The organism is Pandoraea oxalativorans, from assembly GCF_000972785.3.
Classification (GTDB): Bacteria; Pseudomonadota; Gammaproteobacteria; order Burkholderiales; family Burkholderiaceae; genus Pandoraea; species Pandoraea oxalativorans.
The window spans coordinates 1,548,244-1,605,914 of the sequence record NZ_CP011253.3 but is presented as its reverse complement, the minus strand read 5'-3'; the positions used below and the strand labels follow the sequence as shown (position 1 = coordinate 1,605,914).

General features: G+C 63.8%; 48 protein-coding genes and 1 pseudogene (2 of these 49 only partly in view). 30 read left to right on the top strand and 19 right to left on the bottom strand.

The window, feature by feature from the left end; all coding sequences use genetic code 11:
• From MB84_RS07270 to MB84_RS07250, 5 genes are all read right to left on the bottom strand, one after another.
• A protein-coding gene (locus MB84_RS07270) for an amidohydrolase family protein (RefSeq protein WP_046291294.1) crosses the window boundary here: on the bottom strand, positions 1 to 459 show its 5' portion. The gene continues 432 nt to the left of window position 1, outside the view; the window shows 459 of its 891 coding nt (coding positions 1-459); it begins with the start codon at positions 457 to 459; its stop codon lies beyond the left edge, outside the window.
• Between the two features lie 63 nt (positions 460 to 522).
• Entirely contained in the window at positions 523 to 1,935 is a 1,413-nt protein-coding gene (locus MB84_RS07265; protein WP_046291293.1) for an FAD-binding oxidoreductase, read from the bottom strand.
• A gap of 65 nt (positions 1,936 to 2,000) precedes the next feature.
• Positions 2,001 to 2,732: a FadR/GntR family transcriptional regulator gene (locus MB84_RS07260; protein WP_046291292.1), complete on the bottom strand. Its 732-nt coding sequence runs from the start codon at positions 2,730 to 2,732 to the stop codon at positions 2,001 to 2,003.
• A 174-nt stretch (positions 2,733 to 2,906) separates the two neighbouring features.
• On the bottom strand, positions 2,907 to 3,206 hold the full coding sequence (locus MB84_RS07255; protein WP_046291291.1) for an antibiotic biosynthesis monooxygenase family protein: 300 nt from the start codon (positions 3,204 to 3,206) through the stop codon (positions 2,907 to 2,909).
• Positions 3,207 to 3,214: 8 nt separating this feature from the next.
• Positions 3,215 to 3,661 carry a hypothetical protein gene (locus MB84_RS07250; protein WP_157122652.1) on the bottom strand — a complete coding sequence of 149 codons (447 nt, stop codon included), beginning with the start codon at positions 3,659 to 3,661 and terminating at the stop codon, positions 3,215 to 3,217.
• Here MB84_RS07250 and MB84_RS07245 point away from each other — a divergent pair.
• The 5 genes from MB84_RS07245 (at position 3,660) to MB84_RS07220 (ending at position 10,576) form a co-directional block, all read left to right on the top strand.
• Complete coding sequence (locus MB84_RS07245) at positions 3,660 to 4,862, top strand: ammonium transporter (RefSeq protein WP_046291289.1); 1,203 nt, start codon at positions 3,660 to 3,662, stop codon at positions 4,860 to 4,862. The two genes, MB84_RS07250 and MB84_RS07245, sit on opposite strands and share 2 nt — an antisense overlap.
• 239 nt (positions 4,863 to 5,101) lie before the next feature.
• The gene (locus tag MB84_RS07240) at positions 5,102 to 5,599 is read left to right on the top strand and encodes a sigma-70 family RNA polymerase sigma factor (RefSeq protein ID WP_046291288.1); all 498 of its coding nucleotides are present in this window, start codon (positions 5,102 to 5,104) and stop codon (positions 5,597 to 5,599) included.
• Between the two features lie 123 nt (positions 5,600 to 5,722).
• A complete protein-coding gene (locus MB84_RS07235; RefSeq protein ID WP_046291287.1) occupies positions 5,723 to 6,772 on the top strand; it encodes a FecR family protein in 1,050 nt (349 codons plus the stop codon).
• A gap of 250 nt (positions 6,773 to 7,022) precedes the next feature.
• Positions 7,023 to 9,287 (top strand): TonB-dependent receptor, encoded by a 2,265-nt coding sequence (locus MB84_RS07230; RefSeq protein ID WP_425415904.1) that lies wholly within the window; start codon positions 7,023 to 7,025, stop codon positions 9,285 to 9,287.
• A 78-nt stretch (positions 9,288 to 9,365) separates the two neighbouring features.
• Positions 9,366 to 10,576, top strand: a protein-coding gene (locus MB84_RS07220; protein ID WP_157122856.1) for an IS3 family transposase whose coding sequence is annotated in 2 segments (ribosomal slippage) — positions 9,366 to 9,681 and positions 9,681 to 10,576 — 1,212 coding nt in all. Because the reading frame shifts where the segments join, the coding sequence is not laid out codon by codon here.
• A 261-nt stretch (positions 10,577 to 10,837) separates the two neighbouring features.
• On the opposite strand, the gene MB84_RS07215 is transcribed toward MB84_RS07220, so the two are convergent.
• Together MB84_RS07215 and MB84_RS07210 are read right to left on the bottom strand one after the other, a co-directional pair.
• Entirely contained in the window at positions 10,838 to 11,095 is a 258-nt protein-coding gene (locus tag MB84_RS07215; protein WP_046291286.1) for a hypothetical protein, read from the bottom strand.
• Positions 11,086 to 12,651, bottom strand: coding sequence for a hypothetical protein (locus tag MB84_RS07210; RefSeq protein ID WP_052653024.1), 1,566 nt, complete (start codon positions 12,649 to 12,651; stop codon positions 11,086 to 11,088). The genes MB84_RS07215 and MB84_RS07210 overlap by 10 nt, the downstream gene beginning before the upstream one ends.
• A 441-nt stretch (positions 12,652 to 13,092) precedes the next feature.
• On the opposite strand from MB84_RS07210, the gene MB84_RS07205 reads away from it, so the two are divergent.
• Positions 13,093 to 14,013: a flagellar brake protein gene (locus MB84_RS07205; protein ID WP_046291283.1), complete on the top strand. Its 921-nt coding sequence runs from the start codon at positions 13,093 to 13,095 to the stop codon at positions 14,011 to 14,013.
• Positions 14,013 to 14,807, top strand: coding sequence for an IclR family transcriptional regulator (locus tag MB84_RS07200; RefSeq protein ID WP_046291282.1), 795 nt, complete (start codon positions 14,013 to 14,015; stop codon positions 14,805 to 14,807). Before MB84_RS07205 ends, MB84_RS07200 begins: the two co-directional genes overlap by 1 nt.
• Positions 14,808 to 14,912: 105 nt before the next feature.
• Here the strand turns inward: MB84_RS07200 and dmpG are convergent, their stop codons facing one another.
• Both dmpG and MB84_RS07190 read right to left on the bottom strand, forming a co-directional pair.
• Positions 14,913 to 15,932: a 4-hydroxy-2-oxovalerate aldolase gene (gene dmpG / locus MB84_RS07195; RefSeq protein ID WP_046293522.1), complete on the bottom strand. Its 1,020-nt coding sequence runs from the start codon at positions 15,930 to 15,932 to the stop codon at positions 14,913 to 14,915.
• Positions 15,933 to 15,966: 34 nt separating this feature from the next.
• Complete coding sequence (locus MB84_RS07190; RefSeq protein WP_211279355.1) at positions 15,967 to 16,953, bottom strand: acetaldehyde dehydrogenase (acetylating); 987 nt, start codon at positions 16,951 to 16,953, stop codon at positions 15,967 to 15,969.
• A 908-nt stretch (positions 16,954 to 17,861) separates the two neighbouring features.
• Here MB84_RS07190 and pagP point away from each other — a divergent pair.
• On the top strand, positions 17,862 to 18,428 hold the full coding sequence (gene pagP / locus MB84_RS07185) for a lipid IV(A) palmitoyltransferase PagP (protein ID WP_046291281.1): 567 nt from the start codon (positions 17,862 to 17,864) through the stop codon (positions 18,426 to 18,428).
• Here pagP and MB84_RS07180 read toward each other — a convergent pair.
• On the bottom strand, positions 18,404 to 19,660 hold the full coding sequence (locus MB84_RS07180; RefSeq protein WP_046291280.1) for a sugar MFS transporter: 1,257 nt from the start codon (positions 19,658 to 19,660) through the stop codon (positions 18,404 to 18,406). The genes pagP and MB84_RS07180 overlap by 25 nt on opposite strands.
• A 416-nt stretch (positions 19,661 to 20,076) precedes the next feature.
• Between MB84_RS07180 and MB84_RS07175 the strand changes: the two genes are divergently transcribed.
• The 6 genes from MB84_RS07175 to MB84_RS07150 all read left to right on the top strand — a co-directional run bounded on the left by MB84_RS07175 (position 20,077) and on the right by MB84_RS07150 (position 25,571).
• A complete protein-coding gene (locus MB84_RS07175; protein ID WP_046291279.1) occupies positions 20,077 to 21,153 on the top strand; it encodes a hypothetical protein in 1,077 nt (358 codons plus the stop codon).
• Between the two features lie 346 nt (positions 21,154 to 21,499).
• Entirely contained in the window at positions 21,500 to 21,955 is a 456-nt protein-coding gene (locus tag MB84_RS07170) for an HU family DNA-binding protein (RefSeq protein WP_046293520.1), read from the top strand.
• A gap of 492 nt (positions 21,956 to 22,447) precedes the next feature.
• A complete protein-coding gene (locus MB84_RS07165) occupies positions 22,448 to 23,245 on the top strand; it encodes a transporter substrate-binding domain-containing protein (RefSeq protein WP_046293519.1) in 798 nt (265 codons plus the stop codon).
• Between the two features lie 327 nt (positions 23,246 to 23,572).
• Positions 23,573 to 24,178: a PadR family transcriptional regulator gene (locus MB84_RS07160; protein WP_245725502.1), complete on the top strand. Its 606-nt coding sequence runs from the start codon at positions 23,573 to 23,575 to the stop codon at positions 24,176 to 24,178.
• A complete protein-coding gene (locus MB84_RS07155; RefSeq protein ID WP_046291277.1) occupies positions 24,178 to 25,017 on the top strand; it encodes a siderophore-interacting protein in 840 nt (279 codons plus the stop codon). Before MB84_RS07160 ends, MB84_RS07155 begins: the two co-directional genes overlap by 1 nt.
• A gap of 206 nt (positions 25,018 to 25,223) precedes the next feature.
• Entirely contained in the window at positions 25,224 to 25,571 is a 348-nt protein-coding gene (locus MB84_RS07150; protein ID WP_039399723.1) for a hypothetical protein, read from the top strand.
• Positions 25,572 to 25,724: 153 nt separating this feature from the next.
• Here the strand turns inward: MB84_RS07150 and MB84_RS07145 are convergent, their stop codons facing one another.
• Positions 25,725 to 26,480 carry an SDR family oxidoreductase gene (locus tag MB84_RS07145; RefSeq protein ID WP_046291276.1) on the bottom strand — a complete coding sequence of 252 codons (756 nt, stop codon included), beginning with the start codon at positions 26,478 to 26,480 and terminating at the stop codon, positions 25,725 to 25,727.
• A 382-nt stretch (positions 26,481 to 26,862) separates the two neighbouring features.
• Here MB84_RS07145 and MB84_RS31585 point away from each other — a divergent pair.
• The 8 genes and pseudogenes from MB84_RS31585 to dxs form a co-directional block, all read left to right on the top strand.
• A pseudogene (locus MB84_RS31585) lies at positions 26,863 to 27,579 on the top strand (CDP-alcohol phosphatidyltransferase family protein); the annotation flags it as partial.
• Positions 27,562 to 28,368 carry a HalD/BesD family halogenase gene (locus MB84_RS30720; protein ID WP_425415903.1) on the top strand — a complete coding sequence of 269 codons (807 nt, stop codon included), beginning with the start codon at positions 27,562 to 27,564 and terminating at the stop codon, positions 28,366 to 28,368. The pseudogene MB84_RS31585 and the gene MB84_RS30720, both read left to right, overlap by 18 nt.
• The gene (locus tag MB84_RS07135) at positions 28,369 to 29,391 is read left to right on the top strand and encodes a flippase-like domain-containing protein (protein WP_046291275.1); all 1,023 of its coding nucleotides are present in this window, start codon (positions 28,369 to 28,371) and stop codon (positions 29,389 to 29,391) included.
• A gap of 15 nt (positions 29,392 to 29,406) precedes the next feature.
• On the top strand, positions 29,407 to 30,171 hold the full coding sequence (locus tag MB84_RS07130; protein ID WP_046291274.1) for a phosphocholine cytidylyltransferase family protein: 765 nt from the start codon (positions 29,407 to 29,409) through the stop codon (positions 30,169 to 30,171).
• Complete coding sequence (gene aepX, locus MB84_RS07125) at positions 30,168 to 31,877, top strand: phosphoenolpyruvate mutase (protein ID WP_046291273.1); 1,710 nt, start codon at positions 30,168 to 30,170, stop codon at positions 31,875 to 31,877. The genes MB84_RS07130 and aepX overlap by 4 nt, the downstream gene beginning before the upstream one ends.
• Entirely contained in the window at positions 31,870 to 33,057 is a 1,188-nt protein-coding gene (aepY, locus tag MB84_RS07120) for a phosphonopyruvate decarboxylase (protein WP_046291272.1), read from the top strand. Before aepX ends, aepY begins: the two co-directional genes overlap by 8 nt.
• 38 nt (positions 33,058 to 33,095) lie before the next feature.
• Positions 33,096 to 34,169 carry a 2-aminoethylphosphonate aminotransferase gene (locus MB84_RS07115; protein WP_046291271.1) on the top strand — a complete coding sequence of 358 codons (1,074 nt, stop codon included), beginning with the start codon at positions 33,096 to 33,098 and terminating at the stop codon, positions 34,167 to 34,169.
• A gap of 21 nt (positions 34,170 to 34,190) precedes the next feature.
• Positions 34,191 to 36,095: a 1-deoxy-D-xylulose-5-phosphate synthase gene (gene dxs, locus MB84_RS07110; RefSeq protein ID WP_046291270.1), complete on the top strand. Its 1,905-nt coding sequence runs from the start codon at positions 34,191 to 34,193 to the stop codon at positions 36,093 to 36,095.
• Between the two features lie 83 nt (positions 36,096 to 36,178).
• Here the strand turns inward: dxs and MB84_RS07105 are convergent, their stop codons facing one another.
• Both MB84_RS07105 and hpnN read right to left on the bottom strand, forming a co-directional pair.
• Positions 36,179 to 39,595: an autotransporter outer membrane beta-barrel domain-containing protein gene (locus MB84_RS07105; protein WP_245725501.1), complete on the bottom strand. Its 3,417-nt coding sequence runs from the start codon at positions 39,593 to 39,595 to the stop codon at positions 36,179 to 36,181.
• Between the two features lie 601 nt (positions 39,596 to 40,196).
• A complete protein-coding gene (hpnN, locus tag MB84_RS07100) occupies positions 40,197 to 42,830 on the bottom strand; it encodes a hopanoid transporter HpnN (RefSeq protein ID WP_046291268.1) in 2,634 nt (877 codons plus the stop codon).
• A gap of 253 nt (positions 42,831 to 43,083) precedes the next feature.
• Here hpnN and MB84_RS07095 point away from each other — a divergent pair, with 253 nt between their 5' ends.
• The 5 genes from MB84_RS07095 (at position 43,084) to MB84_RS07075 (ending at position 48,395) form a co-directional block, all read left to right on the top strand.
• The gene (locus MB84_RS07095) at positions 43,084 to 43,734 is read left to right on the top strand and encodes an MlaC/ttg2D family ABC transporter substrate-binding protein (RefSeq protein WP_046291267.1); all 651 of its coding nucleotides are present in this window, start codon (positions 43,084 to 43,086) and stop codon (positions 43,732 to 43,734) included.
• A 361-nt stretch (positions 43,735 to 44,095) separates the two neighbouring features.
• Complete coding sequence (ispH, locus tag MB84_RS07090) at positions 44,096 to 45,055, top strand: 4-hydroxy-3-methylbut-2-enyl diphosphate reductase (RefSeq protein ID WP_046291266.1); 960 nt, start codon at positions 44,096 to 44,098, stop codon at positions 45,053 to 45,055.
• Positions 45,056 to 45,078: 23 nt separating this feature from the next.
• Positions 45,079 to 46,200 carry an adenosyl-hopene transferase HpnH gene (gene hpnH, locus MB84_RS07085; protein ID WP_046291265.1) on the top strand — a complete coding sequence of 374 codons (1,122 nt, stop codon included), beginning with the start codon at positions 45,079 to 45,081 and terminating at the stop codon, positions 46,198 to 46,200.
• Entirely contained in the window at positions 46,201 to 47,196 is a 996-nt protein-coding gene (hpnA, locus tag MB84_RS07080; protein WP_046291264.1) for a hopanoid-associated sugar epimerase, read from the top strand.
• The gene (locus MB84_RS07075) at positions 47,193 to 48,395 is read left to right on the top strand and encodes a glycosyltransferase (RefSeq protein WP_052653023.1); all 1,203 of its coding nucleotides are present in this window, start codon (positions 47,193 to 47,195) and stop codon (positions 48,393 to 48,395) included. The genes hpnA and MB84_RS07075 overlap by 4 nt, the downstream gene beginning before the upstream one ends.
• Before the next feature lie 97 nt (positions 48,396 to 48,492).
• Here MB84_RS07075 and MB84_RS07070 read toward each other — a convergent pair whose 3' ends face one another.
• From MB84_RS07070 to hpnD, 5 genes are all read right to left on the bottom strand, one after another.
• Positions 48,493 to 48,810, bottom strand: coding sequence for an IPT/TIG domain-containing protein (locus tag MB84_RS07070; protein ID WP_084009647.1), 318 nt, complete (start codon positions 48,808 to 48,810; stop codon positions 48,493 to 48,495).
• Positions 48,811 to 48,985: 175 nt separating this feature from the next.
• Positions 48,986 to 49,681, bottom strand: a complete 696-nt coding sequence (locus MB84_RS07065; protein WP_046291261.1) for a phosphorylase — start codon at positions 49,679 to 49,681, stop codon at positions 48,986 to 48,988.
• Positions 49,682 to 49,798: 117 nt separating this feature from the next.
• A complete protein-coding gene (gene shc / locus MB84_RS07060) occupies positions 49,799 to 51,763 on the bottom strand; it encodes a squalene--hopene cyclase (RefSeq protein ID WP_046293517.1) in 1,965 nt (654 codons plus the stop codon).
• A 197-nt stretch (positions 51,764 to 51,960) separates the two neighbouring features.
• Positions 51,961 to 53,205, bottom strand: a complete 1,245-nt coding sequence (gene hpnE, locus MB84_RS07055; RefSeq protein WP_046291260.1) for a hydroxysqualene dehydroxylase HpnE — start codon at positions 53,203 to 53,205, stop codon at positions 51,961 to 51,963.
• On the bottom strand, positions 53,205 to 54,053 hold the full coding sequence (gene hpnD, locus MB84_RS07050) for a presqualene diphosphate synthase HpnD (protein WP_084009646.1): 849 nt from the start codon (positions 54,051 to 54,053) through the stop codon (positions 53,205 to 53,207). The genes hpnE and hpnD overlap by 1 nt, the downstream gene beginning before the upstream one ends.
• Before the next feature lie 229 nt (positions 54,054 to 54,282).
• Between hpnD and hpnC the strand changes: the two genes are divergently transcribed.
• From hpnC to MB84_RS07035, 3 genes are all read left to right on the top strand, one after another.
• Positions 54,283 to 55,137, top strand: coding sequence for a squalene synthase HpnC (hpnC, locus tag MB84_RS07045; protein ID WP_046291259.1), 855 nt, complete (start codon positions 54,283 to 54,285; stop codon positions 55,135 to 55,137).
• Between the two features lie 176 nt (positions 55,138 to 55,313).
• Positions 55,314 to 56,264 carry a DMT family transporter gene (locus MB84_RS07040; protein ID WP_245725500.1) on the top strand — a complete coding sequence of 317 codons (951 nt, stop codon included), beginning with the start codon at positions 55,314 to 55,316 and terminating at the stop codon, positions 56,262 to 56,264.
• 114 nt (positions 56,265 to 56,378) lie between these two features.
• Complete coding sequence (locus MB84_RS07035; protein WP_046293514.1) at positions 56,379 to 57,602, top strand: NAD(P)H-dependent flavin oxidoreductase; 1,224 nt, start codon at positions 56,379 to 56,381, stop codon at positions 57,600 to 57,602.
• Here MB84_RS07035 and MB84_RS07030 read toward each other — a convergent pair.
• Positions 57,503 to 57,671, bottom strand: the end of a protein-coding gene (locus tag MB84_RS07030) for a hypothetical protein (protein ID WP_046291258.1). Its footprint extends 398 nt past the window's final position; 169 of the gene's 567 nt are visible here — the last part of the coding sequence; its start codon lies beyond the right edge, outside the window; its stop codon occupies positions 57,503 to 57,505. The two genes, MB84_RS07035 and MB84_RS07030, sit on opposite strands and share 100 nt — an antisense overlap.

Genomic DNA, 57,671 nt, shown 5'->3' with positions numbered 1-57,671 from the left:
CCAGCCCAGATCCTTAATGCGATGCGCGAGCGTCTCCATCGCCGTAAAGCCGATGCCGCCACCGAACAGCACATTGATGCGCAACCCGCGCACCCCGGCTGCGTGCATCGCTTCCAGTTCGGCGTCGGTGACGTCCGGCGACACCACCGCGATGCCACGAAGACGATCCGGGTGACGGCGCAGCGTTTCGAGCATGTACCGGTTGTCGGTGCCATAGACGCTGATCTGCACCAGCACGCCGTAGGTCATGCCCGTCGCATCGAGCATCGCGAGGTACTTGTCCTCGGGCGCAGGCGGCGGCGTGTAGCTGCGCTCGGGCACCATCGGGTACGCGTCGCTCGCGGCGACCACGTGCGCGTGCGTGTCGACCGCGCCGAGCGGCACGTCGAACGTGGGCGGATCGATCTCCGGCAGCGGGCCCAGACACAGCGGCGCACCGGCGGCGGAAGTTGCGGTCATGTCGACTCCTCAGGGAAAACGTCGTCGGACGCCGGTGTCCGGCGTCCGCGATGCGAAAAACCGTTACAGCAGCTTGCCGGGATTCATGATGCCAGCCGGGTCGAACACGGCCTTGATCTCGCGCATCAGACGCAGTTCGAGCGGCGATTTGTACTTGGCGAAGTAGTCGCGCTTGAGCTGTCCGATGCCATGTTCGGCGCTGATGCTGCCGCCGAAGCGTGCAACTTCGTCGAGCACTTCGGCGGTGATTGCTTCACCGTGTCTGGCCATGAAATCCGCCGCCTCGCCTGCCGGGCGCGACAGGTTGTAGTGCAGATTCCCATCGCCGAAGTGACCGAAGATGAACGGACGCACCTGCGGGCAAACGCGTCGCACGCGCGCCTCGGCGCTCGTCATGAATTCCGGGATCGATTCGATGGGCAGCGAGACGTCGTGCTTCAGATGCGGGCCGTCGGCGCGTTGGGCTTCAGAGATTTCTTCGCGCAACTTCCACATTTCTTCGACCTGCCCCAGCGTGGACGACACCACGGCGTCGGCACACAGATCGCGCTCGATAGCGGCCTCGATCACCCGTTCGAGCAATGCCCCGAGGGCCTGTTCGTCTGCCGTATCGGCCAGCTCCACCAGCACATAGCCCGGGTGACGCTCACCAAACGGGGCGCGCACGCCGGGCACATGCGCCATCACCAGATCGACACACTCGCCGGTGAAGAACTCGAATGCCTGCATGCGCGGACCGCATTCGGCGAACAGCAGTTCGTAGAGTTCGAGCGCCTGACGCGGCGACGTGACAGCGGCAATGACCACCTGACGCACCGGCGTGGGGGCGTACAGACGCAGCGCCGCCGCCGTGATCACCCCAAGCGTGCCCTCCGAGCCGATGAGCAACTGCTTGAGGTCGTAACCGGTGTTGTCCTTGCGCAGCGTACGCAGGCCATCAAGGATCTCGCCGTTCGGCAACACGGCTTCGACGCCGAGCACCAGATCGCGTGTCATGCCATAGCGCACCACGTTCACGCCACCGGCGTTCGTGGCCAGATTGCCGCCCAGTTGGCATGACCCTTCGGCTGCGAGACTCAGCGGCAGCAGGCGATTCGCGTCGTGCGCCGTGCGTTGCAGGTCTTCGAGAATGCAACCCGCTTCGGCTACGAGCGTATTGGCGATGGTGTCGAGGCTGCGCACCGCGTTCATGCGGTCGAGGCTCAGCACCACGTTCTGCTCGGACTTGTCCGGCGTCGCACCGCCGCACAGCCCGGTGTTGCCACCGCGCGGCACCACCGGGGTGGCCGTGCTCTGGCAAAGCGCGAGAATCTTGGCGACGTCCTGCGTCGAGCGCGGACGCACGACGGCCTGCGCGTGCCCGCGATACATGCCACGCCAGTCGGTGAGCCACGGCGCGACGTCTTCAGTGGAAGTGAAAACGCTGTCGGCGCCGATGGCGTCGATCAAACGTTGAGCGAAAGCGGTGATGGTCATGAGGTCACGCGTCGGGGGTTACGGTGTGGGGGATGGCATCTGACGATGGCGCGGCCGCTCGCGGATCAATGGCGCGTCGGCGCAACGGCGCCGGTAATGATGTCGCGCCCGGGAAGCGTCAGGCCAAGACGCCCCGACGCACTCAACAGATGCGAGAGCGACGCCTCACGCGCGCGCATCGGATCGCGCGCCTTGATGGCGTCGAACACGGCCACGTGCTCCTGATGCACCTGCGCCGCGAGGCCTTCGTGACGCAGCGTATTGGTGCGCGCGGCCTGCACGACCTGACGGATTTGGAGATTCAGATACTGCAACAAGTCGGCGTAATAGCGATTGTGCGTCGCGCGGGCGATGGCCGCATGGAAAGCGGTATCGAACTCGACGCCGTTCTCCGGGTGATACAGATGCGTTTCGAGTTTGCCGAGAATCGTTTCGAGCTGACAAATGTCGTCGTCGGTATGCCGAACGGCGGCAAGCGCGGCAGCCGTGCTCTCCAGATCCAGACGCAATTCGTAGACGCTCGCGAGATCGGCGGCGTCCTGGCCGACTGGCACCTGAAAGCCGCTTTGCGGCGTACGCGCCCTGACGGTCACGCCTGCGCCCTGACGGCTGTCGATCAGTCCCTGCGCACGCAGGCGCTCCGTCACTTCGCGGATCACCGCCGGACTCACGCCATACGATTCGGAGAGTTGCTTGCCGGTCGGCAGCCGACTGCCGACGGGGTAGACGCCCTGCCGGATCGCTTCCTGCAATTGCTGTGCGACCTGCTCGGTCAGGGTTCTGGGCTTGGTGGTCATCCGTTCCTGTCGTTTGATGCTTTTCTGGTTTGCATGTTATCTGAAAACTTTTGTTGCCTCATATCGCGTTAACCCTAGCTGTCCCGCTAAAAGAAAAAGCGGTGGTGGAGACGGGCTCCATCACCGCTTCATCGACTGCGTCCTGATTGAAACGGACGCAGAACCCGTGCTGGTTTAGAAGCCGATCAGCGCTTCCGTCACGTGGCCGACGTTCGGCGGCGAGGCGAAGCAATCGCTCACCAGCGCGCGCCATTGCTGGAAGGCTTCCGAATTGCGGAAGTGAACGGTGTGGTCTTCGAGCGTTTCCCAGGTGACGACGAGGCTGTAATGCGTCGGTTGCTCTATGGACTTGAGCAGACGCATGCCGTGGCAGCCTTTCGATCCCTTGAACAGCGGCGCGGCCTTCGCGACACCTTGTTCGAACTCGGCTTCTTTGCCTGGCTTCACTTCGATCTGGGCGATTTCAAAGATCATGGGTTTCCTCAGAGATTTGTCTGTTGTTTTGCTGTTGTCGATGCGATCTCGTTGCGATCTCGTTGTTTTGGCACGGCTTTGACACGGCTTTTGACACGATAGCGACGCCGGTTGGGCGGGTTCGCGGGATCGGCACCGGCGGGCAGCGGGGTCGCTCCGCCGCGAGAACGTCCGATTCTATACTGCGTGCCGACGGCACGCATCGCGTGTGACGCCTCCTCGCCTTTCACCGCTTTTCCATCCGCCATCGTTAGCGTTTCCTGACGAGCGCCATGCCGGTATGCACGACGAACGTTCTCGTCGCGCCGCCACGGCACCACGAACGTGCAATCGAACGTGCCCGCAACCACGTCACCAGATAAAACATTCATACATATCAATACTCTGGTGATTGTTGGCATCGCTCTTGCATATCTTCCTCTCTTCTCACGTTTGCACCAAAAGAGCACATTCATGCCCAATTCCAATACACCCGGCGACGTGCTGTTTCTGCTGCTCGGCGCGATCCTGGTGCTGTCCATGCACGCCGGTTTCGCATTTCTCGAGCTTGGCACCGTCCGCAAGAAGAATCAGGTCAACGCTCTGGTCAAGATCCTGACGGACTTCGCAGTCTCGGGACTCGCGTATTTCTTCATCGGTTATCCGCTCGCGTATGGCGTCGACTTCTGGTCGAGCGCCACGGTGCTGTCCGAGCACAACGGCTACGCGTTGATCAAATTCTTCTTTCTGCTGACATTCGCGGCCGCCATCCCGGCCATCGTGTCGGGTGGAATTGCCGAGCGCGCCAAGTTTCATCCGCAGTCGGTGGCCACGTTCTTCCTCGTTGGCGTGATCTACCCCTTCTTCGAGGGCATCGCGTGGAATGGGCATCTCGGCGTTCAGGACTGGCTCACCCGGACGCTCGGCGCGCCCTTCCACGATTTCGCAGGTTCGGTGGTCGTGCATGCCGTGGGCGGATGGATTGGTCTGGCGGCGGTGTTGCATCTCGGTGCTCGGCGCGGGCGCTACAACGGTCAGGGTCAGGTCGCCGCACATCCGCCGTCGTCGATTCCGTTCCTCGCGCTTGGCGCATGGATTCTGATCGTCGGCTGGTTCGGTTTTAACGTGATGAGCGCCCAGCGCGTCGGTGGCATCTCGGGGCTCGTCGCCGTCAACTCGCTCATGGCAATGGTCGGCGGCACGCTGGTCGCCATGTGGGTGGGACGCGACGACCCCGGCTTCATCCATAACGGGCCGCTTGCGGGACTGGTTGCGGTGTGTGCAGGGTCGGACGTCATGCATCCGCTCGGCGCGCTGGGCGTGGGCGCAGTCGCAGGCGGTCTGTTCGTGTGGCTGTTCACGGTGACGCAGAACCGTCTGCGCATCGACGATGTGCTTGGCGTGTGGCCGCTGCACGGCGTGTGCGGCATCTGGGGCGGGCTGTCGGCTGGCATCTTCGGACAGAAGGCGCTCGGCGGACTCGGCGGTGTGAGCTTCGTCGCGCAGTTGATCGGCACGGTGATGGGTGTAGCGATCGCCTTCGCGGGCGGCTATCTTGTGTACGGCGTCATCAAACGCATCACCGGTTTGCGGCTCGACGACGAACAGGAGTACTACGGCGCAGACCTCTCGATCCACAAGATCACCGCCACACCGGAGCGGGAAACGAACTGGTAATCGGCAACGCTCGCCTGAATCCCCATACGCGACGCGACGACCCGATTCGTGCGTCGCGCCTCATGCTTTCCGGTATTGACCGATGCAAAAAATGAAATGATAATCAGTCGCATTTAACGACTGTATCGACGCGCCGGACCTTTACGTTCGGCCCCAGACTTCCTCGTGCTTTCCCATTCCTTCCGTCATCGCGTTGCCCGCCGGGCCGGTACTTCCGGGCGCTTTGCGCCGCTCGATTGATGGCGAGCTCCGCGCGCCCTCGCGGCATCTTCGCCTACTACGACGAGTTGCTTCGCACGTGGACGGGACGGCTCAGCAACCGGCATCAGGCCGAGGATCTGGCGCAGGACTCGCTGCTGCGAGTGCTTGAGTTGGAAACGCCGCCGGAGCAGCCGCGCGCCTACTTGCATCAGACTGCGCGCAATATCGCCATCGACGCCTTTCGCCGCGAGCGCGGACGAGAACAGACGACGCTCGACGCGCTGTCGGCGTTCGAAGCCGCGACTGGCAATCCGGAAGAAGAAGTTCACGCGACACAACTCGCGCACGCCATCGAAGCGGCGTTGTCCGAACTTCCGCTGAAGTGCCGACAGGTTTTCGTCTGGCAGCGCCTTGACGGTTGCAGCCAGCAAGAGATCGCCGAGCGGCTCGATGTTTCGAAAAATATGGTCGAGAAGTATATGATTCGGGCGATGAAACATTTGCGCGAACGTCTCGGTCCTCTGGCGCCTCAGTGACGCGCATGCCTATGCTCGGTCTGATCTATTCTCGTCTGCCAGACGGTCGGTTCCGTCAAATGCGCCCCGCTGTCCCCGCTCATTTCCCCGCTCATTTCCCCGCTCATTTCTCCGCCCCTTTCGATGCCAGCCTCTGAACGTATTCGCGAAGAAGCCGCGCTCTGGTTCACGAGAGCCCATAGCGGCGCGTTTTCCGACGCCGAGCGCGCGTCGCGCGACGCGTGGCTGTCCGCCGACCCCCTGCACCGCGCGGAATACGCCGCACTGGATCGCGTATGGCAGGCAGCGGCGGCCGTGCCGGTCGGGCGTCTGCGTGCATTGGCCGAACCTGGAATCGCCGATGTCGGGCCGGAAGTGGTCAATCGCCGCGCGAGCCGCAGCACCGCCGGTCGATGGATCGCCGTCGCATGCGTTTGCATATTCGCCATCGGGCTGGGCGCAATGATGCTGCCCTCCGTCACTCGGTCGCCAGAACACCTCGCACAACTCACGCCATCCGGCGCCGCGCCCGCTCAGACACAGGAGATCGCCACTCGTCCAGGCGAACGACGCAGTGTGACGCTTGCCGACGGCACGGTGGTCGAACTCAATACCCGCACGCATATTCAGGTGCGCTTCACCCCCGCGCAGCGCACCGTGACGTTGCTCGACGGCGAAGCGATGTTCTCCGTCACGCGCGATGCCTCGCGCCCCTTCGTGGTCGATGCCGGTACCGGGCGGGTCACGGTCACCGGGACGCGCTTCGATGTGCGCCGCATCGAAAAGCATGTGTCCGTCGCCGTCGAATCCGGCTCGGTGACGGTGGACGGCGTGCCCGCACAAACGGCTGGCGCGACGAAAAAAACGTCCGCACTGCTCACGAAAGGTCTTGGCACGACGGTTCAGCCGGACGGTACCGTCGCATCGGCCAGCCCGGTGGATCTGTCGACGGCGCTGGCATGGCGCGACGGAAAGTTGATCTTCAGGAACGCGACGCTGGCCGATGTCGCGCACGAAGTCACGCTGTACCGGCCGTCGCCGGTGATCGTCGCCAACGACGCCGTCGGGCAGCTTCGCGTCACCAGTGTCTTCAGCGCGGATAACACCGACGAACTGCTCGCGGCGCTGCCCCAGTTCCTGCCGGTCAGGGTGCAGACGCTCACCGACGGCACCGTAAAAATTTCTTCGAAGTAATTCAGGTTTTGGTCCGGCGTTTCGTCTTCCGATAGTTCGCCTGAGTCGCTAAGCGGCGAATCCATCAAAATTCGAAACGAGACCAACAGCCGTGAAAGGTTCTACACACGCCCGCCGTTCCCGATCGCGCCGTCCGCAAACGACCGCATCACTGATTTTTCTCGCCGCGCTGACTGCCCTGAGCACTCAGCCCCAGCGCGCTGCTGCGCAAACGGCAAACGGGGGCACCGCTGCAAAGGCCAGTGCTGCGATTGACGTCAACGTGCCAGCGCAGTCGTTGTCCGACGCGCTCGTGCTCCTCGGGCGTCAGGCCAATCTGCAACTTTTCTTTTCCCCTGACCTGGTGAGCGGCAAGACCGCCCCCACGGTTCGCGGCACCATGACCGCCGAGTCCGCACTGTCCGCGCTGCTTCAGAACAGCGGCATCGCCTACCGCCGCAGCGGGAATCAGGGCTACACGCTGGTCGCCGCTCCTGAGAAGAAAGCCGAGACGCCCACCGCCGCGCCCGCGATTCCTCTGGCGTTGGCCCCGGTCGAAGTGACGGCGTCGCGTACGTCGAGCGATCTTGTTCGGCCGACGCGTCAGGTAACGGTCATCGAACGCGCCGAGCTCGACGAGCTTAAAGCCGCCTCGGGCACCCTCGCGACGGTGCTGGCCAAAGTGGTGCCAGGCATGGCCGACTCCAGCCGCACGGTCACGGATTACGGGCAGACGCTTCGCGGACGCGGCATGCTGGTGTTGCTCGACGGTGTGCCGCTGAACACCAACCGCGACTCGTCGCGCAATCTCGCCAACGTCGATCCGGCGTTGGTGGAACGCATCGAGGTCTTGCGCGGCAGTAGCTCCATTTATGGTGGGGGTGCGACAGGCGGTATCGTCTCGATCACCACGCGGCCCGCCGGGGGTGAGCCCAAAGCCGACACCACCGTCTCGTTGACTTCGCCGCTGTCGCGACTGCGCGCAGACGGCCTGAGTGCCGACATTCAGCAGCACTTCTCCGGCAGCCACGACATGATCGACTATGCGCTCGATGTCGGTGGCCGTCGAATCGGCAACAGCTACGACGCGCGCGGCAATCGCATCGCCCCCGAGCCGAGCCAGGGCGACCTGTTCTCATCGAACAACTACAACATCGGCGGCAAACTCGGGCTGCGTTTCGCCCCGGACCAGCGTGTGCTGTTGTCGGTCAGCCATATCAACTCGTCGCAGGATACGCGCTACGCGTCGGACCCTTCCGTGGCCCGCCTGCCTGCAGGCAGCGTGCCCGCACGCGGCATTGACGGACTTCAGCTCGACGAGCAGAACCAGATTCGCAATACGCTCGTGAATCTGGAGTACGAACACCGCGACCTGCTGGGCAGTCAGCTTTCGGCACAGTTCTACTACCGCGATTACTTCACCCGATTTACGCCCTTCGATGCGCGTGCCGTGGCCACACGCGGGGCGAACGTCGATCAGACGTCGCAGGATTCCACCGTCTTCGGCAGTCGTCTGACAATCAAGACACCGTTTGGCACGCAGAAGAAGACACGACTCGTCTGGGGCATGGACTTCGAGCAGGAAAAGAGCGATATGCCACTCGATATCTTCGACCCAAAGCTATATGACGCGAGCGGCGGCCGCGTCTTCCGCAAGATTGGCGAAGCCACGTATCTGCCGCCGCTCACCACGCGAAGTCTGGGGGGGTTCGCGCAGCTTCAGCACAAGTTCAACGATCACTGGTCGACGGAAGGTGGCCTTCGCTACCAGTACGCGACGGCGAGCTTCAACGACTTCGTGCCGCTATCGCAGTCGAAAGTCGCGAATCCCGTTGGCGTGAAAGGCGGCACGGTCGACTATAGCGCCGTTCTCGGCAATCTCGGTGTGACGTACTCGCCGGTCAAAGGCCACGAGTTCTACGCCGCATTCAGTCAGGGCTTCAGCCTGCCGGACATCGGCGTGCAGGTGCGTAACGCGCGACCGGGCTTCGACATCAATTCGTCGGACCTGCGTCCGGTCAAGACGAACAACTACGAGTTGGGATGGCGCGGTGTCTTCGGCAACACGCTCACGTCGCTTGCCGTGTTCTACACGACGTCGGATCTCGGCGACGTGCAGAGCTTCAATAACGGCCTGATCCTCACGCGTACGGCGGAACATATCTTCGGCGTCGAAGGTGCCGCGGACTACCTGTCGGAAGACGAGCGCTGGGGGCTGGGCGGAACGTTCACCTGGATGCAGGGCCGTGAAACGCCGCAAGGCGCGAACAGCCAGGACATGAGCGGCTACCGTATTCCGCCGCTCAAACTCACGGGTTATGTCCAGTTCAAACCCACGCCGAAGTGGAGCAATCGCCTTCAGGTCACGTACTTTTCCGCACGCGACTACCGTCTGAACGGCGTGAACGGTTTCGGCCGGATGGACACGACCAGCTACACGACGGTCGACGTGATCAGCCGCTACGAAGTCACGAAGAACGACACCGCGACCCTCGGCATACAGAACCTGTTCAACCGGTATGGAGCGGCCCCATGAAACACCGGACACAGCGACCCACTTACAATAACGGGTAGGCATAAGACTGTGTTTTTGACTAACACCAAGCAGGAAGTGATGGAAGTGTTGACGGGCCCAGAGCGCCGGCGTCGCTGGACGGCGGAGCAGAAACTGTCGATGGTTCGCGAGAGTTTCGAACCGGGAAAATCGGTTTCAATGGTCGCGCGCCATTACGGCGTGAACCCGAACCAGCTATTCCACTGGCGCAAGCTGTACCAGGACGGTAGCCTGTCAGCGGTCAAGGCTGGCGAAGAAGTGGTTCCGGCATCGGAGTTGGCTGATGCGCTCAAGCAGATTCGCGAGCTGCAACGGATGCTCGGCAAAAAAACAATGGAGAACGAGATTCTCCGGGAAGCAGTTGAATACAGCCGAGCAAAAAAATGGATAGCGCACTCGCCCTTGCTGCCGGAGGACGGCCAGTGAAACTGGTCTGTGAAGTTCTCGGCGTGTCGCGCTCGAACGTATCGGCACGACTGTCGCGTCCGGCGACGTGGCGCGATGGCCGGCAATCAAGGCCGACCGACGACGAAACTGTAGTCGAGGAAATCCGCCGTGTCGTCGGCGATTTGCCCAGCTATGGCTACCGGCGGGTTTGGGGCACGTTGCGCAACGAGCGCGTTGCAGTTGGACTGGCGCCGTTCAATGCCAAGCGCATTTATCGCATCATGCGAACGCATGGGCTGCTGACGCAGCGCCGACCGATTGCGCCGCGAGCCCACCGTCGACATGATGGCAAAGTGGCCGTCGCGCGCAGCAATCAGCGATGGTGCTCGGACGGCTTCGAGTTCCGCTGCGACAACGGCGAGCCGCTGCGTGTGACGTTTGCGCTGGATTGCTGCGACCGAGAAGCGATGAGCTGGGCGGCGACGACAGCAGGCCACAGCGGCGACATTGTGCGCGACGTGATGCTGGCCGCAGTGGAAAATCGGTTCGGCAACGAGGTGCATACGCCGTCCGAAATCGAGTGGCTGAGCGACAATGGTTCGGGCTATACGGCTGACGATACGCGCCGGTTTGCGATGAACATCGGACTAAAGCCATTGACCACGCCCGTGTGCAGTCCGCAAAGTAACGGCATGGCCGAGAGCTTCGTGAAAACGATGAAGCGCGACTACGTCGCCTTCATGCCGAAGCCGGATGCTGCAACCGCTGCTCACAATCTGGCCATTGCATTTGAGCATTACAACGAGAAGCACCCCCATAGCGCGCTGAAATACCGCTCGCCTCGCGAGTTCCGGCGCTCGATGGATTCAGCAACCTTAGTGTGATGGTGTGTCCGGTTTTACAGGGTCAACTCCACGGTACTACTACCCGCTTTACAGCCAGCTGATGCGTAACAGCAACAACACGAGCCACTTGCCCGCACCCGGCATCACGCTCACCGCCACGTACCAGCACCGCTGGTAATCAGGAGGCGAGGTGTGCGGTCCTCCGGGACGGCACACCCCCAGCGCTGGCGATCACGACAGTCGAGATCACGCGGTAAGCTCGTGTATGACCGTATCGATCGCCCATCGACAGCCAAGCGATCAGTGACTCTGCGCCGCCGTTTGCATCCGCTTGCGCTCGGCGTCGCTCAGGCTGCGCCACACTGCAGGGTCGACCTTGCCGCCCATGCCGAGAATCTGCACCGGGCTCGACGCATCGTACCGATAGTCTGCGCCGTAGCGCGTCGCGCGCCGCGCGCCGCCGTTGGCCGCCGACGGCTTGGCTTGCGCGTCGCCCCGCGAACCCTGCGCATCGCGATGACCCCGATGACTGCCATCTCGCCAAACGCTCAGAGCCACGTCGACTCCATGGCGACGTGAGTCGCGCCCGTAGGTGGCGACGCATCGGACATGTGCGCCCTGACGACCGTCTCCTCGTCGCCATGACACGACGACGCGCCCACGACCTGCTCCAGCAGCGCCGCGCTCCAATGCTGATACAGCAGCAACAGGCGATACGCCGCGCGTGCCGGTGTCGCACCGCCGCTTTCCCATCCGTCGCCTGTCCAGCGTTGGCCCCACGGATTCTCGGCGGGACGCAGGCTCAGGTAGCTCAGCCCATCGCCACATGACGCATGACACGGCACGTCGAACTCGCCGCACGCCACCGTGATCTGGCTGGCCGACAAGTCTCGTGCAGAGGCGAGTAAGCACTCGCATAACATCGGATGTGACGCGATCTTCGCCAGCAGCGGCGTGTCGCAGTGCCGCGCCAGTTGTGTGACACGCGTGGCGCGGCGCTGTACCGTTGCGATGTCCTCCGGTGCGACGTCCGCCAATCGCGTGGACAACACCTCCCAACGTTGCGTCAGTGTTCGGGCGTCGATCGTGAACGCTTCGTTACGCGCCCACGTGCCGAGCAGACTCGTCACCGCGCGACAGGAGTCGAGCATCAGCCCGGCCACGCGCAGGATGCCGCGAGACGCGTCGGTCGTGGACGACGGGCCGGAGAACCACGATGGCACCCACAGCCCCAGACGCGCGGGCGGCACCGCCGAGTTGGCGAACGTGAAGAGCGTTGCGACGTCGCGCGCACGCGTCAGGTTGCTCAACGTGCCACGCCACGACGTTTGCGGCGTCGCCGGTAGTAATGCGCACGCTTCGAGCAAACGGCAACCGGCGTCCATGCGTTTGAGGATTTCATCCACCGCGTGATGACGGATCAAGGTCGGGGAACCGAGCGACTGTGTGAGTACCCCCTTCACCCCTTCGAAGGCCAGTAACGACCAGTCGGCCCACGGCACGTCGAACGGCGTGTTGGCGGTCGCGATGCCGCGAGCGGTGTGCTGCGACGCTTCATCGTCGGCATCCCGCTCGCGATACAGAAACGCGGCAATCACGGCGAGCAACGACAGATTGCCGACGAGCGACAGGGCATCACGTGCCGCGCGAAAGTGCCATCCTCTGCGGCCGGTCGCGGCAAGGGTGTCCAGCCACGCGGCGATGTCGGCACCGATACGTTCGATGCTCGCGTGCGCTGCGCTCGCGACATCGTCATCACGAGCATCGTGAGTGGGCGCCAACATCGCATCGACCTGCTGCCTGCTCTGTGCGAGACGCGCGTCGCGTGCGTGGGCCAGATCGAACTCCTTGCGGTAGAAGTGCTGACACGGTCCGCTCGTCAGCCAGAGCCCGGCCCACGCGTGCGCGAATGCCTTCGACAGTCGTGGATCGGGGCGTCGCGTTGCGGTGTGCCCGCTAACGTGTCCATGCAATTGTGCGTTCAGCCGCTCATGACGCGCCGCATTCGACGCCTGCGCGAGCCGCGTGCCGAAGTCGGCCCGTTCGGCACGACGATACGCCGCGTCCTCGCGCATGCCCGCCAGCCCGATCTCCGCGTCGGCGCGCGCGCTCATTCCCAAACCCGGCCCCCAATCCGGCCCCCGGCCCCTATCCCCGGAACATTGCTGGTACCACATCGCATCCCCCTGCCAGAACGTCGCCGGTCACACCGGCAAACCGCCGACTATAGGCAGACGACAACGAACGCGCGGCGTCCTGTCGGGCGGATACGCGGGAATGCTCCGGAATACCGACGATGTCACGCGTCGTACGATGCCCTCCATCGACACCCCAGCGAGCGCCCACTTACGCAGTTTGTGCATGTTGGGCGGGACAAGCCGATCGCGTCTCCTCTCGCCAAGTGCCAATGCGTCGCGGTAGACTTTCGCCACACTGACGTCTGCGGTCGTCCCGGGCACTCCGGCGAGCGCCCACTTCGCTGAATCGATATGTCTACCCACACACCTGCTCAACCGTCCGTTGCTTCGACTTCGGCACCTGCCTCGCCTGCTTCCGTGGCGCAAGGGCTCCCGCTTGTTGCGCTAACGCCCGACGACATCCCGCTGGGCGAAGCCCTGCCCTGGGCCATCGTCGAGCGCAATGGCGAGCCGCTGCTGGCCGAAGGCGATATCGTGCCGACACAAGCGGGCCGAGACTGGCTGTTCTCGTCGTTCGCGCCGCATCGCGTGGCCACGCTCGGGCAAGACGACGCGGTGGCCGTCGCGCCCACCGATGCAGCGCCCGCGACGCAAGCACCCACTGACAACGCGGTGACGGCCAGCGGTGTGGCGTCACCGCAGTACGGACTCACCGACCTCAATCTGCGTCCCGGCGACTGGCTGCAAATTCAGTTGCCGCCCGGTGCCGGATCGCAGCGGGTACGCACGCGCGTGATCGGTCACGCGCCCAATCAGATGCTCTTCGTCACGGCCCCCACCGGTCGCGCCGCGCCGCCAACGCTGCAAGCCAGCGAGCGCCTCGAACTGTGGACGTTCTCCGGCGAAGACATCTATCACTTCGTCTGCACGGTCGAGCGCGTCGAGCGCACGCCGTTCGATTACGTCGTGTTGTCGGCACCGGCGCAAATCCGTCGCAAGGTGCTGCGCCGCTCGCAACGCGTGCCCGCCAAACTGGTCGTGTCCGTGAGCGCGGCGCAGACGCGGCATCTGGCATTGCTTCAGGACGTGAGCGCCGAAGGCGTTTCGCTGCTCGCCGACACGCCGCTGGGTGTCCCCGGCGACAGCGTGCAACTGGCGTTCCGCGTGCGTGTGGGCGACATCGACATGCCCATCGAAGCGACGGGCACGATTCGCGGCGTGCAACAAGGCGACGACGGCCATCTGCACGGCATCGAACTGCCGGTGCTCGAACCGTCGCACTACGTGGCGCTCAAGTGCTACGTATACGAGCGCCTGCTGGCGCTCGGGGGTGCCTGATGGCCAAGCCGAAGGCACCGGAGGCCGAGCGCCCGCGCACCCTCGCCAGTCAGACACTCTTTCGCGGTCTCGATATCGTGGAAGCGGTGGCCGCAGGCATCGACACCGTGCCCGCGCTCTCGGCGCACACGGGCATCACGTCGTCGACAACGCATCGCATTGCGTCGGCCCTGGTGCATGCGGGGTATTTGCGTTTCGAACCGCGTCGCGGTTATCGGCTCGGCAACAAGCTCATCGAACTGGGCTTTCTCGCCTATCGTCAGATCGACCTGCCGCGCGTTGCGCGCCCGGCGCTCGAAGCACTCGCGAGCGAGACGCAGGATACGGTGCATCTCGCGGTCGCCGACGGCTGGGAAGTCATGTACCTCGACAAGCTCCCCGGTCAGCGCGCTATCGAGATCAGCTCGCGTATCGGCGGTCGTAAGCCGATTTGCGTCACGGGCGTCGGTAAGGCGTTGCTGCTCGATCAGGACGAGGCCGCGTGGCAGGCGCAGCTTGAGCACTATCAGTCGCGGGTGTCCTCGCATCCGGTCGATGCGGCGGCATGGCTCGCGCGCATGCACGACTATGCGCGTCTGGGCTACGCATTCGATCTCGAAGACGATACGCCACAGATCCGATGTGTCGCCGCCCCCATCTACGACGCGAGCCAGCGCATCGTCGCGGCCATCAGCGTGTCGAGCACGACCAAGTACATGAGCCGCGAGCGCATGCTGGAACTCGTGCCGAGCGTGAAGAACGCGGCAGCGCAGATCAGCCGTCAGTTGGGCTGGTCAGGCGATACGCGGGGATAAGTGCGACGGTAGGTGCGACGACAAGCGCAATGGTAAGCGCGGGCACAAAAAAACCGGCCCCGTCTGACGAGGGGCCGGTATCGGCACGGAGATGCCGCTAAGGCGTTACGCAGCGCGACGCTTAATCAAGTCGAGCGCGACGTCGACGATCATGTCTTCCTGACCGCCCACCATACGACGCTGGCCCAGTTCCACCAGAATGTCGACGGTCTTGAGGTCATAGCGCGACGCAGCGGCTTCTGCATGACGCAGGAAGCTCGAATACACACCAGCGTAGCCGAGTGCCAGCGTCTCGCGATCCACGCGCACGGCGCGGTCCTGCAACGGACGCACGATGTCGTCGGCCGCATCCATCAGCGTGTACAGATCGCAGCCGTGGTTCCAGCCCAGGCGAGACGCCGCCGCGATGAACACTTCCAGCGGGGCGTTGCCTGCACCCGCCCCCATGCCCGCCAGACTCGCGTCGATACGATCGCACCCCTCTTCCACGGCAACGATGGAGTTCGCCACGCCGAGGCTCAGGTTGTGGTGCGCGTGCATGCCGGTCAGTGTTTCGGGCTTGAGCACGTCCTTGAACGCACGGAAGCGATCGCGCACGTCGTTCATGCCTAGCGCGCCGCCCGAGTCCACCACGTAGATGCACTGCGCGCCGTACGACTCCATCAGCTTGGCCTGCTCGGCCAGATGCTGCGGCGTGGTCATGTGGCTCATCATCAGGAAGCCGACGGTGTCCATGCCCAACTCACGCGCGTAGGCGATGTGCTGACGGGAGACGTCCGCCTCCGTGCAGTGCGTGGCGATACGCACCACGCGCGCACCGGCGTCATAGGCTTCACGCAGGTCGTGTACGGTGCCCACGCCCGGCAGCAACAGCGTCGCGACCTTGGCGTGCGTGACGGTCTCGGCCACGGCGGCGATCCATTCGAGATCGGTGTGCGCGCCGAAGCCGTAGTTGAAGCTCGACCCGGCGAGACCGTCGCCGTGAGCCACTTCGATGGAATCGACCTTGGCTTTATCGAGCGCCGCGGCAATCGCCTTCACGTTGGCGATGCTGTACTGGTGACGAATCGCGTGGCTGCCGTCGCGCAGCGTCACGTCGGAGATATAGAGCTTTTTCTGGGTCATGATGAGGTGTGTCTCCTGAGAGCGCGTGCGACGTTCAGGCCGCGAGCGCCAGGCGGGTGGCGGCGATGCGGTCGGCACAGGCCAGCGCGGCGCTGGTCATGATGTCGAGATTGCCCGCGTAGGCCGGCAGATAGTGCGCAGCCCCTTCCACTTCGAGGAATACCGAGGTCTTCAGACCCGTGAGCTTGCCCAGACCCGGCACGTTGAGCGGACGCGAGGCGTCGAACAACTCGAACTGCACCTTCTGCTTGAGACGGTAGCCCGGCACGTAAGCGTGCACCTTGTCGACCATCGCCTGAATGCTGGCTTCGATGGCAGCCTGGTCACCCGGCTCCGACAGCACGAACACCGTGTCGCGCATGATGAGCGGCGGCTCGGCCGGATTCAGCACGATGATCGCCTTGCCGCGCGACGCGCCGCCCAGCACTTCGATCGCCTTGGACGTCGTTTCCGTGAACTCGTCGATGTTGGCACGCGTGCCCGGTCCGGCCGACTTGCTGGAAATCGAGGCGACGATTTCTGCGTAGTGGACCTTTGCGACCTGCGAGATCGCAGCGACCATCGGGATCGTGGCCTGACCGCCGCACGTCACCATGTTGATGTTGCGGGCGTCCAGATGGGCGTCGAGGTTGATCGACGGAATCACGTACGGGCCAATCGCCGCCGGCGTCAGATCGATCACCTGCACGCCGCGCGCCTGCAACAACTCGTTGTGATGTGCGTGCGCTTTCGCCGACGTCGCGTCGAAGGCGATGCGAATCTCCTCGAAGCCGGGCATCGCCAGCAGCCCATCGATGCCGCCAGCGGTCACGGGCACGCCGAGGCGCTCGGCGCGCGCCAGACCGTCGGAGGCCGGGTCGATACCGACCATCGCGCCCATTTCCAGATGCTCGCTGTTGCGCATCACCTTGATCATCAGGTCGGTGCCGATATTGCCCGAGCCAATGATCGCCACTTTCTGTTTGCGTCGTTCCGTCACTGTCGTCTCCTGAACGTGTCCGTCCACCGGTATGAGGCGCATCGTAATTCCGCTCGAACTCAAATGTCAATATGTAAACATTGATCTCATATTTTGAGATTTACAAAATCGACGGTTTATCCACATTTTTTGTTCACAAGCCCGTTGATAACTTGCGGAAAAGCATCGCAAGTGACTGATCCGACAAGGAAGATTTCTCGCGCGCGAAAGTTGTGCCACTTGCTCCCAAACGAGGCGTAACGCGGGCTTCACGCGCGCTTCGTTATCCACAGAATCTGTTTGCAAGCCAGTGGACAACTCGCGGATAGCTTGTTCAAGTGCTTGATCGGAAGGGGGAAAAACGTCGCGCGCAATTGCTGCGCCATGACGTGAGCACGTCGGGAAATTTCCCATGTCGAGTGCGATGTCGTCGGGTCGCCTATGTGCATCGTCGTGTTATCCACAGAAATTGTTCACAACCCAGTGAATAACGCGTCGATATCCGCAGTATCCCGTTGACGCAAAAGGACTTCTTTATAGAGCAGCAGGTTCGGTCAACACCTGCTCCCGCAACGGGCGGTCTTGCGAGATCGGGTGAAAAAGCGTGAGAGGACGAACTTTCGCGTTTTCAGCGCGGTCTAGAGAGCAGTTTCCGGGAACACCGGATTCACGTTCCGGTGACGCACGCGAGTTCGATTCGCGGCCGCCCCGGACGCTCGCTCGACGCCGACGCTCGCGACCGGCACGTTTTTTCGCATCAGGTTCACTCAACCATGACCACGCCCCCCACAGTCACCGGGCGGCTCGCGCCATCGATTTCACTCGCACCGCTTGCCCCACTTCCCCGGACGTTTCACCACCACGCACTCAGCCTGAGTCCGCCTCTTCGTGCGCTGCTTGGATCGCTCGCCTCGCAGCCGTCTCATGCGTCGCGGGCCTCGCATGCGTCGCGCTTTGCCCGCGTCTTTTCGATGACGTCGCTGCGCATCGCCTTTGCCCTCGCCTCGCTCACGCCGCTTGTCGCGCACGCCAACGATGCTCCCGGCGTCATCTCGACGTGGACGGGCGCCATTGCCGACGAGTTTCGGGAGATCGCGACCGAAGGGGCGAGCGAGCTTTACGTGCCGCTGCACACCCATCATCTGCGCTTCGCGTACACAAGCGAAAAGATCGCGCAGTACAACGAAAACCCGTGGGGTCTGGGCTATGGACGCGTACTCTCGGACGGCAAGAACGGCTCGCGCATGCTCTATGCGATGGCCTTCAAGGACTCGCACAACGACTGGTCGCCGATGGCGGGCTATGGACGCATCTGGAACGTCGCGAACGCGGGGCCGGTGCGATTCGGCCTGGGCTACACCGTCTTCCTGATGTCGCGCTCCGACACGCTCGGCGGCGTGCCCTTCCCGGCTGCACTGCCGTTGGCCGAAGCGGGTCTCGGACGCGCCGCCGTCGCCACCGCCTATGTTCCGGGCGGCAAGGGCAACGGCAACGTGCTGTTCATCTTCGGGCGCTATACGTTCGGCAAGCCGGGCTGATTTTCAGCCGCCCCATCTCCCGACACGTCCATCGGCGGCATGGTGCGCGCGCACCATGCCCCGAAGCCTGCGATATAACAGTACGCCAGCGCGGGCACCAGAAACGACAGCACGATCCCAACGCCATCGGCCAGCGCCCCTTGCAGATAAGGCAGGATCGCGCCGCCCACGATGGCCATGCAAATCAGCCCGCCGCCTTCGCTCACACGCGCGCCAAGTCCGCCAACCGATAACGAGAAGATCGTCGGGAACATGATGGCGTTGCCCAGACCACATGCCAGCAGCAGCCACATGGCAATCGCGCCCGGCAACGTCAGCGCCGCGAGAATCAGCATCAGGTTGTAGAGTGCGCACAGGCAGAGCAGCTTGCCCGGCGACACCTTGCGCAGCAGCCACGCACCTGCGAAACGGCCCACCATCGCCCCGCCCCAATAGAACGCCAGATAGCGGCTCGCATGCGCGTGATCGACGATACCTGTCCCCGTGTGCGTCAGATAGACGATCAGAAAACTTCCGATGCTGACTTCCGCGCCAACATAAAGAAATAGCGCCACGATGCCGTAACGCAAGGGACGGTGTGACAACAGGCTGCGAACGTTACCGAGCAATCCGGGCGATGCGGCGGTGTCCGCGCGCTGCTCCGGCAACGTCAGACGCCACAGCACAACACCGCCGAGCGCCAGCACTGCCGCGAGCAAGCCATACGGGCCACGTACGCTGTCCACCGCGTGACCCGTCGCCTCCGCGGCCTGCGGCGCGAGTATCCAGAGCGCCGCGAGCGGGGGGCCGACGGTCGTGCCCAGCGAATTGAACGCCTGCACCAGCGTGAGACGGCTCGCCGCTTCGCCGCGCGAGCCGAGCGTCTCGACGTAGGCGTTCACGGCGACCTGAAGCAACGTGATGCCGCTTGCTAGCACGAAGAGCGCCGCGAGAAAGCACGGGTACGAGACGAGCGCCGCCGCCGGGAAAAACAGGGCGCAGCCGAGGCCCGCCAGCCAGAGCGACGTGGCCAGCGCGCGCCGGTAGCCCACACGGGCGGTGTACTGCCCCGCCGGGTAAGACACCACGAAGTACGCAGCAAAGAAGCTCGATTGGATCAGCGCTGCATCGCGGTACGTCAGATCGAAGGCCGCCTTGAAGTGCGGCACCAGAATATCGTTCAGCGACGTAATGAGCCCCATTGCGAAGAAGAGCGCGGCGAGCATCGCGAGCACGCGATTCGCGGAAGGCATGGGAGAAGCAGAGGAAGAAACAGAGAAAGCAGAACCGGAAGCAGGTGAAGGCGTGCGGGAAGCGGAAGCGGGCTTGGAAGCGCGCTCAGAAGCGCGCTCAGAAGCGGGAGCGGAAGCGGAATCGCCGGGGTCGCGCGGGCGGTCGACAGGCATGCAGGGTCTCCAGTGGACAACGGCAGAGCACGTTGAAAACACCATGAAGGGGGGCCGGTTTGCGCAGTGTAGACCGCACTATCGATGCCGGGATACGAGCGGAATCCGAATTTTGCGTGACGTCACGATGTCGCGCGCCCCCTCGTCATCCATCGAACAGGGCCCCTTCTTCCGTGTTTTTCGCCGCTTTCGGCTATTGTCAGCCGACGTCTTTTGATTGACTATCCGCAGCATAGAACATGCCGCGACATTGGGGAAACAACATGCGGGGCTTCAAGTTTATGGGATTAGCGACGGGTTGGCTCGTCGCGGGCGCACTCGGCGCGGCCGGTCACGCTCAGGCACAGACCGCCGGCACCTCGCGTGCGCCGGTCGCCGCGTGTAACTGCGCGCAGATCATCGCCGACTGTTCGGCGTCGGTATCCGTATTTCCGACGCGCGCCATCAACGGCGTGTTTTCCGCCGACGTCACGCTGATGACGGACGCGCCCTCCTGCGCCAAGGTCGATTACCAGCTCGACGACACGCCCTATGTCACGATTCTGCGTGACGGCACACAAGGCGGTCAGCGTCTGTACGGCACGCGCCCGCTGACCCGCAACAGTCTTTCGCACATGTCGTGCCACGTGTGTGCGGCCGCCGCAGCGCCCGTGCCGAACGACGGCCTCGGCGCCGACATGGCACGCGTCGACGGCGCGTCGGGCACGTTCAGCGTTGCGCCCGCGCCGACCGCCCCTGTGACCTCGTCCCCCGCTGCACCGGCAGTGAGCACCTATGCGCCGCCAGCGACCGCGACGCAAAACGCGAGCATCGCAGCGACGGCACGGCAGGACACGCCGCTGCCGAGCACCATCGGCGACACCGCAGGACTGAACGCCGTGAACGCTGCGGGCACGTCCGAATCCCCGGAAGTCGCCCGCGATGTGGCCGCGATCAATGCCCCCGCACCTGCGGGTACGACGCTTGTGACGCCGCCGATTCCGCCAGGCGCCGTCGCCATGCAGACCAACGCACCGGCGCCGTTGCGCCTGGTCAATCCGTCGGGACGCTGGCGCGGTCTGTGCACCAACGCACCGCCCTGGTGGGGACTGTTCGGCAAGTCGATGACGCGTCTGATGGCGCTCGCACTCAACGGTTCGCAAGTGACGGGTAGCGTCGACGACGTCGAACCCAATGTTCACACCACGGTGCAGGGCACGCTCGCGGGCGATCGTCTGCAACTCGCGGGCAGCTACGGAGCGAAGCACGACATCACTTTCGGCCCCGACGGCACCACACTCACCGACGCCTGGTGCAACGACGACGGCCGCTGCGAAACCTGCGAAATGCAGCGTTTCTAAGGGTTTCGCGACGATTGAGCCTTCGCGCGAAGCGGCGCTTGCATCGAATCATCCGGCAGACGCCGCGCAAAAATCACGTAAAAATTCGCGTCGAAAAATGCGCTGAAAGGCGGGCAAAAACCGGACAACCGATTCGCCGTCGCAGGAAGAAATTCCCGGCACGTGAAAGCAGCGAATCGAAAAGTCGCGATTTTCGCCGCTCAGCCTTGTGCGGCAAGCGCGCAACATAATGCGCGCACTACTCGCACAAAGCGATTTCTTAGGTAGAATCGTCGGCGCAGCAAGACGTATCATTCGGGTGGCCGTTCTCCGACGGCACTTTCTTATTCTCATCGATTGGATCGATATGGCAACGGCAAAGAAAGCAGCAGCAAAGAAGGCCCCTGCGGCGAAGAAGGCTCCGGTAGCAAAGAAGGCGCCGGCAGCGAAAAAGGCAGCAGCACCGAAGGCAGCCCCGAAGGCTGCTCCGAAGGCAGCCGCCAAGATTTCGCCGATCAAGGAAGCACTCAACAAGACCCAGCTCGCAGCACACATCGCCGAAACTTCGGCTGTCGCCGTCAAGGACGTCAAGGCTGTGCTCGCCGCTCTCGAAACCACGATCGTCAGCGCACTGCACAAGAAGGGCGCAGGCGAATTCACGCTGCACGGCCTGTTCAAGGTCACGTCGCAACAAATCGCTGCCAAGGCGAAGCGTTTCGGCAAGGACCCGTTCACGGGTGAAGAGCGTTGGTTCCCGGCAAAGCCGGCTTCGGTGCGCGTGAAGGTTCGCCCGCTGAAGAAGGTCAAGGACGCCGCTCAGTAAGTCTTGCCATCGCGTTGCCGTGCGCTTCACGGCGGCGCGAATCGACAGGATCTGACGCTCGTCACGGAAGACGGTGCCGATACTTCGGCACCGTTTTTTTTCGCCCTGACGTCGGACGTTCGTCGGACATTCACCGCGCCGCGACGACTGACTTCGTCGTCCTCAGCAATGCGCGCAGCATGCATCGGCCCTCTTGCACGAAGGGTTTTCTCTGGGGTTTTTGCTGAGTGGACGCATCCGGAACCGACCGCTAACATCGCTCGGGACACGACGCGTCGTGACAAGGCTCGGCACGGCACGCCCCCCTCGCTCGCCGACGACGTCCTCGCGAACTCAGGAGATCCGTTCATGACCCGCAAGTTTTCGCGTCACCCGGTAAGTCGCCAGCCATCGCTATCGCGTTCGTCGCATCCGGCCGATCATCCGAATTCTCTCGACGCTGCCGACGTCAGGTCGCGTCGCAATTTCCTCACCACCCTCGGCGTTGCTGCAATGCCTGCCGGTTTCGTCGGCTCGCTGGGCGGCACGCTCGGCAGTCTGCTCACAGGCACCGCCTCGTTTTTCGTGACGCCCGCACATGCGCAAACCGTGGCCGACATCAAGAAGAAGGGCACGATCAACGTCGGCATGCTGATCGACTTTCCGCCGTATGGCACGACTAACGCGCAGGCACAGCCCGACGGCTACGACGCCGACGTCGCCAAGCTGCTCGCCCACGATCTCGGCGTGAAGGTGAACATCATGCCGGTGACAGGCCCGAACCGGATTCCGTATCTGCTCTCGGGAAAAGTGGACGTGCTCGTCGCATCGCTCGCGATCACGCCCGAACGCGCCAAACAGGTGCAGTTCTCGAAACCGTACGCGGCCGCGACGATCCTGCTGCTCGGCAAGAAAGGCACGTCCATCAAGTCCGCCGCCGATCTGAAAGGGCTGCGGGTGAGCGTGGCGCGCGCGAGTACGCAAGGCACTGCCGTCACGAAGACAGCGCCGCCGGGCACCGAAATCCGCCGCTTCGACGATGATGCGGCTGCCATGCAAGCGCTGCTCTCCGGTCAGGTCGATGCCATCGGCTGCTCGGTGACGGTCGCGAACGTCATCAACACGCGCGCGCCGGACCAGTTCGAACCGAAGTTCAATTTGCTGCAACAAGCGATGGGCATCGCACTGCGTCAGAATCAGCCGGAGCTGCTCGCCAGCGTCAACGACTTCGTCACGCGCAATACCGCCAACGGCGAACTGAACAAGCTCTATCGAAAGTGGCTTCAGACGGATCTGCCGTCTTTGCAGTAAGTCCCTCTCCTCGCACTCCACCGCTTCCACTTTCATCGCCCTTCGGCCGGGATATGCCCGGCGATCGGCGGTGCACCTCCGTCGCCCCGCCCCACTGTCGAAATAGCGATTTCGATATAGTTTTCGAACAGTCTCGTCACGCAACGCACTATCGGAAAGTCGGCTACATCCTTACACCACGGGACTTTCCACCCTTCCCGCGCATGTCGCTGCAAAAATAATTTTGCTTTCGATGCAATTTAGATATATCGTAAACACATCTTAACTGCATCGATAAGGAGTCGCATCATGCGTGGATCACGTGGCGATTTCATGGGCCGAGGCCCTATGGACCTGGACAGAATGGATTTTGGCGACGAACGACGCGGTGGGCGTCATGGACGGCGCGGCGGTAGTGACGGTTTTGGCGCACGCGAGGGCGAACGCCGTGGTGAGCGCTCGGAGCGCGGCGGTCGTGGGGGACGTGGAGGCGGCCGTCTCTTCAGCCATGGCGGTCTGCGTCTCGTGTTGCTGCACCTGATTTCGCAGCAACCGCGTCACGGCTACGAGTTGATCAAAGCCATCGAAGAAAGTGTAAACGGCACCTACAGCCCGAGCGCTGGCGTGGTCTACCCGACCCTCACGCTGCTGGAGGAAATGGGCTACATCCGGGTGCAGGAAAACACCGGCGACAGTCAGCGCAAGTCGTATGAGATCACCGACACCGGCCGCGAATATCTGGCCGAGAACGAGGACGCCGTCACCGAACTGCTGGCACGACTGGCGACCCGTCGCGAGCGCTCGGAGGACATGCCTGCGCAAGTCATGCGCGCGCTGCACAACTTCAAATATGCCGTGCATTTGCGTCTGGGCGCGGAGCCGCTCACGACCGAACAGGCCAACGCTTTTGCCGCGATTCTCGACGCGGCCGCACAACAACTGGAGCGACTCTGATGCAAGACAACGCTGCACCGAACGTCACCCTTGATCGCACGCCGCAGCGCGTGCGCCATGAACTCCGATTCCGTCTGCTCGAAGTGCGCAGCGTCGAAGCACTCACGCCGCATATGTTGCGCGTGACGCTCGGTGGCGAGGATCTGGAAGGCTTCAACAGCCCGGGCTTCGACGATCACGTCAAACTGTTCTTCCCGAACCCGGAAACCGGCGAACTAGTGGTGCCGCAGATCGGCCCTGAAGGCACGGCGAAGCCCGCGCCGGGCGACGCGCCGCGTCTCATGCGCGATTACACGCCGCGCCAGTACGACGCCGTGTCGAAAACGCTCGTGATCGATTTCGCGATGCACGAGTCGGGCCCGGCCACGCAATGGGCGCGCTCGGCCAAACCGGGCGACAAGCTCGGTGTCGGCGGCCCGCGCGGCTCCTTCGTCATTCCGATGAACTTCGACGGTTACGTGCTGATCGGCGACGATACGGCGCTGCCCGCGATCTCACGGCGTCTGGCCGAGTTGCCCGCCGGCGCCATGGTTTTCGTCTTCGCTGAAATCGACGGTCCCGCCGACCGCCTGCGCTTCACGAGCGAAGCCGACGTGGTCGTGGAATGGATCTATCGCGAGGGCGCCCCTGCCGGTCAGAGCACCGCACTGATCGACGCCCTTGAGGTCGCGAGCCTGCCCGCAGGCGATCTGCATGTCTGGGTGGCAGCCGAAGCAGGCGTCGCGAAGGCCGTACGCCGCCATCTGGTCGAAGTGCGCGGGCTCAATCCGAAATGGGTGAAGGCCGCTGCTTATTGGCGGCGCGGCGACGCGGCCGTCCACGAAAACCTGGACGACTGACGTCACGCCGGGGGTGCGGCTCCCCCCCCCCCCCCTCGCGACCACCGTTAGTTGCGCACTCCGTTCGTCCCTTTGGAGAAATTCCCTGCCGTCTTTCGGAATTGCCTGATAGAAATGCCAGGAACAAATTCCGACTATGAAAACGCGCCCGGGGATGTCGAATTCCGGCACCCGGAGGGCGGTTCACCCATAGGGGGTACGACGACATGGAGCAACGCAAACGACACGACGGTTTCGAACGTTGGGCGGCGGGCGCGACGGCGCGTCAGGCCGGACGGGACGACGCCCGCTGGCGTGTGTTTCGCGCGCCGGAGCAGGCGGACTTTCACGGGTTCGTCGTCTGGTGCTACACGCAGGGTGTGTTTCTTGGGCAGGAATTCGACCGGCGCACCGACACCATCACGCACTGCTATGTGCGTAACGGCGCGTGGGCTGTGCAGTTCGATTCGTTCAGCGAAGCCTGCGAGCGCGCCTTCGACATTCACGCGCCCACGCTGATTCTCTATGCACCCGAGCGCAACGGCAGCGTCTTCGTCACCAGCACGGAGCAATAGGCTGTCCCCGGCGTAATGCATCGTGCTCATCGTGCGCATCGCGTGCAGAACTCTCTGGAACACACCTGAACACACCTGAGCACACATTCCGCCCGGTCAACCCGTACTGCACCGAAACGACACCGGCCAGCCGAATCGCTGACCGGTGTTTTTTTACGCGTAGTTGCGGATGTCGTCGATTTCGGTCTGACCGAAGTCGTCGCGCTCGGTCAGCGCCAGAATGCGCCGGGCGACATCTTCCGGCGACGACAGCTTGCCGCTCGCCTTGAGATCCTGAAAACGTGCCAACGCCGGGAAGCTCTCGACGCTGCTGCTGCGAATCGTCTCCTGCATGCCGGTGTCGACCACGCCCGGGGCCAGCGAAATCGCCTGGACGCCCTGCTCGCGATGCTCGGCATTGACCACGCGCGTATACATATCCAGCGCCGCCTTCGTCGAACAGTAGACGGCCCACCCGGCATTCGGGTTACGGCCCGCGCCCGACGAGATGTTCACGATCTGGCGCTTAGCCGTCAGCCCCTGCGTGGCGGCGAGAAAGCGCGACGTGAGCAACATGACGGACGTCACGTTAAGCGCGAACGCCGCACCGATGGCCGCCGGGTCATTCAGCGCCGCCGAGTTGGCGACCGGGTGCACCGTGCCTGCATTATTAATGAGCAGGTACCGACCGGCGTCGCGCGGCAGCGAGGCGAAGATGCGCTCGGCCGTCTGGGCGGCAGCCGCGGTATCGGCGAGATCGACGGCGATCTGTTCTAGCTTGACGCCCTTTTCACTGGCCAGCGCGGCAAGTTCGTCGTCCGTGCGGCGTGCCAGCGTCACAAGCTGGGTACCCGGCGCGAGCAAACCGCGCGCGAGCGACGCGCCGAGACCACGGGACGCACCGGTAAGAATGGCAATCGTTTGGGACATTGGGAGAAGTGCGGTCGGAAGACACCGCAAAAATAAGCGACGGAATCGCCATTATCCGCGCATCGCCTGAATGCCGCTATCCCGACCAAAAGTCGTTTTTTACGGCAAAACGGCTGGGATTAGGCACAACGCGGTGCGTCAAAAGGACGCCGGACGGCTCTAAAGCGAAATAGAGTATTGCGGAATATAATCGCGAACTCGGAACGCCTATCGCCTAACGTAGTAATTAGGGGTATTTGCAGACCCTTCGGAACACTCAGCCCGCAGTGCAGCGTAAGGTTTATCGCGCGTCAATGCCCTGAACCACCAAGGTTGTCGCGGTAAGTACAGGTGTTTTAAGTGCACTGCACATCACCGCTTTATGGGTATATATTCCCCCCTCATGGAAACGATACCGAAAATCATTTCGGCGCCTGCTGCTGCATCGGCCACAAGTAAAACCGTACGTCCCGTGCCGCCGCGCCCACGTCAATACGACGCCCGCCTTGCGCGCTGGCTGGTCACGCCGCTCGTTAATACAGCGGTTACGCCGAATCACCTCACGACGATTCGTCTGATCGTGGGGCTCGCGTGCGCCTGGGCGTTCGCCAAGGGCGGCTATGCGATGGCCAATCTCGGCGCGCTGCTGCTCGTGCTCTCGAACTTCATCGACCACACAGATGGCGAGCTTGCCCGCATTAGCGGCAAGACGAGCCGGGTCGGACACTTCTACGACCTCGCGTCGGACGCTTTCGTCACGGTGCTGTTGTTCGGCGGCATCGGCATGGGCGTCGACGCGATGGCCCCGGGTCAATTCCCGCTGCCCGTCCCCCTGTCGGCCGCGGCGCTCGGCTGGATCGCCGGCTTCGCCGTCGCGCTGATCTTCTTCCTGCGCATGCGCATCGAGGAGCGCGTGGGCAAGGCCGGGACCAAGCAGGCCGCCGTCGGCGGCTTCGAGACAGAAGACGTGCTGTACCTGATGCCGCTCGTCACGCTGTTCGACGGCACGCGCGGCTTCCTGATCGCCGCTGCCATCGGCGCGCCGCTCTTCGCATTGCTGGTCGTTGCCGATTACGTGCGCGTGATGCGCCGCCCCCTGCCGGTGAAGACCGAGGCGGAAACAACCGAGACGAGTCCGGCAGCCGCACCGGTCGTCGCGCTGGCGCCCGCCGCGTTTGCCGCAGACGCCGAGATCGAACGCGCGCTCGACGCAGTGGACTTCGATGGTGTCACGCGCGAGTTCAAGTCGCAGGACGCCTTCGTCTATATGGAGAAGTTCCTGCCGCGCTCGGTCACGGAGCAACTGATCGCCGCTGCGCGCGCCGTCACGCCGAGCGTGAACCGCAACTATCTGCCCGGTCACAAGCAGGGGGGCAGTGTGAGCCGTCATACGCTCGACGAGTTGGCCCCGTTCGTCGCCGAGTTGTACCGCTCGCCCGCACTGATCGGCTTCCTGGAGCGGCTGGCCGGCGAGAAGCTGCTGCCGTCGCCACAGGAAGATCCGCATGCGTATGCGCTGTATTACTACACGCGTCCGGGCGACCACATCGGCTGGCACTATGACACGTCCTATTACGAGGGCCGCCGCTACACGCTTCTGCTCGGCGTGGTGGACCAATCGAGCTGCAAACTCGAATACCGGCTGCACACGCGCAATCCCGGCGTCGCGCAAGTCGACGGCGCTGTGGCGTATCCGCCGGGCGCGCTGGTGTTCTTCGACGGGGACAAGCTGCATCACCGGATCACGCCGCTCGGCGATAACGAGGAGCGTATTTCGCTCACGTTCGAGTATGTGACCGACCCGCGCATGGGCACCTGGCAGCGCTTCATCTCGAATATGAAGGACGCTGTTGCCTACTTCGGTTTCCGGCAAGTGTTTCGTCAGATTTTTGGACGGACGAAACGCTAAATGAACCGGACCGCCATCGTCTCACTCACCCTCGGTTTCGCCCTTTTCGTCGCCCTGCTGATCTGGCAGGGCACGGGATCGGTGATGTCCACGCTCGCGGCTGCCGGCTGGGGCCTGCTGCCCATCGCCGCCTTCCACCTCGTGCCGCTGGTGCTCGACGCCGCCGCCATTCAGGTGTTTGTGTCGAAGTCGTGCACGCTCGGGCGCGCCACGCTCACGCGCTGGGTCGGCGAATCGGTCAACAGCCTGCTGCCCGCCGGGCAGATCGGCGGTCCGATCGCAATGGTGCGTCAAATGAAACAACGCGGCATGGCCGGTCGCGAAGCGGCCGCCGCCATCACCGTCAGCACCACGCTGCAAGCCGTGGCGCAGATCGTCTTCGCGCTGCTGGGACTGGCCGTGTTCGGCATCAGCGCGACGCAGAGCACCAGCGACAGCCTGTGGCTGCCGATGTTGCTCGCGACGGCGCTCGTCTCCGCCCTGCTCTACGCGTTCTATGTCGCGCAGCGTCGTGGTCTCTTCGGCTGGGCGTTCCGCATGCTCTCGAAGATGTCGTCCAAGCGCGACTGGTCGTCGTTGCTCGACCGTGCGGATGCCGTCGACGAGATCGTGCAGCGCATGTACGGCCATCGCCGTCAGGTACTCGCCAGTTTTCTGCTCAGCCTCGTGGGCTGGATCGTCGGCACCGTCGAAGTCTGGCTGATCCTGCAATTCATCGGGCATCCGGTGAGCTGGGTCGACGCGCTGCTGCTGGAAAGTCTCGGGCAGGCGATTCGTGGTGCTGCCTTCTTCGTGCCGGGTTCGCTCGGCGTGCAGGAAGGCGGTTACCTGCTGCTCGCCCCGCTCGTGGGTCTGCCGGCCGATGCCGCGCTGGCCCTGTCGCTGGCCAAACGTACGCGCGAGCTGCTGCTCGGCGTGCCGGGCCTCGTCTATCTGCATTTCTCCGAACGTGGCTGGCGTCGTCAGCGCGCTGCGCAACAAAGCGTGTCGCTGCCTGCTGCCACGGATACTGCACCGCTCTAAAGAAGGATATCGACCATGCGGGCCATCATTCTCGCAGCAGGCATGGGCCTGCGTTTGCTCCAGCCCGAAGACAAGCAGTCGCCCAAGTGCCTGCTGAAGTTCGACGGCATGTCGCTGCTGGAGCGTCACCTTCGCATGCTGGCAGCGGCCGGCATCACGGACGTGGTGCTCGCACTCGGGTTCCATCACGAGCAAGTGAGCGAGGAACTGGAGCGGCTGAACTGGACGCCGCGTCCCAAGATTTACCTCAACCCGGAATTCAATCTGGGGAGCGTGCTCACGCTGCACACCACGGCCGAGGCCATGACCGCCGGTGGCGACGTGCTCGTCATGGATGCGGACGTGCTCTACGACCAGCGCATTTTCAACGCCCTCGTGGCGGGCAAGACCGCCAACCGTCTGCTCATCGACCGCGACTTCGAAGTCGGCGACGAGCCGGTCAAGCTGTGCCTGCGCGACGGCGTACCGGTCGAGCTGCGCAAGCAGGTCATGGTCGGCCTCGAATACGACACCGTCGGCGAGTCCGTCGGTTTCTTCCGCTTCAACGAAGCGACGGCGACGCGTCTGGCGGAAATCACGCGCGATTACGTCGAATCGGGCCGTGCCAAGCTGCCGCACGAAGAAGCGGTGCGCGATCTGCTGCTCGAGCGCGGTGCGCAATTCGAAACCGCCGACGTCACGGGCTTCCCGTGGATCGAAATCGACTACCCTGAAGATGTGAAGCGCGCCGCCGATCAGGTGCTGCCGCAACTCGAACCGCTCACGATGGTGTCCGAATGAACGCTCCCGACGCATTTACCCCGCCGCCGACGGCAACGCGCGCAGCACAACTGCGTGCCATGCTGCTCAGCAATCAGCTCGAATTCCTGATGGAAGCCCACAACGGCATTTCCGCGCGTATCGTGCGCGAAGCCGGTTTCAAGGGCATCTGGGCGTCCGGTCTGACCATTTCGGCGCAGTTCGGCGTTCGCGACAACAACGAAGCCAGTTGGACGCAGGTCGTCGACAACCTCGAATTCATGGCCGACGCGAGCGATCTGCCGATCCTGCTCGACGGCGACACCGGCTACGGCAACTTCAACAACATGCGACGTCTCGTGCGCAAGCTCGAACAACGTGGCATCGCTGGCGTGTGCATCGAAGACAAGGTCTTCCCGAAGACCAACAGCTTCATCGGTGGCGAACGTCAGCCGCTGGCCGACATCGACGAGTTCTGCGGCAAGATCAAGGCCGGTAAGGACTCGCAGGCCGACGACGACTTCTCCATCGTTGCCCGTGTCGAAGCGCTGATCGCCGGTTGGGGCATGGAAGAAGCCTTGCGTCGTGCCGAGGCCTATCATCAGGCCGGGGCAGACGCCATCCTGATCCACAGCAAGCTCAAGCGTGCCGAGGAAATCGTGCAATTCGCGCGTGAGTGGGGCAACCGCTGCCCGCTGGTGATCGTGCCGACGAAGTACTACAGCACGCCGACCGACGTGTTCCGCGAAGCCGGGATCAGTCTCGTGATCTGGGCGAACCATCTGCTGCGCGCCGCGACGTCGGCCATGCAGTCGGTCGCTGCCGAGATTCACCGCAACGAAACGCTCATCAACGTCGAAGACCGCGTGGCCACCGTGGACGAGATTTTCCGCCTGCAGGACGCCGACGAGTACACGCAGGCCGAAGACCGCTACCTGTCCGCCGCCAATGCCCCGCGCTCGGCCATCGTGCTGGCCGCCAGCCGTGGCAAGAACCTGGAAAGCGTGACGACCGACCGTCCGAAGGTCATGCTGCCGGTCGCAGGCAAGCCGCTGCTGCGCTGGCTGGTCGACGGCTTCAAGAAGCAGAACGTGAACGACATTACGGTCGTGGGTGGCTATCGTGCCGACGCGATCGACACCGCCGGAATCACGCTCGCCGTCAACGAACGTCACGCCGAGACGGGCGAACTGGCCTCGCTCGCACGCGTTGCCAATGCCTTCACGCAAGACACCGTGGTGTCGTACGGCGACCTGCTGTTCCGCAGCTATATCGTGCGCGATCTGGTCGAGAGCGACGCCCACTTCACCGTCGTGGTCGACTCGACGGCGGCGGTCACCGCCAACGCGGCGAACGCTAGTGTGCGCGACTTCGCGTACTGCTCGGCGGGCGACGACCGCGGCCTGTTCGGCCAGCAAGTGCTGCTCGAGAAGATCAGCGGCAACGCCTCGGACGCGGGCCGCACGCCCAACGGCCGCTGGATCGGTCTGCTCGGTGTGCGCGGCGACGAAGGCCGCGCGCAACTCCAACGCGTTTTCGGCGCACTTCAGACGCGCGCCGACTTCGACCAGCTCGGTATGCCCGAACTGATCAACGCGCTGGCCGCCGACGGCGCAAAGATCGAAGTGCAATACGTGCACGGCCACTGGCGCGGTGTGAACGACATGGAAGAATTCCGCCGCGCGGCCGATTTCGCCCACGGTCAGACGCCGTTCAGCGGCACCGCTCCGGAGACGCAAGGTGATTGAGGCAGGTCAGTTCGTCGAAGCCGCGCGCAAGCACGGCTTCACGTGGTACACCGGCGTGCCGTGTTCGTTCCTCACGCCGTTCATCAACTACGTGCTGCAAGACCCGACGCTGCACTACCTGTCGGCGGCCAACGAGGGCGACGCGGTCGCCATCGCAGCAGGCGCGACGCTCGGCGAAGGCCGTGGCGCGCGCTCGGTCACGATGATGCAGAACTCGGGCCTCGGCAATGCCGTCAGCCCGCTGACGTCGCTCACGTGGACGTTCCGTCTGCCACAGTTGCTGATCGTGACGTGGCGCGGCCAGCCGGGCATTACCGACGAGCCGCAACACGCGCTCATGGGCCCGATCACGCCGGCCATGCTGGACCTGATGGAAGTGCCCTGGGAACTGTTCCCGACCGAGCCGGAGGCGATTGGCCCGGCGCTGGAACGGGCGGTGCGTCACATGGACGAGACCGGCCGCCCCTACGCGCTCGTGATGCAAAAGGGCAGCGTGGCGCCGTTCCCGCTGCAACCGTCGGAGCGCCCGGCGCGTCCCGCGCAACCGGCGCCGGTGTCGGTCATGCGCGGTGTTGCGCCGTCGGACATGCCGACGCGTCGCGACGCCCTCGCCCGCGTCATCGCGCACACGCCGCTCGAAGGCACCGTGGTGCTGGCGTCGACCGGTTTCTGCGGGCGCGAACTCTACGCGCTGGACGACCGCGCCAACCAGCTTTACATGGTCGGCTCGATGGGATGCGTGACGACGCTGGCGCTGGGCCTTGCGCTCGCGCGCCCGGACCTTCGCGTGGTCGCGCTCGATGGCGACGGCGCCGCGCTCATGCGCATGGGCGCATTCGCGACGCTGGGCGCTTACGGCCCGTCGAACCTCATCCATTTGCTGCTCGATAACGCGTCGCACGACTCGACCGGCGCACAGGCGACGGTCTCGCCGACGGTCTCGTTCGCCGGTGTCGCCGCCGCCAGCGGCTACGCGTTGGCGCTCGAAGGCGATACGCTCGACGTCATCGAGCAGTTGTTCGACGGCCGCAGCCATAGCCTGAACGACGGCCCGCGCTTCGCGTGTCTGACGACGCGCCCCGGCACGCCGGACGGTCTGCCGCGCCCGAAGGTGACGCCGGAAGCCGTGAAGTCGCGACTGATGGACCATATTGCACAACGCGCACAGGCCTCGGCCTGAGCGATCCCCCTTACGATATCTGCCGAGGAAGCTTCGCCATGCTGTTACTGAATCCGGGCCCCGTTACCCTGACCGAGCGTGTTCGCAAAAGCCTGCTGCAACCCGATCTGTGCCACCGCGAGCCCGAATTCTTCGACTTGCAGGACGAAGCCCGCGCGCGTCTGACGGCCGTCTACGGCCTCGACCCCGCCGTGTGGACACCGGTGCTGATGACCGGTTCGGGCACGGCCGCCGTCGAGAGCATGACCGCTGGCCTCGTGCCGGAGGGCGGCCGCCTGCTGATCGTCGAGAACGGCGTGTACGGCGAGCGCATCTCGCAGATCGCCAGGCAATATCGCATCGATCACGACGTCATCCATTTCGAATGGATGCAGGCGCCGGACCTGGCGCAGATCGTCGCCAAGCTGGACGCCGCGGGCGAGCGTCCCTACACGAACGTGGCGATCATTCACCACGAAACGACCACCGGCCGTCTGAACGATCTGACGGGCCTCTCGCGTGTGTGCCGCGAGCGCGGTATCGATCTGCTGGTCGACGGCGTGAGCAGCTTCGCCGCCGAAGCCATCGACTTTAACGACTCGGCCATCGTTGCCGTCGCCGCGACCGCGAACAAGTGCGTGCATGGCGTGCCCGGCGTGTCGTTCGTGCTCGTGCGCAAGGCAGCCCTCGCGAAGGCGTTCGCCCGTACCTACTATCTGGACATCGCACGCCTCGCCAAGCTGCAAGCCGAGCGCAACACGCCGTTCACACCGTCCGTACAGGCGTACTACGCCCTCGTCGAAGCCCTGCGCGAACTGGAAGAGGCTGGCGGCTGGGAAAAGCGTCACGCGCACTACGGTGCGCTCGCCGAGCAAGCGCGCGCCGGTCTGGCCGCACTGGGCATCGACAGCGTGCTGCCGCCGGGGGAATCGTCGGTCGTGCTGCGCGCGTACAAGCTCCCGGCGGGTGTGGACTACCCGCGTCTGCACGACTGGCTCAAGGCTGACGGATTCGTCATCTACGCTGGTCAGGGCGGTCTGTCGAAGGAACTGTTCCGTATCTCGACGATGGGCAACCTCACAGCGGCCGACATCGATCGCCTGCTGGCTTCCTTCGCCCGGCTGGTGAAGTAAGCCGGGGACGGACGTTCAGCCATGACAGATTTGCTAGCCAGCCTCCACTCCCCTGCCGAACTGCGCGCGCTCTCGCGCCCCGAGTTGCGCCGTGTGGCCGACGAACTTCGCGCCTGCGTGCTCGAGAACGTCTCGCGCACCGGCGGGCACCTGTCGTCGAATCTGGGCACCGTCGAGCTGACGATTGCCCTGCACTATGTCTTCGATACGCCGAACGACCGAATCGTGTGGGACGTGGGTCATCAGACCTACCCGCACAAGATCCTGACGGGTCGGCGCGAAGCCATGCCGACGCTGCGTCAGTGGCAAGGGCTGTCGGGCTTTCCGAAGCGCGACGAATCGCCGTACGACACGTTCGGCACGGCACATTCGAGCACGTCGATTTCGGCAGCGCTGGGCATGGCGCTGGCAAGCAAGGTCAAGGGCGAAAAGCGTCACGCCATTGCCGTGATCGGCGACGGCGCGATGACGGCGGGTGAAGCCTTCGAAGCGCTGAACAATGCCGGTGTCTACGACGATCTGCCGTTTCTCGTCGTGCTCAACGACAACGATATGTCGATCTCGCCGCCGGTCGGCGCGCTCAATCAGTACCTCACGCGTCTGATGTCCGGGCAGTTCTACTCGGCTGGCAAGGAAAGCGTGCGCAATCTGCTGCGCAACGCGCCCGCGCCGATGCGCGAACTCGCCCACAAGCTCGAAGAACATGCCAAGGCCATCGTCTCGCCCACGGGGACGATGTTCGAGGAGTTCGGCTTCAACTATCTCGGTCCCATCGACGGCCACGATCTCGACGCGCTGATCCCGGCGCTCGAGAACATCAAGGCGCTCAAGGGTCCGCAGTTCCTGCATGTGGTCACGCGCAAGGGCCGTGGCTACAAGCTGGCCGAAGCCGATCCCGTGCTATACCACGGGCCGGGCAAGTTCAATCCGAGCGAAGGCATTCGTCCGGCTGCACCGGGCACCGTCTCCGCCAAGACCTACACGCAGGTGTTCGGGGAATGGTTGTGCGATGCGGCGGCGGCAGACAAGCGCGTGGTCGGCGTGACACCGGCCATGCGCGAGGGCTCCGGCCTTGTCGAGTTCGAGAAACGCTTTCCCGAGCGTTACTACGACGTTGGCATTGCCGAGCAGCACGCCGTCACGTTCGCGGGCGGACTGGCGACGGAAGGCCTGCGGCCGGTCGTCGCGATCTACTCGACGTTCCTCCAACGTGGCTACGACCAGTTGATCCACGACGTCGCATTGCAGAACCTGCCGGTCCTCTTCGCAATCGACCGCGGCGGTCTGGTCGGCGCAGATGGTGCGACCCATGCTGGCGCATATGACATCGCCTATCTGCGCTGCATCCCGAATATGGTCGTGATGGCCCCGGCCGACGAGAACGAATGCCGACAGATGTTGCAAACGGCGTTGGGCATCGACGGGCCGAGCGCAGTACGCTATCCGCGCGGGGCCGGCCCCGGCGTGAAAACCGAAGCGGGTTTGTCGACGCTGCCCGTCGGCCGTGCACAGGTGCGCCGTCAGAGCGCCGCCCCGGCAGGCAAGCGTGTTGCGATGCTGGCCTTCGGGTCGATGGTTGCGCTGGCCGAACACGTCGCGCAAGCCTTCGACGCGAGCGTCGTCAACATGCGCTTCGTCAAACCGCTCGATGAAGCGACGGTGCTGGAGATGGCGCGCACGCACGACCTCGTGGTGACGCTCGAGGAGGCTTCGGTGATGGGCGGAGCAGGCACGGCCTGCGTGGAAGCGCTCAACGCACACGGCGTGTTGGTCCCTGTCCTTCAACTGGGTCTGCCCGACACGTACATCGATCAGGGCACGCCCGCGCAGCAACTGGCCTCCGTCGGCCTCGACGTGTCGGGCATCACGGCCTCGATTCGCCGGGCCATGGCCGAGCGTCTCGGCGGGTCGGTCGAAGCGGTTTAAGCAAAACCGCAGCCATCACGCCTCGGATTTCGCCCGGCATTGCCTGCCGGGCGCATCCATCTGCAGACGCCGGTACACAGTCGTCACCACGTGTATTTCACACCGCCGCGCACTGCGAGTTGCCGGTAGTCCTGCTGCCCCCAAGATCCCGACACGTTGGCCCATCCGGTCCAGCGCTTGCCCAGCAACGCATTCAGTCCCAGCTTCGCCTCGAACCGGTCGCGCGGGTACATCGTGCCGAGCGGCAGCGCGTTGAACGAGACCGAACTGTCGGTGGTCGTACGCCACCAGTTGAACGTGAAGTAAGGTTGGAATCGACGTCCATCGTCACGAACCCAGGTGCGATGCGTGCGGATGCCCAGTCGGGTGACCAGCCCCGATGAGTTCGCACCGCCGATACGTGTGCCGTTCGGCTCGGTGAAATCGTTCTCGTGATAGTCGATGTAAATGATCTGGGCCTGCGGCTCCACGACCCAATCGCCATGCAGGGGAATGGCGTAGCCGGTCTCCCCCGATACCGCGAATCCCCCGGCGTGATACTTCGCGGCGTCCAGCGTATCGCCGTCCACCTGATTGTTGAACCAGCCGACCTGCACCCAAGAGTCGACGTAAGCACCCAGCTTGTGTTCGTCGTTCTGATACCAGGTCGCATAAGCCCCGAGACTCCAGCCCTCCACCTTGCCTTGTGCGTGCGCGGGATTTCCCTGTGCCGTAGCATTGCTGTTGGCCGTGCCGTAACTGAGCATGCCACCGACGTGCACGCGATCCGTCTCGCTCAGCATCGACCAGTCGGCAAACTCCAGACCGCCGTGCAGCAAGAACGCATTCGTGCGGACGTTAAAGAGTCCGTTCGCGCTCTGCGACCGCTCCCATTTGCCGACCATACGCAACCAGCCGGATTTGGGTTTGTCGGACGCTCGATCGTCCGTGCGCGCCATATTGAACCCTTGCTCATTGACGTATTGCGGCTCGCCAAGCCGGTCATGCAGGCTATGCACGAACATTTGTCCGGCCAGTCGCTGATTCGCGAGATACGCCGCAATCTCGGGACGGTACAACGGCTCGGGATCCGGCTCGCGGTCCGAGCGCAGATACCAGACATTGGTACCGCTGCCGTCTTCTGCGCCCCGGAACAGGCGATATTCGTACGGACCGGCGACGACACGCCGGTCCAATGTGAATGCACCGCTGTCGCTGGCAGACGGTGCCGTGCCGAGAATGTCCACCAGTGCGATGCCGTTCCCGGTCGTCAAGGCGCCATCGCCGCCGACATTGCTCACGCGTATGCGAGTCGCCCCACCCGTGCCGGTGGCTGCCGCGTCGACGACAAGCATGTCCGAATGGCTATTGGCACCGCCCTCGTTGAGCACGCTGTTGAGGAACAGACGTCCGCCGTTGGAGACGTAACGGCCGCCGCCATCGTTGCCCGCCGTCTGGCCGCCGGAAATCACCAGCACGTTGCCCGCGACCTTGCCCCCACCGCTCACGTCGACGATGCCGCTGTTGGTGAATGTCCGAACGCCCAGCAACTGTCCTTGCACCGGCCCGCCCGGCGACGGCGTATTTACCTGATATCCGAGCGGAAGATATGCGCCTGTCGCATCGAATGTAGCGATGCCCGTGGTCGGCTGCGCAGCCAGCGAGAGTACGCCCGCATTCACAATCGCATTGCCGCTCGCAGTCCCGAGACTGTTGGCGGCGATTCGCCAGGTGTCTTTGACGCCACTTCCCGTCGTATCGGCGAAATTGCGCAGGGTCCATGTCCCGGTGTTGTTGATCGTCGTAGTCGCGCCGGTTGCCGTGACGAGTCCCGTCACCTGCCCACTGTTGTCGACGTTGAACCGCGTGCCTGCGGCCTGTGCGTCGCCTCGGATCGCCACATCGCTGAGGGCGGCGACGGTGCCCGAGTTCGTGACGGATTGCGTACCGCCATTCACTTGAATGCCCGCACTCGTCCCCCACCCTGCCGAAATCGCCCCTGCGTTGCCGACGCTCACGGTGCCTGACGTCGTTTGCGCATCGATACCCGACGACCCGGTGCCGAGCGTGGAGATCGCACCGGTGTTCGCGACCGACACCGTGCCGCCGCCGGTGGAGTTCGCCCAAATGCCCTGACTGCCGGACGCACCGCTGGTCTGAATGGGACCGTCGTTGACGATGGACTGTCCGCCGGTGCCCGTCAGCGTTCTGATCCCTTGCTGAGCGTTGCCTCGGGCACGAAGCGCGCCCGTGTTCGTCACGAAGACGTCCCCGTGGCCCAGCCCGCCCAGATAGGCGTTGCTCGCAAGGATCGCGGCACCGGAACCGTTGACGTCGATCAGCGGCCCCGTATTCTGAATGACGACCTCGGCCCCCTGACTCAATCCCTGAATGCCGAACGCCCCCACGCCGGTTCCGTCACCACCGCCCGCGTCCGAATGCGTGACGATGGTGCCTTGCGAACGAATCGTGACGGTGCCGTCGGCGGCGCCGGTGGTCGCATAAATGCCATTGGCATTCGAGTTGAAAGTCTCGATGCGCGCACCGGTGTAGGTGATGTCGACGTTGCCCGCCGACGCGGCATCGATACGAATACCGCCAGCGCCATTGCCATGCGCCTCGATGGAGCCACCGTAGTTCACGCTCGCGTGGCCGCTTCCCGCACTCACGATGATCCCGTATCCCCGACCGGCCGTGGCACTGCCGGTAACGACGATATCGCCATTGCCGGTAATCGAAACGTCTCCCGTGCCCTGCGACAGCACGTAGATCGCTCGCGAACCAGTGTCGTCGGCGGTCGTGCCCACGCGAAGCGTGCCGCGATTGTCGACCGAGACCGAACCGTTGCCCGTCGTGCCGTTCGTGACGTAGATACCATGCCCGCCACCGCCCGACGTGGTAATCGCGCCGGTGTTGGCGACCGTCACGCTTCCGCCCGGAGAGACGGCGCGAATGCCGAAGCCGTTAACGCCATTGGTCGTCAGCGCCCCACTGTTCTGAACGCTGACATTGCCGGTGGTGCTCTCGGCGAACACGCCGAAGGCGTTGCGCCCGATAGCCTGCACGTTGGCGGCGTTGGAGATTTGCGAACTGCCGTCGACAGAACGCGTGTGCACGCCAGCGTGATTCCCTTGCGAAGAAGTGTCGGTGTTGTCCACGACAAACGAGACGCCGCTGCCGACTTCCGCGACCGCGTTACCCGCACCGGTCGCCTTGACCCAAACACCATTGCCGCCGAGCGTCGAAATAGTGCCTGAACCACTGTGACTGACCAATGCGTTCCCGCCACCGCTGGCGTTGATGTCGATACCGTCGTGTTCGTTGCCCAGCACACGGTTGTCGATCGTCAGCGTGGTTCCCTGCGTGACAACGACCGACGACGATCCGCTCGTGGCGTTTGCAATAGCAATGGCATCGAGCGCCGCACCCGCTGCAGTAACCGAATTGACGCCACCGTCGATTACGATGCGCGCATCCGATGCCGGGGCCGCGCCACCGGGATTCGTAATTTGCACATACATGCCATTCAACGCAGACGGGGGCGATGTCGATATCGCCGTGCCACTCACGTTTAACGTCGCGTTGGCCCCCACGCCAGTAGCTCGCAGGACGTGTCCGGCGGTGGTTGAAAAGGTAGTGCCTGACGTTGTCGAGAGACTCGCCGCGTTACCTGCGGTCGGCTGGCAGAAATAGCCGGATGTGTATTGCCCCACAGGGACCACGCCGCACAAGGCGGTTTGCGCGTCGCTGTCCTGACTCGCGATGGTCAGCGCGATGCATTGGGAAATGGCAATCGCTGACGCAGGACGACGAAACAAGGCGCCACGCTGTATGTCATGCGCCGCAGGACCGAATCGCATTCGCCCTCCTTTACGGCTCACCGTCTCAAGTGAACTGCACGTTTTAAGGGCGATTATTAATCCAACAAAAGCGAACAAACAACAAAATAAGTCGGTTTAAAACAACGTAGTAATTTCAATATTTCTTATATTTGCAATTTAAATCAAATTAATCGCCTTTCCACCATTTCATGCGAAGTCCATTCGCATATTCGACCGCTCAACGACATCGGGCGCATCAACGATGCGCCCGATGTCATGACGTCCCCCTGCCCTTCAGTCGCTACGACTTCGGTGACACGACTTTCCCGCGCGGCTTGCCCATCAGCACCGGCTGGAAGAACACCGCGCCGATGAGCGTGCACACCAGCGACAGCGCCAGCAGCTTGCCCATGCTCGATGTGCCCGGGTGATGCGACAGCCAGAGGCTGCCGAACGCAATGCCTGTAGTCGCCGCCGACAGCACGATCGCCTGCGTGAGACCGGACGCCAACAAGCGGTACTGCCCGTGACGCCATGCGATTACGTAGTAGATCTTGAACGCCACCCCCACGCCCAGCAGCAACGGCAGCGCGATGATGTTCGCGAAGTTCAGCGGCAAGCCGATCAGCACCGTCACTTCAAGCGTCACGGCCGCAGAGACCAGCAGCGGGACCAGCGTGCGCAACACGTCGCCGAAGTTGCGCAACGCCAGCCAGAGCAGAATCGTGATCGACAACAATGCCCACGCGCCTGCCTCGATGAACGCGCGAATGATCGTGTCGGCGGAGCGCAGAATCGAGATCGGACCGCCGACGGCGTCCGGCGTCGTGCGCAGCACGGCCTCGGTGAATTTGCGCAGCATTACGTCGTCGCTCGGGTCCGCGCCCTTTTCCACGCGCGGCGAGATGTTGACGAGGGCGCGCCCGTCAGCGGCCACCCACTGCGACGCGATGTCCTTCGGCAACGATTCGCGCGTCACCGCATGCGGCTGCAAGGCGTCGCGCAACTGACCGAGCGCCAGCTTCAGGGGGTCGGCGATGGCGCGCTCTGCTCGGTCGCGCGTGGCCGGATCGGCCGCCGCCAGCTTGCGCATCGCCGCCGCCAGGCGCTGCGCTTCCTTCGCGCCCTCGCCCGGGTAATCGAGCGCGGCGTCTTCCAACTGGCCTGCGGCGGTCTTGAGCGCCGAGACGCGCGTTGCATCCGGCGCCGCGGCCAGCGGCGTTTGCGTGAGCACCGGCAGCAGCGACTTCGCCGCCGTGCCGATCATCGCCAGCTTGGCTGGTTGGTCGGACGGCAGGAATGTGGTGAGCGTCACCACACGGCCGATCTCCGGCACAGCGCGCAGCTTCGCGGCTTCGGCGTCGGCATCCGCCAGATTCGGTGCGAGCAATTGCACATCGTTGACCCCCGCTTCCGGCGAATTCGACAGATCGATGAGCGTCGCCATCGACTCCGTATGCGGGTCTTTCAGATGCAGCGGATTGAAGTCGAAATGCAGGTGCGCGAGCAACGGCAGCCCGGCGACGACCAGCGCGAGCGTGCCGTAAAGCAACGGCTTGCGATGCTTCTCGGTGAAATCGTCGACGGGCCCGAGACTGCGGAACCCGGGGGGGCTCGGCTCGCCCTTCGGCTTGAACACGCTGATGAGCGCCGGGAGCAACGTAATTGCCGACGGGAACGCTACGCACAGAATGCCGACACCCGCGATCAGACCCAATTCGGACACGCCGCGATAGTCCGTGGGCAGGAACGAGAAGAAGCTCGCCGCCGTGGCCGCTGCGGCCAGCGTGAGCGGCATCGCAATCTGCTTGCCCGCGCCCGCCAGCGCGCCGCGCAGTACTTCGTCGCCCGACTTGCCTGCGTCGTGCTCCAGACGATGGCGCTCTTCCCGATAGCGCACCCCGAACTGAATGCCGAAGTCCACACCGATACCGACGAACAGCACGGCGAACGCCACGGAAATCATGTTGAGCGCGCCGACCATCATCAGACCGAGCGCGAACGTGACGGCCAGCCCTGCGAGCAACGTGATGAAGACCGCGAGAATCATCTTGCCCGAGCGCACGGCGAGCCATAGCACCACGAGGACGGCGAGCAGCGTAATGACGGCGTTCGGCCCGGCGTCCTCGCGCACCGACGCGAACTCCTCGTCCGACAGTGGACGCGGGCCGGTGAGGCGCACCGTCGCGCCGTAGCGCTGTGCAAGCTTCAGGTCGGCGACCGCGTCGCGAATGCGCGTGGCCGCGTTGGCGCCCGCTTCGAGCGCGCCGTAATCCAGCACCGGCTGCACCTGCACGTAGCTGCGTGCGACGGTATCGGGCGCGACCAGCGCGCGCCACGACATGGCGGCCGGACGATTGGCGAGCACGGCCTCGGAGGCGTTTGCTGCGTTGCCCAACAGGCGCGACATATCGGAGAGCTTCACCTGACCGGTCAGCAACGGCGTCTGCAACGTCACCGAAAGCAGATTCGACAGACCGGCGAGGCTCGGGTCCTGCGCAAGACGGTTGAGCAACGGTTTGGCGTCTTCGAGCTTGCCCGTGAGCGACTTGACGTCGTCCGTCGACGCGAACAGCAACGCGTTGTGCGCGAAGAATTCGCCTGCACCGGGACGACTTACCGCGCGGAACACGTCCGTCTCGCTTTCCAGCTTGGCCGCCAGCTCGGCCGCCGCCTTGTCGGCGAACTCGGCGGCGGGTGCCTGTACGACGGCCAGCGTCAGGTCGGTCTTCTGCGGAAACGCACGGTCGATTTCACGACCGCGTTCGGCGGCCGGCGTATTCAGATCGATCAGGCTGGAGACGTCGGTGTTGATCGCGAAATGCCTGGCGACGTACACGCAACTGGCGACCACCAGCAGCAGCGAAGCGAAGATGACCGGGTACGCGTGCTTCGCCGAAAAACGGACGATGCGCACGACGAGCGAAGTCAGCATGAAGCGGTTCCGGAAGAAAGTGGAAGTCTCACTGCGACGTCCGACGCATGGCCCCCGCCGCCCCAACACGTAACGAAAGGTTAAACATTGGCGGGAATCAGGAACCAATCGTGGAGAAAGTCCGTCGATCAGCCCGGAGAATGCGCAGTGAACAGTGAATTTACAAAATCGCAGCAGTATACAGGGGCCGGGTGTGCGTCACGTGCACTACACTACGGCCTACCCCGAATCCAACCTATTCAGACAAGCTGGCATGAATAAATTCCTGATGACGGTGGCTGCCGTCGCACTGAGCGGTATCGGCAGCGTAGCGACCGTATCGAGCGCCTGGGCGCAGGCAAGCGCCAATCCGAACGACATGGTGAAGACGGCCGTCGAGACGGTCGTCAAAGGCGTGAAGGCCGATCCGGCGGCCAAGACCGGCGATGTCACCGCCACCGCGCGCGTCGTCGCCCGCGACTTCCTGCCGTATGCCGACTTCCTGCGCACCACGCGCTTTGCCGTCGGCCCCAAGGCCTTCGACGCCGCCACGCCCGCCCAGCAACAGCAGGTCTTCGAACAGTTCCAGCAACTGCTCGTGAACACCTTTGCGCTGCAACTCTCACAAGTCCGCGGCAACGACCTGACGTTCAAGTTCGATCCGGCGAAACTCACCGCGAACAGCAGCGACGTGGTGGTCGGTGCGACCGTCAGCGGCACGGGCGACAACCTGTCGGTCGCTTACCGTCTCACGAAGACCGACAAGGGCTGGAAGATCTACGACATCAACATGATGGGCGAGAACGTGGCCAACGCCTGGCTCATCCAGTTGTATCAGCCGCAATTCAAGGCGCGCATCGCCCAGGGCGGCATCGACAGCCTGATCGCCTACCTGCGCGAGAAGAACGAGCGTTTCGGCAAATAAAATCAACAACTTAAGCAGGACCACTCGGAGGCCTTCAACCTGCGGGCAGGGGCATTGAAATACCGTTTTCCGTTGTTTCCGGGCAATGGCGGCAGGATCGGCGCAGAACCCATCCAGATAGGCGCCGATTCGTCAACATTTATGCAACACTCGCCGACGCTCTCCTACCGGGGCTCGTCAGCAATATTTGGCGGCGGCGGTTACAATCGTCGCTTGTCAAACGACCGGACGGCGGTCCCCCCCGCGGGTGCGTACGATTTGCCATCGAAACTGGCCTCGTACCCTCCACAGAGCCTTGATCCGAGGCGCATGGAAACCCGATAGAAACCGCCATCCCGGCCGACCTGAGCCGGAGAGCTGAATGCAAGTCTTGCTTGCCCAACCCCGCGGGTTTTGTGCGGGTGTCATACGTGCCATCGAGATCGTAGAGCGTGCGCTGGAAAAATACGGCGCGCCGGTCTACGTTCGCCATGAGATCGTCCATAACAAACATGTGGTCGATTCGCTCAAGGCGAAGGGTGCACGCTTTATCGCCGAATTGTCCGAAGCCCCGGCGGGCGCTGTCACCATTTTCAGCGCTCATGGCGTCGCACGCGTCGTCGAGCAGGAAGCGGAGCTTCGCGGTCTGAAGGTGCTCAATGCGACCTGCCCGCTCGTCACCAAGGTGCACATTCAAGGCAAGAACTATGTGTCTGCCGGCCGTGAGGTCATTCTGATCGGCCACGCCGGACACCCGGAAGTCGAGGGGACGATGGGTCAGATCGACGGTCCGGTTCACCTCGTGCAGACCGAGGCCGATGTCGACGCCCTGCCGCTCGCCATCGACACGCCGGTGTCGTACGTCACGCAGACCACGCTGTCGGTCGACGAGACTCGCGGTATCATTGCTGCGCTGCAACGTCGCTTTACCAATATCGTCGGCCCGAACACCAAAGACATCTGCTACGCCACGCAGAATCGCCAGACCGCCGTGCGCGAGCTGTGCGAGCGTGTGGACGTACTGCTCGTGGTCGGGGCGACGAATAGCTCGAACTCGAACCGCCTGCGCGAAATCGGCTCCGAAATGGGGCTGCCGAGCTATCTCGTGGCCGACGGCTCCGAGGTAAATCCGGAATGGGTGCGCGGCAAAGCCCGCATCGGCATTACCGCAGGGGCGTCCGCGCCCGAGCGCATGGTCGAAGACGTGATCGATGCGCTGCGTCGCATCGACACGGTCGAAGTGACTCTCATGGACGGCATCGAGGAAACCATCCAGTTCCGCTTGCCGTCGGAATTGACCAAAGACGAGCCGGTCGCCGCACGCCACGCGGTCGCTGGCTAACGCTATACGAACAGGAGCCGAACTTGGCCATCCCCTTCCTGCAACAGGCGTATGTTGGCGCCTATCTGATGAAGCAACGCTTTAAGGGCGTCAAGCGCTACCCGCTGGTGCTGATGCTCGAACCGCTCTTTCGCTGCAACCTGGCCTGCTCCGGCTGCGGCAAGATCGACTATCCGGATCCCATCCTGAACCAGCGCGTCTCGCTCAAGGACTCGCTCGACGCCGTGGACGAGTGCGGCGCACCGGTCGTCTCGATCGCTGGCGGCGAGCCGCTGCTGCACAAGGAAATGCCGGAAATCGTCAAGGGCATCATCGCGCGCAAGAAGTTCGTGTATCTGTGCACGAACGCCCTGCTGCTCGAAAAGAAGATCGACGACTACGAGCCTAGCCCGTTCTTCGTGTGGTCGATCCACCTCGACGGCGACCGTGAAATGCACGATGCGGCCGTGTCGCAGGAAGGTGTGTACGACCGCGCCGTGGCCGCCATCAAGCTGGCCAAGTCGCGCGGCTTCCGTGTGAACATCAACTGCACGCTGTTCAACAACGCCGATCCGGAGAAGGTCGCCAAGTTCTTCGATTCGACGAAGGACCTGGGTCTCGACGGCATCACCGTGTCGCCGGGCTACGCTTACGAGCGCGCTCCGGACCAGCAGCACTTCCTGAACCGTTCGAAGACCAAGCAACTGTTCCGCGACATTCTCAAGCGCGGCAACGGCGGCAAGAACTGGACGTTCAGCCAGTCGAGCCTGTTCCTGGACTTCCTCGCGGGTAACCGTTCGTACCACTGCACGCCGTGGGGCAACCCGACGCGCACGGTGTTCGGCTGGCAGCGTCCGTGCTACTTGCTCGGCGAAGGCTATGCCAAGACGTACACGGAACTGATGAACACCACCGACTGGGACAAGTACGGTGTGGGCAACTACGAAAAGTGCGCAGACTGCATGGTGCACAGCGGCTTCGAAGCCACGGCCGTGAACGAAACCATCTCGCACCCGTTGCGTGCTTTGGGTGTGGCGCTCAAGGGCGTACGTACCGAAGGCAAGATGGCGGACGACATCTCGTTCGCCAAGCAGCGTCCGGCCGAGTTCGTGTTCTCGAAGCACGTCGAGATCAAGCTCGACGAACTGCGCCGGGCCAAGGCGTAAATGCCGTCGCGAGTGCTGGTCACCGGCGCCTCCGGGTTCGTCGGTTCTGCGGTAGCACGTACGGCGCTCGCGCGCGGTCATGAGGTTCGCCTGCTGGTGCGCGGCACCAGCCCCCGGGCGAACCTCGCCGACCTGCCTGTCGAGGTCGTGGAAGGCGATATGCGCGACGCGGCATCGATGCAGCGCGCGCTGACCGGCGTGGACGCCCTGCTCCACGTGGCCGCCGACTACCGCCTCTGGGCGAAAGATCCCAACGACATCATGCGGGCCAATATCGACGGCACGCGCACGGTGATGGAAGCCGCGCTGCGTGCAGGCGTCGAACGCGTGGTGTACACCAGCAGTGTCGCGACGCTGCGTGTGCACGACGCCGCAGGCCCCGTCGACGAAACCTCCCCGAACGAAGAAGCCACGACCATCGGCGTGTACAAGCGCAGCAAGGTCGCGGCCGAACGTCTGGTCGAGCGCATGATTGCGAACGACGGCCTGCCCGCCGTGATCGTCAATCCGTCCACGCCCATCGGGCCGCGCGACATCAAGCCCACGCCCACCGGGCGCATCATCGTCGAAGCCGCGCAGGGCAAAATTCCTGCGTTCGTCGATACCGGGCTCAATCTCGTGCACGTGGACGACTGCGCCGAAGGCCATTTGCTCGCGCTCGAACGCGGGCGTATCGGCGAGCGCTACATCCTCGGTGGCGACGACGTGCTGCTGCGCGACATGCTGGCAAGCATCGCTGGCATGGTCGGGCGCAAGGCACCGAAGATCGCCCTGCCGCGCTGGCCGCTCTACCCGCTCGCGATGGCGGCCCAAGGGGTGGCACGCTTCACGGGCAAAGAGCCGTTCGTCACGGTCGACGGCCTGAAGATGTCGCGTTATCACATGTTCTTCTCTTCGGAGAAGGCCAGACGCGAGCTGGGCTACACCGCCCGTGCCTATCCCGAAGGCCTGCGCGACGCGCTTGCCTGGTTTGGTTCTGCCGGATATCTCTCATGACTGTTTTGGCCTGGATCGCCGCGTTGTCGCTGGCCATCTGGATCTACCTGCTGATCTCGCAAGGCGATTTCTGGCGTGCACGTGAGCGCGACGATCTGAACGAAGACCGTCTGCCCGCCCCGGCCGTGTGGCCTGCCGTTGCCGTCGTCATCCCGGCGCGCAACGAGGCCGAATCGATCGGTCAGGTGGTCGAGTCGCTGTGTCGACAGGACTATGCCGGGCGTCTGCGCATCGTCGTCGTGGACGATCAAAGCACCGATGGCACGGCAGATCTCGCGCGCGAGGCCGCTGCGCGCGCCGCAGCCGATGGCTTGACGCGTCGCGTGGATGTTCTCTCGGGTCAACCACTGCCCGGTGGCTGGACCGGCAAGATGTGGGCTGTGCGTCAGGGCGTGGCATTCGCGAGCGATCCTGCCACCAACGACGATGGCATCCGCCCCGAATACCTGCTGCACACCGACGCCGACATCGCGCATTCACCCGACAATGTGCGCCGTCTCGTGACGCGCGCGACGGGCGACAATCGGGTGCTCGTCTCGCTCATGGCGAAGCTGCGTTGCACGGCCTGGTTCGAGCGCACGCTGATTCCGGCGTTCGTACTGTTCTTCCAGATGCTTTATCCGTTCGCCTGGGTCAATGACCCGAAGAAGAAGATTGCAGCCGCCGCCGGTGGCTGCATGCTGATCCATCGGCCGTCGCTCGAAGCCGGTGGTGGCATCGAAGCGATTCGCGACGAGATCATCGACGACTGCGCGATGGGGAGGATGCTCAAGAAGCAGGGTCCGATCTGGCTGGGACTGACGGAGCGCGCCGTGAGCGTGCGGCCTTATGACAACCTGGGCGAGATTCGCAAGATGGTGTCACGCACGGCTTACGCGCAGTTGCAGTACTCGCCGGTGCTACTGGCAGGCACGATCGTGTCGTTGCTGCTGACGTTCATCGTACCGCCGGTCATGACGATCTTCGGTTCTGGCATTGGCCAATGGCTGGGGCTCTTCGCGTGGATCGCGATGACGATTTCCTACCTGCCGATGCTGCGCTTCTACCGTCAGCCGTCGAGCTTCGGCCCGATGCTGCCCCTGGTCGCCGCGCTGTATACCGTCTTCACGTTCGACTCGGCGCTGCAACACTGGCGCGGACGAGGCGGCATGTGGAAGGGGCGCGCGCAGGCGAAAGGGCAGCAGTCATCGGACGTTTGAGTTCTCCGCTCGACAAATTCAAAACCCCACAAGGTGTTTGCACTTGTGGGGTTTTTAATGCTTGCGGCAGATGCGAAAGCGTTGAAATCTCAATTGGCTATGCGAGTTGTACGCGGTCGCTGTAGAAGATCGTGTTACCAATTCCGAATCCTTGCTTGGCTTCGGCCGGCACGGTGGCGTCCGTTCCACCGGTGACGACGTGCACTCTGATCTGGCCGGTAGAGATCGATGGAACGACCGTATTGATCTGTTTATCGCTGACGATGGTGAAGCTACGCGCGAAGACTTTCGCCGATGTCGACGGATCCACGAAATAGACTGCCACGGCTGTTGTAAATCCCTCTCCAACAATCGAAATATTAGCGTTATCGAGACTGGATATCTGGACGGGACTGACGCCTTGAATGCTTGCCATGATTGACTCCTTCGGACATGCCTCCGCAATAGGAGACTAAGTCCAATCTAGGCATTTGATCGCGTTTGCGCACCTGTCAACGTTGACAGGTTTTCCATTTGCCAGCGAGTGGTTGTCATCAAGATCGCAAGGAAGACGACAAGCCCGTGAGTCAGCGCAGCGCCTCATAAGACCATCAAATCCCAGCCACCACAGCCCCAAACCCTTCCCCGAGTCGCAGCGAGATGATCTGGCGTCCGTAGCGCATCGCATCCTTCGCACGTCCGGCGTCCTTCCCCACGCGAAGCAACGCCGGTAGTTGCAGCGGGTTTTTCGCGAGCGATCCCAGCACCCCAAGTAAATTAACGGCCCCATCGGGCCGCATACCCGCGAGCGCCGCCGGAGGCAACGAACGCTCGGCAGGATCGATCACCACGCGCGCCACCACGAACGGCAGCCCGTGCGCCTGCGCGACCCGCGCGACAATATGCGACTCCATGTCCGCCGCTGCCGCCCCACTCTCGCGGAACAACGCTGCCTTGTCGTCAGCGCTCACCACAGGGGCCGTCACGCCCGCCACATCGGCGCGCAACGCGCCGGGCATCGCGCGACGCAATGCCTCCGCCCAAGCGATGGACGTGACGTACTCACGCGCCTGCTCCGGCATGTCCAGCACCTTGTGCGCGATGATCCACTGCCCCGGCTTCAGGCCCGGGATCAAACCACCCGCCGTCCCGAAGCTCACCAGACCACGCGCCCCTTCATGCGCAATCGCCGCCTCCAGCTTCGCCGTCAGCGTATCGTTCTGCGCACAGACGACATGCACGCCATCGCCTCGGGCGATGCGGGCTTCGAACGGCATACCGGTCACGACGATGATGGGCTGGCTCATGCACTTCCTTATGGAATAGAGATAGGGATCGCAACAAAACAAATCGCCCCGACGATCAACGCGAAAACGGTCGATGCCGGGGCGACGAATACCTGATGCAGGCGACGTGCGTCGGTCTTACATCCCGCAAGGCACCGGGCAATCGTTACGCACCGTGAGATTGCGATAACGCGCAAGCGCCCACAGCGGGAAGAACTTGCGGTAGCCGTGGTAGCGGAGATAGAACACGCGCGGGAAGCCCGTCGCCGTGTAGAGTTCTTCGTCCCACAGACCTTCGTCGTTCTGCGTGTTCAGCAGGTAATCGACGCCGCGCTTGACCGCCGGATGGTCGGCCTTGCCCGCCGCCATCAGACCGAGCAGCGCCCAGGCCGTTTGCGACGACGTACTCGGTGCGGCTTCATAGCCCTTGTATTCGAGCTTGTAGCTGTCGCCGTCCTCGCCCCAGCCGCCGTCGGCGTTCTGGATCGAGAGGAGCCACTGCGCGGCACGGGCCATCGCCGGATGCTCCGGCAGAATGCCCGCCGCCGCCAGGCCGCACATCGCGGACCACGTGCCGTACACGAAATTCATGCCCCAACGGCCATACCAGCTACCGTCGGCTTCCTGATCGTCCAGAATGTACTTCAGCGCCAGATCGGCAGACGCACGGCGCTCAGGCGTCTGCGGCAACTGCGCGAGCATCGACAGACAGCGGGCGGAGACGTCCACCGTTGGCGGGTCGAGCAGCGCACCGTGATCCGAGAACGGAATGTTGTTCAGGTACAGATGCGTGTTTTCCGGCTCGAATGCGCCCCAGCCGCCGTTGCTGCTCTGCATGCCGATGACCCACTCCGTGCCGCGATCGATCGCATGACGCATCGGACGCGTGCTCGCATCGACCTTGTCGTTCTCGAAGGTACCGGCAAGCTTCTCGTAACGGTCCATCGCCATCGCGACCACGGCCGTGTCGTCCACATCGGGATAGTGAGGGTTTGCGAACTGGAAGGCCCAGCCGCCCGGACGCACGTTCGGACGCCGCGAGATCCAGTCGCCGCGCACGTCGAGAATCTGCAACGGGACGAGCCATTCCAGCCCCTTGCCCGCCAGTTCGATGGCGCGCTTCTCGCCGGTTTCCAACAGCGCATGGGCGGACAGCGCGGTGTCCCACACCGGCGACAGGCACGGCTGTACGTACGTTTCGTGATCGGCCGGCGTCACCAGCTTCTCGACCGACTTGCGGGCAATCGCGCGACTCGGATGATCTTCCGGATAACCGAGTACGTCGTACATCATGACGGCGTTGGCCATCGCCGGATAAATCGCGCCCAGGCCGTCTTCACCGTTCAGACGCTCTTCCACGAACTCGACCGCGCGCTTGACCGATTTCTCGCGCAGTTTCTTCGGGAAGAACGGATCGAGCGCGCGCAGCACGTGATCGACACCCGAGAAGAACGTGAACCAGAAGCGGCTCTGGTGCGGCGCGCGCTTGGGCGGACCGACATCCTTAGGGCTGCCGATGAACAATTCGTCGATGGTCACGCCCTTCGGATTGCGCGCGAGCGGACGCTTGGCCTGCAACACGAGCAACGGCACGATCACCGTGCGCGCCCAGTAGGAGACCTTCGACAGATGGAACGGGAACCACTGCGGCAGCAGCATGATTTCGACGGGCATCATCGGCACCGCCTTCCATTCGAGCACGCCGTAGAGCGCCAGCAAAATGCGCGTGAAGACGTTCGAATTCTGCGCGCCGCCACGCGAGACGATGGCTTCGCGCGCACGCACCATATGCGGCGCATCGATCGGCTCGCCGATCATCTTTAGCGCGAAATACGCCTTCACGCTCGCGCTCATGTCGAACTTGCCGTTGTGGAACAGCGGCCAGCCGCCGTGCTCGCCCTGAATGCGACGCAGATACGCGGCGACCTTCGCTTCGAGGTCGGCGTCGATCTTCTCGCCCAGATGGTGACGCAGCAGCACGTACTCGGCCGGAATCGTCGCATCGGCTTCCAGTTCGAACAGCCAGTGACCGTCGTCCTGCTGCAGATCGAGCAGCGCCGTGATCGAGCGGTCGATACCGGTTTCCAGCGTCTGCGTCGCCATTGCCGTACTCACCTTTTGAGCGAGTTCGGTGTGCAGTTTGAGGTCCACGGCCGTGGCAGTGGCCGTGCGTCGCGCTTCCTTTTCGGAAGCATCGCGTATCGTATCCATGGCGTTCTTGCCTATTCAAAGGCGATAGAGCGGCGCGCGTTAAGCGCCGGTTAAACATTTACAGTTGCAATGGCCGCCGCGCTCGGCCGTCAAACCAGATCGGCAGCCCGATTCCCACTGCGCAGCGCACCTTCGATGGTCGCGGGCAGTCCGGTCGCCGTCCAATCCCCGGCGAGGACGAGGTTTTGCCAGCGCGTCTTCGCCCCCGGACGACGCTTGTCCTGTGCAGGCGTCGCCGCAAACGTGGCGCGCTTCTCGCGCACCAGTTGCCACACCGGCATCGGCGTGGACGGAATCTTGCAAGCGCGGGCGACCTCTTCCCAGATGCGAAGCGCGAGCGATTCGCGCGACTCGTCGAGCAGATGGTCTGCGCCGCTGATCGTGACCGACAGACGGCCATCGAACGCGAAGATCCAGTCGCTCACGCCATTCACCACGCCGATCATCGGCGGGCAGCCCGGCGGCGGCGGCACCTGGTAGTGCGCATTGACGATGGCACGATATTCGTCCGGCGTCGTCAGCGACGGCACCAGCGACGCCGCCACGTTCGGCGGTACCGCCAGCACCACGGCATCGTCGACGGCCAGCGGCTCAGGCCCGTCCCCGAAATCGATGGCTTCGACGCGGCTACCGTCGGCGGCGAAGTGCAATTCGCGCACACGGTGCTGCATCATCACGCGCGCCCCCTTGGCTTCCAGATAGGCCAGCGCAGGCGTCACGAACGTCACATCCAGCCCTTCGCTCGCGATCAGCGGATGGCAAGCTTTGCCACCCGGGACCAGCGTTTCACGAATAACCGCCCCCGCCATCTGCGCGGAGCCTTCCGCCGGATCGGCATTGAGCACGGCAAGGAACAGCGGATGAATCAGGCGCTTGTACAGCATCGGCGGACAACGCATGGCGTCGGTCATGGTGGCGTCCGGTCCTGCGCGCAGCAGCGGCGCGAGCGACAGGTAGTCCGACCACTTCGTACCGGGCACGCGGGCGTGCTTGTCGAAGATCCACCACGGCAGCCGCCCTTCGGAGAGCCGCACCGTCCAGCGTTCATCGCTTTCGAGATCGACGAATGCGAACTCGGCGCGATCCGGGCCGGTCAGCGTGTGCTCGGAGCCGATGGTGCGCGTGAACTCGCGCATCGTCGTATTGCCCGAGAGCACCAGATGGTTGCCGTTGTCGATGACGGCGTTCAGTTGCTTGTCGAAGTACGAGCGGCAGCGTCCGCCCGCCTGCGGTGCCGCTTCATGCAGCACCACGGCGACGCCGCGCGTGGCGAGCCGGACCGCGGCGGCCAGCCCAGCCAGGCCAGCGCCAATCACGTGAACGGTACCCGGCATCAGAAAACCATCTGCCGCACGAGCATCAGAATGAGTCGCCAGCGCGGCACACGCACTCGCTCGCGGGGCACGGCGAAGCCGCGTGCAATGAGTTTGTCGAGAATCGCGCCGTACGCCTTCGCCATGACGGCCGGCGCCACCACGACACGTCGCGGATGGCACGCCATGATCGTGCGGGCACGGGCGTAATGCTCGCGCGCCTGCGCCACGAGCGGCGCACACGCCTTATCTAGACGGGCGGCGACGACCATGTCGGGCGTCGCACCGACGATACCGGCGTCCGCCAGCGTTTCGCGCGGCAGATAGACACGGCCGATGCCTGCATCTTCGTCGATATCGCGCAGAATGTTCGTCAACTGGAGCGCACGGCCGAGGTGATACGAGAGATCGATGCCGTCCTGCTCGGGCATGCCGAATACCTTGACCGACAGACGGCCGACGGCGCTCGCCACACGGTCGCAATACAGGTCGAGCGTGGGCAGATCGGGGGCGACGATGGGGCCGCAGGCATCCATTTCCATCCCGTCGATGACGGCGAGGAAGTCTTCGTGCTTCAGGCCGAATTGCTTGACGACGCGGGCAAGGGTCGCGAGTGACGGTGTCGGACGGCCGGCGTACAGATCGGCCAGATCGCGCCGCCACGCGGCCAGACGCGCCATGCGGTTCGCCGACGTGTCGTCGCCGTCGTCGGCAATATCGTCCACAGCGCGGCAAAAGGCGTAGATCTCGAACATGCCTTCGCGTTGCGGGGGCGGCAAAATGCGCATGGCAGCGTAAAAACTGCTGCCCGACGCCACGCGTGCACTACTTTGCTCAGGCGAAATTTCGATCGGTTCGGCGACGCTCACGAGGCTCCTCGTCGTACAGGGGAACAGGGTGACACTGCTGGAAAGCCCAGAGAATTCTGGCAAAGGGTGAAGTATACCGGGGATTGGCACGACTTTCCCGACAGGATGAGGGGCGATGACATAGAATCTCGGGGCATTGCGCGCCGCTCCTGGGTTTCGGCTTCCGAAACCGGATTTCAAAGCGGCATGGCCCTCATTCGCTTCACACTCGCCTCACACGCATCACCCAATGACTTCCGACGCCAAGATCGAGCATTACGAGAACTTCCCGGTCGCCAGTGTCCTGCTGCCGCGCGAAATGCGCGCGCCGGTAGGCGTGATCTACAACTTCGCCCGGACGGCCGACGACATCGCCGACGAGGGCGACGCCACCAACGCGCAGCGTCACGCCGGACTGGCCGCCTATCAGGCCGAACTCGACAAGATCGCCGCCGGACAGCCGACGTCGCCCGACATGCCGCTGTTCGCCGCCCTCGCCCGGGTGATCGCCGAGCACCGTCTCTCGGTACAACCGTTCTCCGACCTGCTCTCCGCCTTCGATCAGGACATCGAGACCAAGCGCTACGCCACGTTTGCGGACCTGCGCGACTACACGCGCCGTTCGGCCGATCCGGTCGGTCGCATCATGCTCGCCCTGTTCAAGCTCGACACGCCGGAAAACATCGCCTGCTCCGACGACATCTGCTCGGCGCTGCAACTGATCAATTTCTGGCAGGACGTGGAAGTCGACTGGCGCAAGGCGCGCGTGTATCTGCCGCAGGACGACATGGCCCGCTTCGGCGTGACGGACGCCGACATCGGCGCACACAAGTACGACGACAACTTCCGCGCGCTGATGCGCTTTGAGGTCGACTTCGCCCGCAAGATGATGTTGCGTGGCGCGCCGCTGGCGAACCGCGTGCCGGGCCGCTTCGGGCTGGAACTGTGCTGCGTGGTCCGTGGCGGCCTGCGCATTCTCGACATGATCGAAGCCGCGGATTACGACGTCTTCCGTCATCGCCCCCAACTGGGCAAGGGCGACGGCATCCGCGTCTTCCTGCGCGGCCTCGGCATGAAGCTGAGCGGCAGGCCACCGAAGGCCTGAGCGCGCAAGCATTTCGGCGCCGTGGCACCAATGTATACCTCGGCGCTGGTGCTTCTCTCCCCTGCACGCGTGCCTTAACGTGATGGGATAGCGCGTTCTGCCCGCCGGACGATCCCAAGGTCTCGTTGAGGGTCCGGCCGCAGAACGCTCGTCCATTCCTCACGGAGTCCGGGCACGTGAACCTGCCTGCCAGTCTGCAACGTCTCGCCTCGAACCGTTCGCCGGTGCGCTCGCACGCCGGGATGCTGTTCGCTATCGTCATCGTGACCTGGGGCGTGAACTGGCCGGTCAGCAAGGCACTCCTCGCCCACGTCTCGCCGTGGTGGAGCACCGCGCTTCGCTCCGTCATCGGCATGGCGACGCTGTTCGTCATCTGCGCACTGAGCCGCCGTCTCGTGCTGCCGCGACGGGGCGATCTGCCGGTGATCCTGAGCGTCGGTCTGTTGCACATGACGGCGTTCTCGCTGCTCGTCGCGCTCGGCCTGCAATACGTCAGCGCCGGACGCTCCGCCGTGCTCGCCTACACCACGCCACTCTGGGTGATGCCCGCCGCGCGCCTGTGGCTGGGCGAGGCGCTCACCCCGAGACGCCTGCTCGGGCTGGCGTGCGGCCTGCTCGGCTTGCTGGTGATGTTCAACCCCATCGCGTTCGACTGGCACGACCACAACGCCATCTTCGGCAACGCCCTCGTGCTGCTGTCCGCGTTCGTGTGGGCCATCGCCATCGTGCATATGCGCGCGCACCGGTGGGTCAACGGCCCGTTCGAACTGAGCCCGTGGCAACTGCTGCTGGCGAGCGTCATGCTGTGCACACTGGCGTTCGTCGTCGACGGCGCACCGCGCGTGACCGGCTGGGCCGGTTTCTCGGCCTTGCTGACGTATGGTGGCGTAGTCGGCGGCGGCATCGCGTACTGGCTGGCGGGGGTGGTCACGCGTCAGTTACCGGCGGGCGTCACGTCGCTCGGCCTGCTTGGCGTGCCCGTGGTCGGCACACTGGCGTCTGCACTCATCCTGCGCGAGTCGCTCGGGCTGGACGTCTGGATCGCCCTGGCGCTGATCGTCGGTGGCATCGCGCTGGGCACGGTGCCGCGTGCTGCGACGCCATGCCGCACGGAAGACCCTGCCTGAGCGCGCCCGCGCTTGACCCATCGCAAGAACCGTTCGCGAAGCGAATGCCAGACTGCCGGAACGGCTGCGCCGCATGCTTTCGTGCGCCAGCATTTTTCGACGAACGGATCTGACATGAACGAGCAATGGCTGACGCTGGCCGGCCGCCGGCTGGTGCCGGTGGTGCAAGGCGGCATGGGTATCGGCATCTCCGCGCACCGGCTGGCGGGCACGGTGGCGAAGCACAACGGCATGGGCACGATTGCGAGCATCGACCTGCGCCACCATCACCCCGATCTGCTCGCTCAGGTGGACGGCACACCGGGTAAATCCAACTGCAAGGCCGCCATCGAAGCCGTCAACCTGATTGCGCTCGACCGCGAAATCCGCGCGGCCAAAGCGATTGCCGACGGCAATGGCCTTGTGGCGGTCAACGTCATGAAGGCGGTGAGCGCGCATGCGTCGCTCGTGCGTCAGGCATGCGAGAGCGGCGCGGACGCCATCGTCATGGGCGCCGGTCTCCCGCTCGATCTGCCGGAACTCACCGCTGCGCATCCGCACGTTGCGCTGATCCCGATTCTGTCGGACTCGCGTGGCGTGAGTCTTGTGCTACGCAAGTGGATGAAGAAGGGTCGGCTGCCGGACGCCATCGTCATCGAGCACCCGGCGCACGCGGGCGGCCACCTCGGTGCGTCGCGCATCGAAGATTTGGGCGATGCGCGCTTTTCCTTCGAGCGCGTGCTGACGGAATGCCGCGAGATCTACGCATCGCTGGGCATCGCGTGGACGCAGGTGCCGCTCATCGTTGCGGGCGGCATTCATCGTCACGAGCAAGTCCGGCATTGGCTCGCGCAAGGCGCGGCAGGCGTTCAGTTGGGCACGGCCTTCGCCGTCACCGAAGAATCCGACGCGCACCCCGACTTCAAGCAAGTGCTGGCGAGTGCGCGTCCGGAAGACATCGCCGAGTTCACCAGCGTCGCGGGATTACCCGCGCGGGCGGTGCTCACACCGTGGCTGAAGAAATACCTCTCACGCGAGTCGGCTTTGCAGGCGAAAGCGAAAGTGCGTCAGTGTCTGGAGGGGTTCGATTGCTTGCAGGCGTGCGGCTTGCGCGACGGCGTTGCGCGCATCGGTCAGTTCTGCATCGACCTCAAGCTCGCACAAGCCGTGCGTGGCGACGTGGCGCGCGGCCTCTTCTTCCGTGGCCGCGATCCGCTGCCGTTCGGCGAGCGCATTCGTCCTGTGGCGGACCTGATGCGCTACTTGCTCACCGGAGAATTGCCGGACGACGTCCGCCCGGCCATCCGCTTGTCGAAAAACGCCGCGAGTGCCGGGTCGTTCACCTTGAGGTCGAACTGACGTTCGTCCACCGCATTGAAATAACCGTCGCATATCTCCGCTTTCGCGGTTTGCGTCGGCTGATCGTCG

What these genes read in the sequence shown, in the direction of transcription:
- MB84_RS07265 (WP_046291293.1), bottom strand. Translation starts at nt 1,935, where the DNA reads ATGACCATCACCGCTTTCGCTCAACGTTTGATCGACGCCATCGGCGCC.
- MB84_RS07260 (WP_046291292.1), bottom strand. Translation starts at nt 2,732, where the DNA reads ATGACCACCAAGCCCAGAACCCTGACCGAGCAGGTCGCACAGCAATTG.
- MB84_RS07255 (WP_046291291.1), bottom strand. Translation starts at nt 3,206, where the DNA reads ATGATCTTTGAAATCGCCCAGATCGAAGTGAAGCCAGGCAAAGAAGCC.
- MB84_RS07245 (WP_046291289.1), top strand. Translation starts at nt 3,660, where the DNA reads ATGCCCAATTCCAATACACCCGGCGACGTGCTGTTTCTGCTGCTCGGC.
- MB84_RS07250 (WP_157122652.1), bottom strand. Translation starts at nt 3,661, where the DNA reads ATGAATGTGCTCTTTTGGTGCAAACGTGAGAAGAGAGGAAGATATGCA.
- MB84_RS07240 (WP_046291288.1), top strand. Translation starts at nt 5,102, where the DNA reads ATGGCGAGCTCCGCGCGCCCTCGCGGCATCTTCGCCTACTACGACGAG.
- MB84_RS07235 (WP_046291287.1), top strand. Translation starts at nt 5,723, where the DNA reads ATGCCAGCCTCTGAACGTATTCGCGAAGAAGCCGCGCTCTGGTTCACG.
- MB84_RS07210 (WP_052653024.1), bottom strand. Translation starts at nt 12,651, where the DNA reads ATGAGCGCGCGCGCCGACGCGGAGATCGGGCTGGCGGGCATGCGCGAG.
- MB84_RS07200 (WP_046291282.1), top strand. Translation starts at nt 14,013, where the DNA reads ATGGCCAAGCCGAAGGCACCGGAGGCCGAGCGCCCGCGCACCCTCGCC.
- dmpG (WP_046293522.1), bottom strand. Translation starts at nt 15,932, where the DNA reads ATGACCCAGAAAAAGCTCTATATCTCCGACGTGACGCTGCGCGACGGC.
- MB84_RS07190 (WP_211279355.1), bottom strand. Translation starts at nt 16,953, where the DNA reads ATGCGCCTCATACCGGTGGACGGACACGTTCAGGAGACGACAGTGACG.
- pagP (WP_046291281.1), top strand. Translation starts at nt 17,862, where the DNA reads ATGACGTCGCTGCGCATCGCCTTTGCCCTCGCCTCGCTCACGCCGCTT.
- MB84_RS07180 (WP_046291280.1), bottom strand. Translation starts at nt 19,660, where the DNA reads ATGCCTTCCGCGAATCGCGTGCTCGCGATGCTCGCCGCGCTCTTCTTC.
- MB84_RS07175 (WP_046291279.1), top strand. Translation starts at nt 20,077, where the DNA reads ATGCGGGGCTTCAAGTTTATGGGATTAGCGACGGGTTGGCTCGTCGCG.
- MB84_RS07170 (WP_046293520.1), top strand. Translation starts at nt 21,500, where the DNA reads ATGGCAACGGCAAAGAAAGCAGCAGCAAAGAAGGCCCCTGCGGCGAAG.
- MB84_RS07165 (WP_046293519.1), top strand. Translation starts at nt 22,448, where the DNA reads ATGCCTGCCGGTTTCGTCGGCTCGCTGGGCGGCACGCTCGGCAGTCTG.
- MB84_RS07160 (WP_245725502.1), top strand. Translation starts at nt 23,573, where the DNA reads ATGGACCTGGACAGAATGGATTTTGGCGACGAACGACGCGGTGGGCGT.
- MB84_RS07155 (WP_046291277.1), top strand. Translation starts at nt 24,178, where the DNA reads ATGCAAGACAACGCTGCACCGAACGTCACCCTTGATCGCACGCCGCAG.
- MB84_RS07150 (WP_039399723.1), top strand. Translation starts at nt 25,224, where the DNA reads ATGGAGCAACGCAAACGACACGACGGTTTCGAACGTTGGGCGGCGGGC.
- MB84_RS07145 (WP_046291276.1), bottom strand. Translation starts at nt 26,480, where the DNA reads ATGTCCCAAACGATTGCCATTCTTACCGGTGCGTCCCGTGGTCTCGGC.
- MB84_RS07135 (WP_046291275.1), top strand. Translation starts at nt 28,369, where the DNA reads ATGAACCGGACCGCCATCGTCTCACTCACCCTCGGTTTCGCCCTTTTC.
- MB84_RS07130 (WP_046291274.1), top strand. Translation starts at nt 29,407, where the DNA reads ATGCGGGCCATCATTCTCGCAGCAGGCATGGGCCTGCGTTTGCTCCAG.
- aepX (WP_046291273.1), top strand. Translation starts at nt 30,168, where the DNA reads ATGAACGCTCCCGACGCATTTACCCCGCCGCCGACGGCAACGCGCGCA.
- MB84_RS07115 (WP_046291271.1), top strand. Translation starts at nt 33,096, where the DNA reads ATGCTGTTACTGAATCCGGGCCCCGTTACCCTGACCGAGCGTGTTCGC.
- dxs (WP_046291270.1), top strand. Translation starts at nt 34,191, where the DNA reads ATGACAGATTTGCTAGCCAGCCTCCACTCCCCTGCCGAACTGCGCGCG.
- MB84_RS07105 (WP_245725501.1), bottom strand. Translation starts at nt 39,595, where the DNA reads ATGTATGTGCAAATTACGAATCCCGGTGGCGCGGCCCCGGCATCGGAT.
- hpnN (WP_046291268.1), bottom strand. Translation starts at nt 42,830, where the DNA reads ATGCTGACTTCGCTCGTCGTGCGCATCGTCCGTTTTTCGGCGAAGCAC.
- MB84_RS07095 (WP_046291267.1), top strand. Translation starts at nt 43,084, where the DNA reads ATGAATAAATTCCTGATGACGGTGGCTGCCGTCGCACTGAGCGGTATC.
- ispH (WP_046291266.1), top strand. Translation starts at nt 44,096, where the DNA reads ATGCAAGTCTTGCTTGCCCAACCCCGCGGGTTTTGTGCGGGTGTCATA.
- hpnA (WP_046291264.1), top strand. Translation starts at nt 46,201, where the DNA reads ATGCCGTCGCGAGTGCTGGTCACCGGCGCCTCCGGGTTCGTCGGTTCT.
- MB84_RS07075 (WP_052653023.1), top strand. Translation starts at nt 47,193, where the DNA reads ATGACTGTTTTGGCCTGGATCGCCGCGTTGTCGCTGGCCATCTGGATC.
- MB84_RS07070 (WP_084009647.1), bottom strand. Translation starts at nt 48,810, where the DNA reads ATGGCAAGCATTCAAGGCGTCAGTCCCGTCCAGATATCCAGTCTCGAT.
- MB84_RS07065 (WP_046291261.1), bottom strand. Translation starts at nt 49,681, where the DNA reads ATGAGCCAGCCCATCATCGTCGTGACCGGTATGCCGTTCGAAGCCCGC.
- shc (WP_046293517.1), bottom strand. Translation starts at nt 51,763, where the DNA reads ATGGCGACGCAGACGCTGGAAACCGGTATCGACCGCTCGATCACGGCG.
- hpnE (WP_046291260.1), bottom strand. Translation starts at nt 53,205, where the DNA reads ATGCCGGGTACCGTTCACGTGATTGGCGCTGGCCTGGCTGGGCTGGCC.
- hpnC (WP_046291259.1), top strand. Translation starts at nt 54,283, where the DNA reads ATGACTTCCGACGCCAAGATCGAGCATTACGAGAACTTCCCGGTCGCC.
- MB84_RS07035 (WP_046293514.1), top strand. Translation starts at nt 56,379, where the DNA reads ATGAACGAGCAATGGCTGACGCTGGCCGGCCGCCGGCTGGTGCCGGTG.